Origin of the sequence: Thauera terpenica 58Eu (assembly GCF_000443165.1) — a bacterium.
In the GTDB taxonomy this organism is placed as follows: domain Bacteria; phylum Pseudomonadota; class Gammaproteobacteria; order Burkholderiales; family Rhodocyclaceae; genus Thauera; species Thauera terpenica.
On sequence record NZ_ATJV01000125.1, the window covers coordinates 1 to 55,389 of the forward strand.

Here is a 55,389-nt window from a genome sequence, read left to right on the forward strand (position 1 = left end):
ATCGCCGTCGGTCTGGACGAAGCGGGCGTGCCGCTGATCGAGGTCACCCACGGCGACGGCCTCGGTGGCAGCTCGGTGAACTACGGTTTCCCGGCCCACAGCGACGAGGAATACCTCGGCGCGGTGATCCCGCTCATGAAGCAGGCCAAGGTCTCGGCGCTGCTGCTACCGGGCATCGGCACCGTCGAGCACCTGAAGATGGCGCATGAGCTGGGGGTATCGACGATTCGCGTCGCCACCCACTGCACCGAAGCCGACGTCTCCGAGCAACACATCGGCTATGCGCGCAAGCTGGGCATGGACACCGTCGGCTTTCTGATGATGGCGCACATGAACAGCCCCGCAGGCCTGGTGCAGCAAGCCAGGCTGATGGAAAGCTATGGCGCCAACTGCATCTACGTCACCGACTCGGCCGGCCACCTGCTGCCCGACTCGGTCAAGTCGCGCCTGTCCGCCGTGCGCGACGCCCTCAAGCCCGAGACCGAGCTCGGCTTCCACGGTCACCACAACCTCGCCATGGGCGTGGCCAACAGCCTCGCCGCGCTCGAAGTGGGCGCCACCCGCATCGACGCTGCGGCCGCCGGTCTGGGCGCGGGCGCGGGCAACACGCCGCTGGAAGTGTTCATCGCGGTGTGCGACCTGATGGGCATCGACACCGGGGTGGATGTGTTCAAGATCCAGGACGTGGCCGAAGACCTGGTGGTGCCGATCATGGACTTCCCGATCCGCATCGACCGCGACGCACTGACCCTGGGCTATGCCGGCGTGTATGGCTCCTTCCTGCTGTTTGCCAAGCGCGCCGAGAAGAAGTACGGCGTGCCGGCACGCGAGATTCTGGTCGAGATGGGCCGGCGCGGCATGGTCGGCGGTCAGGAAGACATGATCGAGGATACGGCGCTCAATCTGGCCAAAGCCAAAGGGATTGCGGCATGAAACTGTCAGGTGTGTAGTGCTGTGACATCCAGCAGCGCTGAACGCGACTATTCACCCCCACACCCTTATGGGAGAAAACAATGCCGTTTGCGCAGATTCATATTCTTGAAGGTCGTACCGAAGAGCAGAAACGCGCGGTGATCGAAAAGGTCACCCAGGCGTTGATCGAGGCCCTGGATGCGCCGCAACAAGCGGTCCGCGTGCTGATCAGCGAAGTGCCGAAAACCAACTGGGGCATTGGCGGGGTGTCGGCGAAAGACCTTGGACGCTGACCGAGCGCTGAAGAAAATCAAATTCTTGCCGCGGGCCCCGCAGAGGGCGCCGGCCTTGACGCAGCAAACCTACACCACAGCAGCATCACCATTGAGGAGAGAAGGACATGAAGATCAGAAGGATTGTTGCGGCGCTGGGCCTGGGCCTGGTCATGTGTGCGGGTGCTCAGGCCAAGGACGGGGGCGATCAATACCCGAACGGCGCAGAAACCTGGCTAGGAGGGGCAGTCCCGCCCCCGGGAAACTACTTCATCAACTACTTCGGCTATTACGGTGGCGAGCTCCGCGATGGCAACGGCAACAAGGCCGCCTCGGGGGAGGTCGATGCCTGGTTCAACGCCTTCCGCTTCGTGCAGACGACCGAGCACAAGATCATGGGTGGCAACTGGGGCTGGCATGTGATCGTCCCCTTGGTGCACCAGAAGGTTGATCTGTTTGGCTCGAAGTCGGCGGATGGCCTCGGCGACATCACGATCAACCCATTCATCGTGTCCTGGCATGCCAAGAACTGGCACTGGGCAGTCGGTCTTGACGTCAACCTGCCGACCGGGCGCTACAAGGAAGGCGATGCGCGTCAGAGCATCGGCGCCAACTACTGGAGCTTCGAACCCTTGTTCGGGGTCAGCTACATGGGTGACACCGGCTGGGAGCTTTCGTCCAAGCTGATGTACAACATCAAGACCAAGAACAAGGACTACGCCGGCCCTGCTGGAGTGGGCAGCTACGCTTCGGGCGACGAGTTCCACCTGGATTACCTGGTCGGCAAGCGCATCGGTCCGTGGGGCGTGGGCCTGTCGGGCTATTACCTGAAGCAGACCACGGACGACAAGATCAACGGCCAGACTGTTGCCGCACTCGGCGGTTTCTGGTCCGAAGGGCGCCGCGGACAGGTCTTTGCCATCGGGCCGACGGTGAGCTACACCACGCCGTCAGGGGTTCATCTTACCGCCCAGTGGAATCACGAGACCCAGGTCGAGAACCGCTTTGAAGGCGACAAGTTCATTCTGAAACTGATCATGCCTCTGTAAGCCTCCAGGGCTGGAAGCTCATCAATTGACCGACAACATCCCGGCATGCCTCATACGCCGGCCGGGTTTGTCGAAATAATCTAAAAATCTCGAGTTTATTGTGCTATAAATATTGCCGAGCTTGTAGCCGCAAGCTCAGCTACAGGTGGAGCTGCCGCAAGCAGTTGAGCGGCCTGGACAGTGCGGCCTGCGTGCAGCGCCGAGCGTGCTCCCACATCGTTCCGGTGTGCGCGTTCGGTCGTAAAGGATCCAAACGGAGATGAACCGGATTCACACACGTGATTCGGATAGATGAAGGGGCACGCACATGTCATCGGGCAAGAACACGGTCAACGCATTCACACAGGAAGAGGGTGACATCCATCTGGGCGGTATCGATGCCATCGTCCGCCTCACGCTCGATCAGGTGCGTACCGATGCGCGTCGCGGGCTGACCACCGGGATGTTCGTGTCCGGCTATCGTGGCTCGCCAGTCGGCATGCTGGATGCGGCGCTCATCAAGCAGCAAAAGCTGTTGTTGCAGCATCACATCCATTTCGTCGATGGCGTGAACGAGGACCTTGCGGCCACCGCAGTGTGGGGCACACAGATGTTGCATACCGTCGGCAAGCAGAAGTTCGATGGTGTCACCGGCATGTGGTACGGCAAGGCGCCGGGTGTGGATCGCTCGGGGGACGCGCTCAAGCACGCCAACTACACTGGCATCGGCAAGAACGGTGGCGTGCTGGCGATTGCGGGTGATGACCCGAGTTGCAAGAGTTCGTCGCTGTGCTCGCAGTCCGAGCCGATGCTCTATCACGTCGGCATTCCCTCGCTGTATCCGGGCAACGTCCAGGAAATCCTCGACTTCGGCCTGCACGGCTACCAGATGTCGCGCCTTGCCGGCCTGTGGGCGGGGATGAAGATCGTCACCAATGTTGCTGATGGCAGTGGCACGGCCTGTGTCTCGCCTGAACGGCTCAATTTCATTACCCCCGACCTCAGCTTTGATGGCGAGATCTTCACGCCCACCATGAACATGGGCATGAACGTACGTGCCGAGGCGCTGCAGATGGAGCAGTCGCTCTACACCCGCCGCCTGGAAGTGGCCAAGCGCTACGCACGTGCCAATAATCTGAACAACGTCGTCTTTTCCAATCCGGACGCCTGGATCGGCATCATCACCGCGGGCAAGACCTACAACGATCTCAACCAGGCCTTCCTCGAGATGGGTCTGGACGACGCCGCCTTGCGCCACTACGGCATCCGTATCCTGAAGATGGGCATGCTGTTCCCGATGGAGCCGACCATCGTGCGCGAATTCGCACAAGGTCTGGAAGAGATCTTCGTCATCGAGGAAAAGCGTCCCTTCCTCGAGATGTTCGCCAAGCAGGTGCTGTACGGCATGAGCAATGCGCCGCGCATTGTCGGCAAGTTCGACGAAGAGGAAAGGGAACTCCTGCCGCACTACGGCGAGCTCGAGTCCGACATCATCGTGCGCGCACTGCTCAAGCGTCTGTCGCGCAAGACACGTATCGAATCGGCCGAGAACTGGCTCAAGCGCCTGGACGAGATCCATTCGCGCAACAAGCTGCCGACCGCGGTACGCACCGCCTGGTACTGCTCGGGCTGTCCGCACAATACGTCCACCACCGCGCTTGATGACAGCATCGTGTCAGCGGGTATTGGCTGCCACACGATGGCCATGTGGATGGGGCGCAATGTGGTGATGGGCACGCACATGGGTGCCGAGGGCACGCAGTGGATCGGCATGGCGCCCTTTACCGAAGCCCAGCACATCTTCCAGAACATGGGCGACGGTACCTATGCGCACTCGGGCAGCCTGGCGATCCGCTATGCTGCATCGACCGGAGTCAACATCACCTTCAAGCTGTTGCGCAACGCCCACACCTCGATGACGGGTGGTCAGGCCATCCAGGGCGAAGTGCCGGTGGTCAATATGGTCGCCGAGCTGCTCGCCAATGGCGTCAACAAGGTCATCGTCACCACCGACGACCCGTCGCGCTTCAATGCCGTGCAGCTGCCTGGTGGCACCGAAGTCTGGCACCGCGACCGTCTGGATGAGGCACAGCGTGTGCTGGCCGCGATCGCGGGTACCACCGTGTTGCTGCACGATCAGGAATGCGCCGCTGAGCTGCGCCGCGCGCGCAGCCGTGGCAAGGCCGATGAGCCGGCTGAGGTCATCGTCATCAACGAGCGTGTGTGCGAAGGCTGCGGCGATTGCGGCGAGAAGTCGAACTGCATGAGCGTCGAGCCGGTGCACACCGAGTTCGGACGCAAGACGCGCATCCATCAGTCGTCGTGCAACAAGGACTACAGCTGCGTGAAGGGCTTTTGCCCGTCTTTCCTCACCATCACACCGCACCCCGCGCCTGCCACCGATGGCGCGCCCCGGAAGAAAAAGGGCCGTATCCCGGCGCTCGAGCGCGCGCTGCCCGCGCCAGTCAAGAAGGTCGATGACAGCCTGGGCTTCGGCATTCACGTCATGGGTATTGGCGGTACCGGTTCGGTCACCGTGGTGGCAACGCTGGCCAAGGCCGCGCGTCTCGAAGGCAAGCACGTCATCGGTCTCGACCAGACCGGTCTGGCGCAAAAGGGCGGAGCGGTGATCTCCGACATCAAGATCACCCACGCGCCGTTCAAGGGCTCGAACAAGATTTCGGACGGCCGCGCCGATCTGTACCTTGGCTTCGACATCCTCAACGCGACCGATCCGAAAAACCTCGACAAGTGCAACCCGGAGCGCACCATCGCCGTGGTGTCGACCACGGAGACGCCGACCGGGCAGATGGTTGCCAACCGCAAGGTGCTGTTCCCGGCGAGCGGTGGTCTCACTGCAGGCATCGACCGCGTAACGCGCAAGTCGGACAACGTCTTTCTCGACGGCCAGGCGCTGGCCGAGGGTCTGTTCGGTGATGCGATGGCGACCAACAATTTCATGGTCGGCGTGGCATTCCAGGCCGGCACGATTCCCCTTCAAGCCGAATCGATCGAAGCCGCCATCCGCGAGTCCGGGGTAGCGGTGGACATGAGTCTGGCGGCGTTCCGCTGGGGCCGCATGGCGGTGATCGATCGTGGCTTCGTGGACGCCGAAATCGTACGGCAGCACGCGAGCGGCGCTGTGCTCACGCTGCACAGGGCGCCGCAACTGTCAGCGGTCGCACGCAACATCGTCGATTCGATCGGGGCTGATGCCGAGGTCAGGCGCCTGGTCGAAGTGCGGGTGCCCGAGCTCATCGCCTTCCAGGACGAAGCCTATGCGCGGCGCTACGCAGACGCGATCAAGCGCGTCGTCGCCACCGAGCAGCGCGTCTTCCCAGGTAGCGCGTTGTCAGAGGCGGCTGCGCGCTACCTGTACAAGCTGATGGCCTTCAAGGATGAGTACGAGGTCGCTCGCCTGCACACCGACCCGGCCTTCATCGCCGAGCTCGATGCGCAGTTCCCGCACGGCTATTCGGTCAAGTACAACCTCGCACCTCCGCTGCTGGCGAAGACCGATCCGGCCACCGGCCATCTGCAGAAGAAGCAGTACGGCGAGTGGATGTTCAAGGCGTTCAAGCGTATGGCTGGCCTCAAGCGCTTCCGTGGCTCTGCGCTCGACGTGTTTGGCAAGACCGCTGAGCGACGCATGGAGCGCCAGCTGATCGAGGACTACCTCCAGTTGCTCGAGCAGATCATCGCCCAGCTCAGTCCGGTCAATCATGGCGCTGCCGTCGCCCTGGCCAGCGTGCCTGACGAAATTCGCGGCTATGGTCACGTCAAGGAAAAGAGCCTGGCCGTCGCGCGCGAACTGCAGGCAACCCGTCTGCGGGCCTTCCTCGCGCCGCAGCAAGAGAGACAGGTGGCCTGAGATGACGATGGTTGCGACCAAGACTTTCTTTGCGGTAACGATTGCCGACACTGGCGAGGTGTTCCGTTGCCGCGCGGACGAGACGCTGCTGTCCGGCATGGAGCGCCTTGGCAAGCGCGGCATTCCGGTGGGCTGCCGGGGCGGTGGCTGCGGCGTGTGCAAGGTCCAGCTCGAGGCGGGTGAGTGCAGCAAGCGTGTGATGAGCCGCGACCACGTCAGCGCCGAGGAAGAGGCCAACGGCATCGTCCTCGCGTGTCGGGTGAAACCCTTGTCGGACATCCGCCTGCGGGTGCTGGGAAAGATGAAGATCAAGGTCTGCGCCTGAGCCCGGGTGCAGATCAGCAATCCGTTTCAGCAAGCGCGCAAGCTCAACGGGCGCCTCTTCGAGGCCGTCGTCCGAGTGCGTGCTGCGTGAACCTGCACAGCCAGTTCGTGGCCTTTTCGGTCCGCGAGCTGAGACTGCCAATCAACATTTAAGCGCTCCTCGGAGCTGGGGGAAGTAACCATGCTTGCAGACAAGATCCTCAATTTCATCGACGGCGAATTCGTTGCCACCGACAAGTGGTTCGATAACCGCACGCCGATCTCCAACGCCGTCATCGGCCAGGTCGCCGAGGCTGGCAAGGCCGAAGTGGATGCGGCTGTTGGCGCCGCCCGGGCCGCACTGAAGGGACCCTGGGGGACGATGACGCTGGCACGCCGCGTCGAGCTGCTTGAGGCCCTGGTGGCCGAGATCAACAACCGCTTCGACGAATTCCTCGAGGCCGAATGTGCCGACACCGGCAAGCCGAAGAGCCTCGCCTCGCACATCGACATTCCGCGCGGCGCAGCAAACTTCAAGATCTTTGCCGACATGGTGAAGAACGTGCCCAGCGAGTTCTTCGAGATGGCTACGCCTGACGGCAGCTCCTGCATCAATTACGGCTATCGCGGCCCGGTGGGCGTGATCGGCGTGATCTGCCCGTGGAATCTGCCGCTGCTGCTGATGACGTGGAAGGTCGGTCCGGCGCTGGCTTGTGGCAACACGGTGGTGGTCAAGCCCTCGGAAGAGACGCCGCGAACCGCTGCGCTGCTCGGTGAAGTCATGAACAAGGTCGGCATCCCTAAGGGGGTGTACAACGTGGTGCATGGCTTCGGCGCGAACTCGGCAGGTGAGTTCCTGACCTCACACCCGGGTGTTGATGCGATCACCTTCACCGGTGAAACCCGCACCGGCGAGATCATCATGAAGGCGGCGGCCAACGGCTCGCGCCCGGTCTCGCTCGAGATGGGCGGCAAGAACGCCGCGATCGTGTTCGCCGACTGCGACTTCGATGCTGCGATCGAGGGCACGCTGCGTTCGGCTTTCGCCAACTGCGGCCAGGTCTGTCTGGGTACCGAACGGGTGTATGTCGAGCGTCCGATTTTCGACAAGTTCGTGGCGGCGATGAAGGCCGGTGCCGAGGCGATGAAGGTGGGTGTGCCCGACGACCCCGCCACCAGCATGGGACCGCTGATCAGCAAGGAGCACCAGAACAAGGTGCTGTCCTACTACCGCCTCGCGGTGGAAGAGGGCGCGACGGTCGTGAGCGGCGGTGGTGTGCCTGAGATGGCGGGCGAGCTGAGCGAGGGCTGCTGGGTGCAGCCGACGATCTGGACGGGGCTGCCCGAGAGCGCACGCGTCATCAAGGAGGAGATCTTCGGCCCCTGCTGCCATATCGCCCCCTTCGACACGGTCGAGGAAGTGCTGGAGAAAGCCAACGACAACCAGTACGGCCTGGCCACCGCGATCTGGACCACCAACGTGTCGCGTGCCCACCGTGTGGCGCAAAAGATGGAAGTGGGCATTGCCTGGGTCAATAGCTGGTTCCTGCGTGACCTGCGCACGCCTTTTGGTGGCTCCAAGCAGTCGGGCATCGGCCGTGAGGGCGGTGTGCACTCGCTTGAGTTCTATACCGAACTCAAAAACATCTGCATCAAGCTGTGAGGGGCGCAAACATGGACCAGAAAATCATCGAAGCCCTGGGCGACAGGCTGTTCGACGCGCTGAGCAGCCGTACCCCGATTGCACCGCTGACGGCGACGCATCCGGAGATGACGATCGAGGACGCTTATCACGTCCAGCAGCGCATGATCGCGCGTCGCCTGGAGCAGGGCGACCGCGTCATCGGCAAGAAAATCGGTGTCACCAGCACGGCGGTGATGAACATGCTGGGTGTGCATCAGCCCGACTTCGGCTATCTGCTCGACAGCATGGTGTACAACGAAGGCGAGTCGGTCGAGATGGACGCGCTGATTCAGCCCAAGGCTGAAGGTGAGATCGCCTTCCTGCTGAAGAAGGATCTGCAGGGGCCCGGTGTCACCGCAGCCGATGTGCTCGCCGCCACCGAAGGCGTGATGGCCTGCTTCGAGATCGTCGATTCGCGCATTCAGGACTGGAAGATCCGCATCCAGGACACCGTGGCCGACAACGCCTCGTGTGGCGTATTCGTGCTCGGCGACCAACTGGTCGATATCGCCAACCTGGACCTGGCGCTGGCCGGCATGGTGCTGGAGAAGAACGGCGAGATCGTCGTCACCGGCGCCGGTGCCGCGACCATGGCCCATCCGGTCAATGCGATGGTGTGGCTCGCCAACACGCTCGGTGCGCTGGGCATCGCGCTCAAGGCGGGCGACATCGTGCTCTCGGGCGCGATGGGCGCGATGGTGCCGGTGGTCAAGGGCGACAACCTGCGCATGACCATCGGCGGCATCGGCGGCTGCTCGGTGCGCTTCATCTGATCCCCATAACCTCTGACAGGAAACACCCCCATGAAGCTCAATCAGAAGACGATCGAACAACTCGCCGAACTCCTCGAGAACGCCGAACTGCAAGCGCATGAAGTGGTGAAGATCACCGACGCCCATCCCGACATGGACTGGGATGATGCCTACGCGATCCAGGCTGAGATCCTGCGTCGCAAGCTGGCGCGTGGCAATCGTGTGGTCGGTCTGAAGGCCGGCCTGACCTCACGCGGCAAGATGAAGCAGATGGGCGTCGACACGCCGGTATTCGGCTGGCTGGTCGACTACTTCAGCGTGCCCGACGGCGGCGAAATCAAGACCAGTGAGCTGATCCACCCCAAGGTCGAGCCCGAGATCGTGTTCGTCACCAAGCGTGCGCTCAAGGGCCCGGGCTGCCACATCGCTGCCGTGCTGGCGGCGACCGACTTCGTCATGCCCGGCATTGAAATCATCGACTCGCGCTACAAGGATTTCAAGTTCGACCTCAAGAGCGTGATCGCCGACAACTGCTCGTCGACGCGCTTCGTACTCGGCGGTCAGCTGACGCCGGTGACGGGGCTGGACCTGCGCACCCTGGGCGTGGTGCTGGAGAAGAATGGTGAGGCGGTGGCCATCGGTGCCGGTGCCGCCGTGCTCGGCCACCCGGCGGCGGCGATCGCAGCGCTGGCGAACCACCTCGGCGCACGTGGCGAGGAGATTCCGGCCGGCACCATGATCCTGTCCGGCGGTGTGACCGAGGCCGTCGCGGTGAGCGCGGGCGACAACGTGACGCTGCGTATCCAGTCACTTGGCAGCGTGAGCACCCGCTTCATCTGAGTGCTGGACGCAGGCCCTCGTCAGCTCCATCTCCCGTTGCTGCCTCAGGGCCTTGGAATGCGCTCGACGCCGGCTTTGCCGGCAAGCAACAGGAGGTCCGCGCCGCGCCGGGCAAACAGACCATTGGTGACGACGCCGACGATCTGATTGATGCGCGTCTCGGTGTCGACCGGGTCGCTGATCGTCAGGCCATGCACGTCCAGGATCAGGTTGCCGTTATCGGTGACGAAGCCCGCGCGCAGGCGAGGCTCGCCACCGAGGCGGGCGAGTTCGCGGGTGACGTGGCTGCGCGCCATCGGGATGACCTCGACCGGCAGCGGAAAGTGGCCCAGGGTGGGCACGCGCTTGCTGGCGTCGCAGATGCAGATGAAGCGCTCGGACACCGCGGCCACGATCTTCTCGCGCGTGAGCGCGCCACCGCCGCCCTTGATCATCGCGAAGCTGCCATCGATCTCGTCGGCCCCGTCGACGTAGACCGGGATGCGGTCGATGTCGTTGAGATCGAACACGGGTATGCCGAGTGCCGCGAGACGCTTTGAGCTCGCCTCCGAACTGGACACCGCGCCGCGGATGCGCGCACGCACGCTGGCGAGGCCGTCGATGAAATGGTTGACCGTTGAGCCGGTACCGACGCCTACGATGCTGCCGTCTTCGATGTAGTCGAGCGCGGCGAGCGCGGCCGCTTTCTTGAGTTCGTCCTGAGTCATGGGTGCATCCTGGTCTTCAGACCAGGCCGTTGAAGGGTTGAATGAAGACCATGTCGCCCGGTTGCACCGCAGTGCAGTCTTCGGGCAGCACGACGAAACAGTCCGCGTCGGACATCGAGCGCAGCACGCCCGAGCCCTGTGCGCCGGCCATCGCCACCGTGAGCTCGGCACCATCACGCTGCAGGCGCCCGCGCAGGTATTCGACGTGGCCGGGGCGCTTGCGCAGGACGAAGTCGGCACGGACTGCGAAGTGCTCGGCCGGTGGCAGGGGGTTGACGCCCAGGAGCTTGAGCAGTGCGTCCTGCACGAACTGGTAGAAGCTCACCAGCACCGCGACCGGATTGCCGGGCAGGCCGAACAGCACGGCATCGCCGATGCGACCGAAGGCCATCGGCCGGCCGGGCTTGATGGCCAGCTTCCAGAAGGACACCTCACCCATGCGCGCCATCATCTCGCGAATGAAGTCGGCCTCGCCGACCGACACGCCGCCGCTGGTGATGATGACGTCCGCCGCCTGCGCGGCATCGCGCAACGCGGCCTCGAGCGCCGCGGCCTCATCCGGGATGACGCCCATGTCGAGCAGCTCGCAACCCAGGCGCGAGAGCGCGCCGAACAGGGTGTAGCGGTTGCTGTCGTACACCTTGCCTGGGGCGAGGGGCAGGCCGATGGAGGTGATCTCGTCGCCGGTAGAGAAGAAGGCGACGCGCAGTGGCCGGTGCACCACCACTTCGGCAATGCCGAGGGAGGCAATCAGGCCCAGCTCGGCCGGGCCGCAACGCGTCCCGGCGGCGAGCGCAATGCTGCCGGCGGCAAGGTCTTCGCCAGCACGGCGCAGATTCTGACCTTTCTTCAATCCTGCAGGAACACGCACCTGCTCGCCTTCGCGGCGGGTGAGCTCCTGCATGACGATGGTGTCAGCGCCCTCGGGGACGGGCGCGCCGGTCATGATGCGGACCGCCTCGCCAGCGCCCACGGTGTGCGCGAAGGGGTGGCCGGCGAAGGCGGTGCCGACCAGCGCCAGCGCGGTCTCAGCGTCGCTGGCCAGATCCGCTGCGCGCACGGCGTAGCCGTCCATGGCCGAGTTGTCGTAGGCCGGCACGTTGCAGGGGGCGATCACGTCGCGGGCCAGCACGCGATCGAGTGCAGCGCGCACCGCCACGCACTCCCAGCCCTCGATGGGTGACAGGGTGTCGAGGATCAGGCTGCGCGCGGCGCCAACGCTCAGCAGCGCGCGCTCCGCGTCGCCGCCTGGGGAGGACTGAGTCATCTGTGAGAGTCCAGGGAAATACGACCCGTCCGGGTCGTGACGAAGGGCATTTTCCCACATCGGGGCCGATGTTGTGGCGCTGCCGCAATGCCCTTGTTCCCTCGGCATTTGCTAGACTTCGCGCCCATGCATGCCTGTGTCCATGAGGCGGCCCTCGCCGCCCTGATGATCTGCGATCCGTCACGGAAGTGTGCGGCGACAACTGCGCTGCGCGAACACTGGTTGGCTGGAGGGCTGGATCGGGTGACGGCGGCCGATATCGATGCACCCTTGCGTGCGCCTGGCCGTCCCACGCGGCCACAGCTGGTCGCGCCGGCGCAACTCGCCGGGCGCAAGACCGCTCATCGTGAAGGTCATGCTGCGCTGCTGCATGCGATCGCGCATATCGAGTTCAACGCGATCAACCTCGCGCTCGACTGCGTGTACCGTTTCCGCTCGCAGGCGCGGGCTTTTCACGATGACTGGATCAAGGTGGCGGCGGAGGAGGCCTATCACTTCGATCTGGTGTGCGAGCGCCTCGCCGCGCTGGGATTCGCTTACGGTGATTTTCCCGCGCACGATGGGCTGTGGGACATGGCATGCCGCACTGCGCACGACTTGCTGGCGCGCATGGCGCTGGTGCCGCGCGTGCTGGAGGCGCGTGGGCTGGACGCCACGCCACCGATCATGAACAAGCTGCGCGCGGCGGGCGATCAGGCCAGCGTCGCGGTGCTGGAGATCATCCTGCGTGACGAGATCGGCCATGTGGCCATCGGTGATCGCTGGTTTCGTGCGCAGTGCGCGGTGCGCGGGCTCGAGCCGGAAGCCACCTATGTGCAGCTGATCGACGATTTTCGCGCACCGCGTCCGCAGCCGCCGCTGCATATTGAAGCGCGACTGGCGGCGGGCTTCAGCGCTGCCGAACTGGAGCACTTGTCACGTCCGCGCCAGCGCCGCGAATGAAAAAGGGGGTGGAATGCTCCACCCCCTCGGGTCTCAGCGCTCGCAGCGAAAACCGCAACGCTCAGCGCAGGCCGGCGGCGTAGTCTGAAACCGCATTCATCTCGGCGTCGGTCATCTTCAACGCGATCATGCGCATCATGCGGTTCGGGTCGTTCGCCCGTCCGCCGTCACGGAAGGCCTTGAGTTGGGCTGCGCTGTAGTCGGCAAACTGGCCGGACAGGCGCGGATATTGCGCCGGCAGGCCGGCGCCTGCCGGGCCGTGACAGGACGCACAGGCTGGCACGCCCTTGGAGGCGATGCCGCCACGCCATATCTTCTGGCCGAGTTCCATGGTCTCGAGGTTCTTCGAGGTCTCGGGCTGGAGTTCGAAGGAGGCGAAATACTTGGCCAGTCCCTTCATGTCCTCGTCTTCGAGGCCAGCAACCATGGCGCCCATGATCGCGTTCTCACGAACCGGTGCTGCGCCATTCCAGCCCTTGAATTCGCGCATCTGTTTGTAGAGGTAGTCCTCGTGCTGCCCGGCAAGCTTCGGGTTTTCCGGTAGCAGGCTATTGCCATCTGCGCTGTGACAGGCGACGCAAACCGATTCGGCAGTCTGTTTTGCCTTGGCGAGGTCCGGGGCCTGGTCCTGGGCCAACAGGCCTCCGGAGACAAGCAGCAGGGACGAGAGCAGCAGGGAACGCTTGATCATGATGTCCTCGGAAAGCCGTGAGTGATTGTTTCAAACGCGGTATTCTATAACAGGAATCCCGCGTTGCGCGATGCGGCGTGGGCTTTGTAGCGCATTCAGCCGGCCTTTTGTCCTTCTTTTCATGCCCATTTTCCGCAACGCACAATTCGAGATATCGATCGCCAAGCCGTCCGGCTTGCCGCCCCCGTCTGGCGCGGAGATCGCCTTCGCGGGTCGGTCCAACGCCGGAAAATCGAGCGCGATCAACACGCTGGCAGGTCATGTTCGCCTGGCTTATGTTTCCAAGACCCCCGGCCGCACCCAGCTGATCAATTTTTTCCGCCTCAACAGCGGCGCCTTGCTGGTTGACCTCCCCGGTTACGGCTATGCCGCAGTACCGGAAAAGGTGAGGCGTGATTGGCAGGGCCTGATCGAGCATTACCTCAAGCACAGGGAAAGCCTGGCGGGGCTGGTGCTCATCATGGATTCGCGCCACCCACTCACGCCTCTGGACCGCACGATGATCGACTGGTTCGTGCCCTCGGGGCGGCCCATGCATGTGCTGCTGACCAAGAGCGACAAGTTGTCACGCGGCGCGGCCACGGCCACCTTGCAGGATGTGCGGCGTCAGTTGGCCCCGCTTGGGCCTCAGGTGACGGTGCAGCTCTTCTCCAGCCTGAAAAAGACCGGCGTGGAAGAAGCCGAGCACGTCATCGCCGGCTGGCTCGGTCTGGGCCCGGTGGCGCAGGCGCAGGAAGTCCCGCTCCCGCCCCTTGGTCACGATACATCCGACGCAAAATAAAAGCCCCCGACCAGGGGGCGGTCGGGGGCGAAAGTCCTCACCGGCGTGAGGCGCCCGCTCAGGGAGGTGAAGCGGGAGATGAGGTAACGCAAGCGCGCGCCCTCGTCTGCACGCTGAGATGAGGTGCTGCGCCTGAAAGTTCCGCACGCGATGCGTTACCACATGTGTCCGTGAATGCCGGGCACAGGCGTTTGGAAACCTGTTTTGAAACCCCTATCCTGAAATCTGATATGAGAGATCAAGAAATGCGTCCAACCGGAGTCTTTCCATCCACCCGCCTGCGCCGCATGCGCCGTGATGAATTTTCCCGTCGCCTGATGCGCGAGAACGTACTGAGCGTGAATGATCTGATCTATCCGGTGTTCGTGCTCGATGGCGAGCAGCGCACCGAGTCGGTGGCGTCGATGCCGGGGGTCGAGCGCGTGTCGATCGACCGCTTGCTGAAGATTGCCGAAGACGCGCTGAGCCTGGGCGTGCCTGCGCTGGCCTTGTTTCCGGTGATCGATGTCGCCGGCAAGAGCGATGGCGCGGAGGAGGCCTGGAACCCGCAGGGGCTGGTGCCGCGCGCCGTGCAGGCCTTGAAGGCGCGCTTTCCCGAGTTGGGGGTGATCACCGATGTGGCGCTTGATCCTTACACCAGCCATGGTCAGGACGGTCTGATCGACCCCCGCGACCCGAGAGGCTACGTCATGAACGACGAGACGCTCGAGGCCCTGGCCAGGCAGGCGCTGTGTCATGCGCAGGCGGGTGCCGACGTGGTGGCGCCATCGGACATGATGGATGGACGTATCGGCCGCATCCGCACCCAGCTCGATCGGGCCGGCCTCATCCATACGCGCATCCTCGCCTATTCGGCCAAATATGCCTCGAGCTTTTACGGGCCCTTCCGCGACGCCGTGGGCTCGGCCGGGAATCTGGGCTCGGGCAACAAGTACACCTATCAGATGGACCCGGCCAACAGCGACGAAGCCTTGCGCGAAGTGGCGATGGACATCGCCGAAGGCGCTGACATGTTCATGGTCAAGCCCGGCATGCCTTACCTGGACATCGTGCGCCGTGTGAAGCGCGAGCTCGAGGTGCCAACCTACGTCTATCAGGTCAGTGGTGAGTACGCGATGCTCAAGGCGGCCGCGCTCAATGGCTGGCTGGACGAGAAGGCGTGCGCAATGGAGGCCTTGCTGTCCTTCAAGCGCGCCGGTGCTGACGGCATCCTGACCTATTACGCGCTTGATGCGGCGCGCTGGATGAAAACGGACGCATGAGCCTGACGCGCCTGGGCGCACCGTCCTCGGCCGTATGTTTGCGGGCGCTGCGCAGCGATGACATCGACACCGTGCTGAGCATTCAGCGTGAGGCCTATGCCGATGGCTATCAGGAGTCGGCTGAGGTGCTCGGCCGCAAGCTCAGCCTTGCGCCCGGAGCGTGCTGGCTTGCCGAGCGTGAGGGGCGTGGCCTCGCCTACATCATCGCCCACCCCTGGTCCGACAACGCCCCACCGCTGCATGCCGCGATCGAGCGCTTGCCGGCGGGTGCGGAATTCGGCTTTGTGCACGACCTCGCGGTGAGCGCGCGCGCGCGTGGCGCCGGAGTGGGGGCGGGCTTGTTCGCCAAGGTGCAGACCTGGGCGCAGCATTGCGGCTTGCGCGGCCTGCGGCTGGTAGCGCTGGCCGATGCGCGCGCCTATTGGTGTGGCCTGGGCTTCGTCGCCACGCCCACGCCGCTGCCCGCGGCGTATGGTGCGGGCGCGGTTTTCATGCGGCGCAACTGAGGATCAGCCTGTCAGGCGTCCGACCTGGCGCCTGAGGTCGAGAATCGATGCCAGCTTCACGTCCACATACGCTGGCGTGCGCAGGTTGCGGCCGACCAGCACGGTGCGCATGCCGAGGCGTTTTGCGGTGCGCAGGTTCACCGCCGAGTCTTCCAGCATGATGCAGCGCGCCGGGTTGAGACGACGTGACGAGAGCAGCTTGCGATAGCCGCGGATACCCGGCTTGGGGTGGTAATCGAGGTCTTCGATGCCGATCACGTCGTCGAACAGCGCGTGTATTCCCATGACGTCGAGCACGGCCAGGGCGTAATGGCGCGGGGCATTGGAGAACACGAAGCGGCGCCCGGGCAGCTTGCGCAGCATGCCGTGCAGGGCGCGCTCGAACACCATCATCTCGTGCAGGCGCTCGAAACGATGGGTTTCGGCGAGGAAGTGCTGGGGGTCGGTGCCGTGGTGGCGCATGAGGCCTAGCAAGGTGGCGCCGTAGCGATGCCAGTACTGCATGCGCAGCGTGTTGGCCGCTTCTGGAGAGAGCGCGAGGTGCTTTTCCAGATAGCTGCCCATGCTGCGGTGGATGTGCGGAAAGATGTGCGGGCTGGCGTTGTGCAGGGTGTTGTCCAGATCGAACAGCCAGACGGGATGAGCGTGCATCAATGAGGTCCTTGCCGGCAGCCGTGCTCAGCGCGCGGGCGGGCGGGGCTGGAAGTGGACGATGCTGCGGCCATCATCCAGGGTTTTGGGAGCGGGTTTCCAGGCGTGGCCCTGGATGATCTCGAAGGTGGCAGGAAGCCGGCCATCCCGACGCAGGCTTTCGTAGCTTGCGCGTGCCCTGGCCCACCCCTGGCGTCCGGCAAGTCCGCGCGCACGCGTGCTGGCTGCGTTGTTGGCGCCGGTGGCGCGCAGGTCAAGCAGCAGTCCGTCCAGCTCAGTGTAGGTCAGGGTCAGCATCTCCATGTCCATCACCGGGTCGGCAAAGCCGGCCTTGACCAGGGCATCGCCCACATCGTGCATGTCGATGAAGCGATGCACACGTTCGCCTGCGTCGGTGGGCAGTGCAGCGCGCAATTCGCGCAGCGAATCGGGGCCGAGGGTGGAGAACATCAGCAGCCCGCCGACTTCCAGTGTGCGGTGAATTTCCTGCAGCACCGGGAGCGGGTCGTCCACGGCGGGCAGCATCAGGTTGGACCACACCAGACCGAGGCTGCCGCGGGCAAAGGGCAGGGCGCGGGCATCGGCCACTACGTGCGGCAGCGGCGCGGGGCCACGACCCAGCATGCGCCGCAGCAGGCCTGGCGCGGACGCTGCGCCACGCTGGCGTGCGCCCGCGCGCGCCAGCATGGCAGGCGCGAAGTCGGCAGCGAGCAAGCAGGCCTGTGGAAAGCGTTGCGCGAGCCGGGGCAGATCGGCGCCGGTGCCGCAGCCAAGATCGAGCACGCGTCGCGGCTCACAGCGGATGTAGTCGAGACGCTCGTCCATGCGCTGTGCGACCTCGCGTGCCAGCACATCGGCGCCATCGCTGGTCGCAGCCGCGCGCGCGAAGCGGCGACGCAGCAAGGCGCGATCAAGGCTGAACTCTTTGTTCATGGGCGCTGCGGTCATGAGCTTGCCTCGGCAGCCAGGGCCGCCACGATGGCGCTCAGGGCACGCTGCGCAGCGCGCTGACGGGCACCCCCGATGGCGGGCGTGAGCGCCCGCGCGCGGCCGCTTGGCCGCGGCGCAGGGCTGGCGTCGATTGATGCCATTGTTATTTCCGGCGGCACGCGCTGTAATGACTGGGTGTGCATGTTCTGCCATTGCCTGAAACCTTGTCAAACCTTGCCCGAAACTCGTGCCGGCTATTTGCCCGCATGCTCGACGTCCTGATGCCGCAGGATTGTCTGGTCTGTGGTGAGCTGGCTGCCGAGCACGCACTGTGCGCGCCCTGCCTGGCCGAATTGCCGCGCCGTCCGCTGGCGGCCTGTGCTGTGTGCGCCTTGCCCAGCCTGAATGGCGGGCCTTGCGGGCAGTGTCTGCGTCAGCCACCTGCCTACGACGCCACCCGTGCCGTGTTCGACTATGCGTTTCCGGTCGATCAGCTCGTCCAGTCACTCAAGTACGGGTGTCAGCTGACGGTGGCCCGCTTCTTCGCGCGCGAAGTGTGTGCGCTTGCCGAGTCACTCCGGGTCGAGGTCGATCTGATCGTGCCGATGCCACTCCATGCGCGCCGCCTGGCAGAGCGGGGCTTCAACCAGGCAGTGGAAATCGCGCGCGTGTTGAGCCACTCAAACCGCGTGTCGATGGAGCTGGCAGGGGTGCGCAAGGTGCGTGATACGCCGGCCCAGGCCTCGCTCGGGCGCGAAGATCGCATCGTGAATCAGCACGGGGCACTTGCCTGTGATCTGGCGTTGGAGGGGCGACATGTGCTGGTGGTCGATGACGTGATGACCACCGGCGCCAGCCTGAACGAGCTGGCGCGTTGTCTGAAGCGTCAGGGGGCGAGTCGGGTCACCAATCTGGTGGTGGCGCGCACGCCCACTCCCGCCTGAGCTACAGTGCCGGCTTCGCGCCCAAGGCGCTCCTCGGTAATTCTGTTTCGATGTTCGAGATCGTTCTCTACCAGCCCGAAATTCCCCCCAACACCGGCAACATCATTCGTCTTGCGGCCAACACCGGTAGCGCCCTGCACCTGATCGAGCCGCTGGGCTTCGATCTGACGGACAAGCATCTGGCCCGCGCGGGGCTGGACTATCACGACCTGACCCGGGTCACCGTGCATCCGAGCTGGGAGCAATGTTGCGCGGCGCTGCAGGGCCGGCGCTTTTTTGCGCTCACCACGCGCGCATCGCGCCGCCACGATGATGTCGAATACCGCAGCGGCGACGTATTCGTGTTCGGACCCGAGAGTCGCGGTCTGCCCGCGCAGGTGCTGGAGTGCTTCGCGCCCGATGCCCGCATCCGTATCCCGATGCAGCCGACCAACCGCAGCCTGAATCTGTCCAACGCGGTGGCGGTCGTGGTGTACGAAGCCTGGCGGCAGCAGGGCTTTGCCGGTGCGTTGTGATGCAGCGCTGAAGCGGCGGGCCTGGAGTGGCGGCGGGGGCGTGGCGCTTATTCGTGGCGGGGGTCGCGCGCCAGGAGTCTTTCTACCGCGGCGCGTGCGTCCAGACCCTGATGCAATAGCGCGTCCACTGCTTCGCAGATGGGCATCTCGGCTGCGCTGCGCTGGGCAAGCCTGACCACTTCGCGTGCGGTCGATACGCCTTCGGCGACATGACCGAGCGTGCGCAAGATGTCGTCCAGCGTGCTGCCCCTGGCCAGTTCCAGGCCTACGCGACGATTGCGTGAGAGGTCGCCGGTGCAGGTCAGGATCAGGTCACCCATGCCGGCCAGGCCCATCAGGGTCTCGCCGCGCCCGCCGAGAGCGACGGCAAGACGGGCGATTTCCGCCAGTCCACGGGTGATCAGCGCGGCGCGGGCGTTGAGGCCAAAGCCCATGCCGTCGGATACGCCGGCGGCGATGGCGATGACGTTCTTGATTGCGCCGCCGATTTCACAGCCGATCAGGTCGGTGTTGGCGTAGATGCGTAGGTGCGGCTGATGCAGGGTGGCCACCCAGTGGCGGGCGAAGCCTTCATCCTCCGCAGCGAGCGTGATCGCCGTGGGCTGGCCGCGTGCGACCTCGACGGCGAAGCTGGGGCCGGTGAGCACGCCGCTGGCCGAGCTCGGGCCCAGCTCTTCGGCGATGATCTCATGCGGCAGGCGGCCGCTGCCCGCCTCCAGTCCCTTGCACGCCCACAGCAAGGGGGTGGCGGGCTGCACACGGTGCAGTTGGCGTACGGTGTCGCGCAGGCCGCCGAGCGGGGTGACGACCAGGTGCAGGTCGGCGGTTTGCGCTGCGCGCGTGAAGTCGCTCTCCACGCGCAGGCTTTCGCGCAGACGGACGCCGGGCAGGTAGCGCTGGTTTTCGCGCGTGTGTGCGATCGTGTCCAGATGCGCGCGGTCGCGACCCCACAGGCAGACCTCGTGGGTGGCGCTGAAGGCTTGTGCCAGCGCCGTTCCCCACGCGCCCGCGCCGAACACCGCGATACGTCGCGGCCTGGGGGTGTGCATCACAGGCCCCAGACGTCGCTGGCGCGGATGTAGCCCTCGAGTCCGTCCGCGTGGCGCACCCTGGCCCAGCCGAGCGTGGGCGCCTCGATCAGTTCGACGACGACGTTACGCGCGGCTTCGAAGCTCAGTGGGGCATCGTCACGCGCTTCACGCCTGATTGCCGCGCGCTCGGCGGTGACCAGCAGGGTGCGGCGTTTGGCCAGCACGCGGCGTTCGATCCAGCTCAGTGAGCCGCTCGGTTCGCGCACCTTGATCCACTGATCCAGCGTCACCACGATCTCGACCGGTGTGCCCGGGCGCAGGATGAAAAGACGTCTGCCTTCTGTCGACGGCGCGTCATAGACGATGGCCGCTTCGGTCAGCGAGCGAAATTCGATCGCCTGTGCCGCACCTGCCGTCAGGCCGCTGAATGCGAGCAATGTCGTGGCGAGACTGGGCAGGAGCTTGCGGCGCAGGAGGGGCATGACAGCAGGCCTTGTCACTGGATAGGAACGTCGCCCGCTTCTTGTTGCACCGCCTGCTGGCGCTGCGACTGATACAGGGTTTCGAAGTTGACCGGCGACAGCAGCACGGGCTGGAAGCCGGCGCGGGTCACTGCGTCGGACACCGCTTCGCGCGCATAGGGGAAGAGGATGTTCGGGCAGCCGATCATCATCACCGGCTCGAGGTCGGCCTCGGGCACGTTACGGATCTGGAAAATGCCGCCTTGTGCGACCTCGACCAGGAACAGCGTGCGGTCTTCACCGATCGAGGCGGATACGGTGACGGTCAGGACGACCTCATACACACCTTCATCGATGTTCTGTGCTTCGGTGCGCAGTTGCACGTTGACTTGCGGGGCTTCGCGTTCGAGGAAGATCTGCGGGGCGCCGGGGACTTCGAGCGACAGATCCTTGACGTACAGCTTTTCGATCGAGAAGACGGGTTGCGCGTTTTCAGACATGGGGTGTGATCCGGTAGAAATGGAAGGGGGGTGAGGCTTCAGGAAGCAGTGCCGCACAGCAAGGGTTCGAGCTTGCCGGCACGGTCGAGGGCGAAAAGCTCGTCGCAACCGCCGACATGGTAGTCGCCAATGAAGATCTGCGGAACCGTACGCCGCCCCGAAACCTTGATCATGAGCGCGCGCTGCTCGGGGGCGAGATCGGTGCGGATCTTTTCAAGGTCGACGACACCGCGTTCGCGCAGCAGTTGCTCGGCACGGATGCAGTAGGGGCAGGACGCGGTGGCGTACATGCGGACAGGAGGTTTGCTGCTCATTTTTTCTTGCGGCTGATCGGTTGACCGGCCTTTTCCCACTCCATCATGCCGCCGCGCAGGTTGTAGACCTTGTCAAAGCCCGCCTTGCGCAGCTGCGCGCCTGCTGATTCCGAGCGCCCGCCGCTGGCGCAGCAAAGAATCAGCGGCTGCCCCTTCCATTTTTCCATTTCGGCGCTGCGGCGCGCGAATTCGCTGAGCGGGATGTGGCGGGCATTGGGAATGTGGCCCTTGGCGTAATCGCCCTGTTCGCGTACGTCGAGGATGATGGCGTCCTCGCGATTGATCAGCAGGGTGGCCTGGACCGGCGACAGTTGGCTGGTGTCGCCACGGCTGCGGATCAGCTCGACGCTGAGCCAGCCGCCGCTTGCCACGGCCAGTGCGGCCCAATACCAGTTATGTTGCAGAAATTCCACGGAAAGGGGTGCTCCGGTTGGGGGTGGGGATTGAATCAGTCTTCTTCGCGGTCGATGCCACAGAACAGCTCGCGCATCAACACGATGAGCTGCAGGGTGCGACGGTCACCGACGCGGTAGTAGACGCGGTTTGCATCCTTGCGTGTTTGCAGGACCTCCTTGTCACGCAGGATCGCGAGATGCTGGGAGATGTTGCTCTGCGAGGTGCCGACGGCTTCGACGATGTCCTGCACGCACAGCTCGCTCTCGCCCAGCACGCACAGGATCTTGAGGCGCAGCGGATGGGCGATCGCCTTGAGGGCGCGCGCGGCCGTCTCGATATGCTCATTCTTGTCGATCAGGGAGAAGTTGTCGTCTTGGTTCACGGCCGGGCCGATGGAGATAAAGCAGTAGTATAAAATAAGGTGTTGTAGTCTTGTTTGATCGATGCCGGATTGATCGCCCGCTGCGGCGTATTGACGGCTCTCTGCCCTTGCGCCGGGCGCTTGCTGATCGCAGCGGGCGCCGTGGCCTTCATCATTCCTCGCAATCTCACTCGGAATCATCGCTTCATGAGCTTCGCTGGTCGTCGCTACCTGGCAGCCCTCGTCCTTGGCTGTGTGCTGGCGTCGGGCGCAGTCACTGATCCGGCTCACGCGCAGGCGGGTGACGACATTGTCGACAAGCGCTCCGACCTCGATGAGCTGAAGCAGCGTATTCGTGAGTTGCAAAAGGAGATGTCACGGACAGAGGCTGATCGCTCCGATGCGGAGAAGGTACTTGCCGCGTCCGAGCGCGAAGTGTCGCGGGTGCGGCGGCGCGTGATGCAGTTGCAGCGCGAGCGCGCCGAGGCCGAGGCGCAACTGGCCGGGCTGGAGCGCGAGCAGCGTGAGGCGCAGGCGGGGATTGCATCGCGCCGCGATGAGCTGGCGCAGTGGCTGCGTCGGCACTACGTCCATGGCGCCTCCGATGGCGTCGCGCCGCTGCTGTCGGCACGCGACCCGAACCAGATCGCACGCGATGTCTACTACCTTGAGCAGCTCGGTCGTGCGCGCCTGAGCCTGATCGAGGGCATGCGCGCCGCGCTGCGTGAAACCGAACAACGTACGCAGGAAATTGCGCGCCGGCGTGATCGCGTGGCTGCGCTGGAGGCCGATCAGAGCGCTCAGCGTGCGCAACTCGAGCTGAGCCTGGTGCAGCGCAAGGACGCGGTGGCTGCGCTGTCGCAGCGCCTGAAAACGCAGAAGCGCGAGGTGACGACGCTGCGTGACGATGAGCAGCGTCTGGCGCGCGTGATCGAGACGCTGGTGCAGCGGGCGCGGGCGGCGGCAGCGCGCGAGGCTGCGCGTCTGCTGGCGGCGCAGCGTGCGGCAGAGCTGCGCGCAGCCGAAGAGCGGGCCGCGGCTGCGCAGGCACAGGCCCGGATCCAGGCGCAGGAAAGCGGTGTTGCGGTCGCGCCTGAACGCAGTCCCGAGCGTACCCCCGCGCGTCGTGCCGAGCCGGTGGTGGGTGAGGCGCGCAGCAGTGCGGGCGCGACGCCGACCGGCGTGCGCTTTGCCCAGTTGCGGGGGCAGCTGCGTTTTCCGGTGCGTGGCGAACTCGTGGGGCGTTTTGGTGCTCCAAGGGCGGAAGGTGGCACGACCTGGAAAGGTGTCTTCATCCGCGCAGGGGGGGGAGCAGATGTGAAAGCGGTCGCAAGCGGCGAAATCGTCTATTCGGACTGGTTGCGCGGCTATGGCAACCTGATCATCGTCGACCATGGTGGCGACTATCTTTCGGTGTATGGCAACAACGACGCATTGCTCAAGGAAGTAGGCGATTCGGTCTCCGGTGGCGATGCAATTGCCAGTGTGGGCAGTAGCGGAGGGGGCGGGGAATCAGGTTTATACTTCGAGCTCCGTCATCAGGGTCGCCCTCTCGACCCGATGCAATGGGTGCGACTCAACTAGACAATCCGGCGTGAAGGGCAAGAGCCGCTTCCCCGATGGAGTTTTCATGCGTAGCAAGCTGAAGCAGCTCGGCCTCGTCATGACCGGTGTGTTCGCCGGCGTGATGCTAAGTCTCAATTTTTCCGCGAACGCCGATCGTACGACCCAGGTTCCCCTGCCGGTCGAGGAACTGCGTGCGTATGCCGACGTTTTCAATGCGATAAAACAGGGTTATGTCGAACCGGTCGAAGACAAGAAGCTGATCGTTGATTCGATCAGCGGCATGCTGTCCGGCTTGGATCCGCATTCGGCCTACCTCGACACCGAAGCTTTCAAGGATCTTCAGGTTGGCACTCAGGGCGAGTTTGGCGGCCTCGGTATCGAGGTCGGCATGGAGGACGGCTTCGTCAAGGTGATCTCGCCGATCGAGGACACCCCAGCCTTTCGTGCCGGGGTTAAGGCCGGCGATCTGATCGTCAAGCTCGATGAAACGCCGGTCAAGGGCATGAGCCTGAACGACGCGGTCAAGCGTATGCGTGGCAAACCTGACACCGACATCGTGTTGACGATAATGCGCAAGGGCGAGGCGCGACCCGTCGTGCTGACGCTGAAGCGCGAAATCATCAAGGTGCAGAGTGTGAAGTCCAAGCTGCTCGAGCCCGGCTATGCTTACCTGCGCGTCGCCCAGTTCCAGGAGAACACGGCGGCAGCGGTGGTGCAGCATCTGACCAAGCTGACGGCCGAGGCCCCGCTGATGGGCCTGGTGCTTGACCTGCGTAACGACCCCGGTGGCCTGCTCCATGGTGCGGTGGGCGTGTCTGCGGCCTTCCTCCCTGCGGGCGAACTGGTCGTATCCACCGACGGGCGCACTGAAGATGCCAAGCGCGAGTACCGTGCGACGCCCGAGGATTACCTGCGTGGCACGCGTGAGGATTTCCTGCGCAAGCTTCCGGAGGGTGCGAAGGACATGCCCATGGTCGTGCTGGTCAACGCGGGCTCGGCCTCGGCTTCCGAGATCGTCGCTGGCGCGCTGCAGGATCACAAGCGTGCGGTGGTGATGGGTACTCAGACCTTTGGCAAGGGTTCGGTGCAGACCATCCTGCCGCTCAACAACAATACTGCGATCAAGCTCACCACCGCGCGCTACTACACGCCGAGTGGGCGTTCGATCCAGGCCAAGGGGATCGAGCCGGACATCGTCGTCGAAGAGAGCGCCAACGGTTCCAGCCGTCGGGTTCGCGAGGCCGACTTGCAGGGGCACCTTGGAAATGACAAGGACCCGGAGGCTGAACGCGCGGCCAAACAGGCTGGCGGAGATAATATTCCGGCCGACGAAGAGGCGGAGCCGGTGCGTTTTGAATTGGCAGGCAAGGACGATCATCAGCTGACGCAGGCGATCAACCTTCTCAAGGGCCTGCAGATCGTCCAGAATAAAAAACCATAACAGCGTCGGGGGTAGGTCATGCGCCGGGAGACTGCCTACAAACTGGCTGGCAGACGCCACGACCATCCAGCGCCCGGAACAGGAATTGCCAAGGAGCGGGAGATCCGCTTCAAGGCCTTGCCGCCCGGGCAGCTGGAGCGTGCGTGGGAAGTCCTGCATGTGCTGAAAGGGCTGCAGATCGAGCGCACGGGCGACCCACTCTGTCTGCGCGTGCGCTATTCGGTGCTGGACTATTCGCTCGAGGCGCTGGAAGACGCCTTGCGTGATGCGGGCTGTGCACTGGACAACGCGCTCTATACCAAGCTTGTGCGTGCCTTGATCTATTTTTGTGAAGAGACCCAGCGCCACAATCTCGACTCGCCGGAGCGCCTGATCAAGCAGTCCCAGGAGGTCTATATCCAGGCCTGGGATCAGCATCCGCATGGCGATCGTGACGACACCCCGGTCGAACTGCGCGAGTACAAGTAAAGCAGACCTCATGAACGACGACCAGCTGCTGCGCTACAGCCGCCACATCCTGTTGCCCGAGATCGGCGTGGAGGGGCAGGAGGCCATTCTTGGCGCCAGGGTGCTCATCATCGGTGCCGGCGGGCTGGGCTCTCCGGTGGCCATGTATCTGAGCTCGGCGGGCGTCGGCACGATCGTGATTGCCGATGACGACACCGTGGACCTGACCAATCTCCAGCGTCAGATCCTGCACTCGGCGGATACGGTCGGCCTGCCCAAGGTCGAGTCGGCGCGCATCAGCCTGCACCGCATCAACCCGCTCGCCAATATCATTCCTCTGCAGATGCGTCTCGAGGGCGCTGCGATGGATCAGCACGTGGCAGCGGCAGACCTCGTGCTCGATTGTTGCGACAATTTTGCCACCCGCCACGCGATCAACCGTGCCTGCGTGAAGCATCGCAAGCCGCTGGTGTCGGGGGCGGCCATCCGTTTCGATGGCCAGGTGTCGGTGTTCGATCTGCGTGCGCCTGACGCGGCCTGCTATCACTGCCTGTTTCCGGAAGGCGAGGACATCGAAGAAGTGCGCTGCGCAGTGATGGGCGTGTTTGCGCCGATCGTGGGCATGGTCGGCACTACCCAGGCGGCAGAAGCGCTCAAGCTCATCCTCAATTGCGGTACGCCGCTGGCTGGGCGGCTGTTGCTGCTGGACGGCCTGGCGATGGAGTGGCGCAGCGTCGCCTTTGGCCGTGACTCGGGCTGTGCAGTGTGCGGCGGCCGGGGTGAGGGAAGTGGCGTGGCGCTCTAGGCGCTGATGCAGCGTGCAAGGATGCGGATGTCGCGTCCCACCTGGCGCAGGTCGTGTATGTCCAGCCGGGTCGCGTCTTCCAGTCGGGCCAGTGGTGCGAGATTGAACAGGCCGTTCGCTGCGTCGCCGACCAGCATCGGCGCCAGATAGAGCAGCAGCTCGTCCACGCAGCCTGCGCGCAGCAGCGAGCCGTTCAGTTTGAAGCCGGCCTCGGCATGCACCTCATTGAGCCCAAGGCTGCCGAGCGTGCTCATCAGGCCTTGAAGGTCAACCTTGCCGGCGGCATTGGGCAACACGAGCACGCGGTGCCCTGCAGCCGACAGGCGGGCAATGCGCTCCGTGTCGGTACTCGCGGTGGCGATCAGGATTGGATCACCCTGCATGATGCGAGCGCTGTCCGACACCTCGAGTCTTGCGTCCAGCAGGATGCGCAGGGGCTGTCGCTCGCAAGGGAGCTCGCGCACATTGAGCTGGGGGTCATCGGCTTTCACCGTGCCGATGCCGGTCAGGATCGCGCACGCGCGCGCGCGCCAGACGTGGCCGTCGCGGCGCGCCTCCGGCCCCGTGATCCACTGGCTGACACCATTTTCCAGTGCAGTCTTGCCGTCGAGGGTGGCGGCGAGCTTGAGTCGTAACCAGGGGCGGCCTCGGGTCATGCGTGAGGCGAAGCCGATGTTCAGTTCGCGCGCCTCGCTTTCCAGCAGACCATGTTCGGTGATGATGCCGGCCGCGCGCAGCCGCGCCATGCCACGTCCGGCGACGAGCGGGTTGGGGTCTTCCATCGCGGCGACGACACGCGCCACGCCAGCTGCGATCAGCGCATCCGCGCAGGGCGGGGTAAGGCCAAAATGCGAGCACGGTTCCAGCGTCACATAGGCGGTGGCGCCGCGTGCGCCCGCTCCCGCCTGGCGCAGGGCGTGGATTTCGGCGTGGGGCTCGCCTGCACGGTGATGCCAGCCTTCGCTGGCGACCGCTCCGTCACGCACGAGCACACAGCCCACGCGCGGATTGGGCGAGGTCGTGTTCAGCCCTTGCGCGGCAAGCTGCAGTGCGCGCGCCATGGCAGCATGATCAGCTGCCGAAAAGGTCATGTTCGGGGTCCTGGCCGGGCTTTTCGGCCTTGTTGCGGCGGGGGCGGGTCTGTACCTCGCGGATGACTTCGGAAAACTCGTCCACGTCGGTGAAGTTGCGGTACACCGAGGCGAAGCGGATGTAGGCGACCTTGTCGAGCTTCTTGAGCTCCTTCATCACCATTTCACCGATCTGCGCGCTGGGAATCTCGGGTTCGCCCAGGGACAGCAGGCGCGCCTCGATGCGGTCGACGGCGGCGTCTATGGCCTCGATCGTCACCGGACGCTTGCGCAGCGCGAGCTTCAAGCTGCCCGCGAGCTTGTTGTGGTCGAATTCGGTACGATTACCGTTGCGCTTGACGATGTGAGGCATCTTGAGATCGATGCGCTCATAGGTGGTGAAGCGCTTGTCGCATTTCACGCAGCGCCGCCGCCGCCTGACGACGTCGCCATCTTCATTTTCGCGCGTGTCGGTGACCTGCGTGTTCGGGTCAGCGCAGAAAGGGCATTTCATGGCGGGAGGACGGAAGCGGTCCGGAGGTGTCGGTCACGTGGAAGCGGACTGACACCCCCGGCGCGTCGCCTTACTTGCCGTACACCGGGAAGCGAGCACACAACTCGGACACTTCGCCGCGTACGCGCTCGATCACCGCTTGATCTTCAGGGGCGTCGAGCACGTCGGCGATGAGGTGAGCAACCTTCTCGGCTTCGATCTCGGTGAAGCCGCGGGTGGTCATCGCCGGCGAGCCGATACGAATGCCTGAAGTGAGGAAGGGCTTTTCCGGATCGTTCGGGATCGAGTTCTTGTTTGCGGTGATGTGGGCGTTGCCCAGCGCCACCTCGGCCGCCTTGCCGGTGATGTTCTTGGGGCGCAGATCGACGAGGAAGAGGTGGCTCTCGGTGCGCCCGGAAATGATGCGCAGGCCGCGCTCGGCGGACAGCACACGCGCCATCACCCGGGCGTTGGCGATCACCTGCTCCTGATAGTTGCGGAATTCAGGGCTGGCCGCTTCCTTGAAGGCGACTGCCTTGGCGGCGATGACGTGCATCAGCGGGCCGCCCTGCAGGCCAGGGAAGATGGCTGAATTCAGCGCCTTCTCGTGTTCGGCCTTCATCAGGATAATGCCGCCGCGTGGGCCGCGCAGGGTCTTGTGGGTGGTGGAGGTGACAACGTCGGCGTGCGGCACCGGGTTGGGATAGAAGCCCGCAGCGATGAGGCCGGCATAATGCGCCATATCCACCCAGAAGATGGCGCCGATTTCCTTCGCGACCTTGGCGAAGCGCTCGAAGTCGATGCGCAGCGAGTAAGCAGAGGCGCCGGCGATGAGGATCTTCGGCTTGTGCTCGCGCGCCAGCGCTTCCATCTGGTCGTAGTCGATCTCTTCCTTGTCGTTCAAGCCGTAGGCGACGACGTTGAACCACTTGCCCGACATGTTCAGCGGCATGCCATGGGTGAGGTGGCCGCCTTCGGCCAGGCTCATGCCCATGATGGTGTCGCCCGGCTTGGCGAAAGCCATCAGCACCGCCTGATTGGCCTGCGATCCGGAGTTCGGCTGCACGTTGGCCGCTTCAGCGCCAAACAGTGTCTTCAGGCGTTCGATGGCCAGTTGTTCGGCAATATCGACATGCTCGCAACCGCCGTAATAGCGTTTTCCCGGGTAGCCCTCAGCGTACTTGTTGGTGAGCTGGGTGCCCTGGGCTTCCATTACCGCGTGGGAGACGTAGTTTTCGGAGGCGATCAGTTCGATGTGGTCTTCCTGGCGCTTGTTTTCGGCCTGGATGGCGGACCACAGTTCGGGATCAACTTTGGCGAGAGAGTCTTGGGAAGAGAACATTGCGAGCGTACCTGAAAGGGAGATGAGGCTACGGCGATGGATTCTAGCATGCAGGCGCGCCTGAATAGGCGGCGCGCCAGGAGCGGCGCTGCTGCGCTCGGTCCTACCATCCACGCTGCGTGTTGCCGAAGCCAGTGCTGCCTCCGTCTCCACTGTCGGGCGGAGTTTCGCCATCTTGCGGGCGCTTGCTGTCGAGCGCTGGGTCACCCTCCGGCCGAGGGCTGCCACCGCCCCAGGCGTCCTCTTGCTGCCCCCAGCCACCGTCGTCGCCGCTCTGGACATTGATCTCGATGGTGTCCAGATCGACCTTGACCGCCTTGTCGAGACCGGATGTCACCAGTCCGGGGAAGGCGATGAGCGCTGCGACCATCGCGATCTGGATGATCACGAAGGGGATGGAGCCGCGATAGATGTCCATGGTCTTCACGCTCGCGACATTCTTCCCCGTGATGCGATCGAGATAGTCCTTCGCGGGCGCGACGCTGCGCAGATAGAACAGCGCGAAGCCGAAAGGCGGCGTGAGGAAGGAGGTCTGCAGGTTCATTGCCAGCAGCACGCCGAACCACACCAGGTCGATGCCCAGCTTGTCGGCCACCGGCGCCAGCAGCGGCACGAGGATGAAGGCGATCTCGAAGAAGTCGATGAAGAAGCCCAGGAAGAAGATCACCACGTTCACGAACACCAGAAAGCCGATCTGGCCGCCCGGGAGTTTGTCGAACAGGTGTTCGACCCAGATCTGGCCATCGACCGCGGTGAAGGTGAAGCTGAAGATGGTCGAGCCGATGAGGATGAAGAGCACGAAGCAGGACAGGCGTGCGGTGGATTCAAGTGCATTGCGGAGCAGGGGCAGGTCGAGTTTGCCGCGTGCAAAAGCCATGGCCATGCCGCCGATCGCGCCCATTGCGCCGCCTTCGGTCGGCGTGGCGATGCCGAGGAAAATCGTGCCGAGCACAAGAAAGATCAGCGCCAGTGGCGGGATGAGCACGAAGGTGACGCGTTCGGTGATGCGCGACAGCAGGCCAAACCCCAGGGCCTTGTTGATGAGGGCGCCGAAGAAGGCGAGCAGGGTGCCGCAGGTGAGCGCAAGGACGATGGTTTCATCCAGCGGTGCCGAGATCTCCTCGCCCTTGAATGCGCTCAGGATCTCGCTGTAGTTCAGACCGAAGACCACCGACACGGTCGTGACCAGGGCGCCGAACACGAGCAGCGAGCGCATCCCGGAGTGGCCGTTCGGTTCGCGGTAGTGACGGGCTTCGGGTGGCAGGGCCGGGACCAGCTTTGGCTTGAAGATCGCCAGCCCGATGATGAACAGGGCATAGAGTGCAACGAGCGCGAACGCCGGGATGAAGGCGCCCTTGTAGAGGTCGCCCACGCTGCGGCCGAGTTGGTCCGCCATCACGATCAGCACCAATGAGGGCGGGAGGATCTGTGCCAGCGTGCCCGAGGCAGTGATGGCGCCGGATGCCACCGCCGGGCTATAGCCGAAGCGCAGCATGATGGGCAGCGAAATGAGCCCCATCGAGATCACCGAGGCGGCGACGACGCCGGTGGTGGCAGCCAGCAGCGCACCGACGAAGAGCACGGCAAGGGCCAGACCGCCGCGAATGGGTCCGAACACCTGGCCCACCGTGTCGAGCAGGTCTTCGGCCATGCCGCTGCGCTCGAGGATCAGCCCCATCAGGGTGAAGAAGGGAATGGCGAGCAGGGTCTCGTTCTGGATGATGCCGAATACGCGCAAGGGCAGGGCCTGGAACAGGCTGGCCGGCAAAAGACCGAACTCCATGCCCAGGAAACCGAACAGCAGGCCGCAGGAGGCGAGCGAGAACGCCACCGGGAAGCCGGTGAGCAGGAACAGGATCAGCGACCCGAACATGAGTTCGGGGACATGGGCGGCAAAGAGCTCTGTCATTTCGGCTCCTCCACCGTGCTGTCCGTGTGCGCAGCCACTGCTGCGGCCTGGTCGTCATGTCCGCCCAGCAGCAACGGGTTCGGTCCCTTGCCGTGCAGGAAGGCGATGCGCTTGATCAGTTCGGAAACGGCCTGCAGTCCAAGCAGCGCGAAGCCTGCGGGCACCAGGGCATAGACTGGCCAACGGATCAGTCCGCCGGAGTTGGAAGACATCTCGCCCGAAATGTAGGCGCCTTTGACGATGGGCCAGGCAAAGTCGATCATGAACCAGCACAAGGGCAGCAGGAAGACGAGGATGCCGACGATGTCGATGAACATGCGCGTGCGCATCGACAGCCTGGAGGCGACGACGTCGATGCGCACATGGGCGTTCTGCAGGAAGGTGAAGCCCGCGCCGAGCAGGAATACAGCGCCAAACAGGTACCACTGGATCTCGAGGAAGGCGTTGGAGCCGAGGTTGAATGCCTTGCGCGCAATGGCGTTTCCAGCGCTGATCACGGTGGCGGCGAGCACCAGCCAGATGATGAATTTGCCAAAGAGTCGGCTCACGGCATCGATGACGCCTGAGAGGCGGAGGAGGGTGTCCATAGGAATGACCTGGAACCTTTCGAGCACAAAAATGCCGAGCTGGGCGTGTGGCGCGCTCGGCTGCGAGAATTTTTGCGCTGCGGAAACGGGAAGACCATCGAGAGCCGGCGCGTGGCTCTCGATGGTCAGGGTGTTACAGCTTCTGTGAGGCCAGATACTGCGAGTAGTTGCTCTCTGCGACCGACTCCCACTGGACCTGCTCGGCCAGGAAGCGACTGAAATCGGGGTAGATCTTCTTCCAGTTCGGGTTCTTGTCGTTGAGCTCGGCATAGACCTCGCGCGAAGCCTTGAAGGCGGCGTCCATGAAGTCCTTCGGGAAGCGCGAGAGCTTGGCCCCTTCGGCGATCAACTGCTTGAGTGCGCTCGGGTTGCGGGCATCGTAGCGCGCCTGGCAACCCACGTGAGCCGCGGCCGCCGCCTGCGAAACGATGGCCTGATACTCGGGTGACAGGCTGCTCCACTGTTTGTCGTTGATGTAGAGCGAGAACTGCGTGCTGCCTTCCCACCACGCCGGGTAGTAATAGTTCTTGGCGACCTTGTGCAGACCCAGTTTCAGGTCATCGTAGGGGCCGATCCATTCCGCGGCATCGATCGTGCCTTTTTCCAGTGCCTGGTAGATGTCACCGGCCGGGATGTTCTGCGGTACGGCGCCGAGCTTGGCCAGCACGCGCCCACCAAAGCCCCCGACGCGGAACTTGAGGCCGTCGATGTCCTTCACCGAATTGATTTCCTTGCGGTACCAGCCGCCCATCTGGGCGCCGGTGTTGCCGCAGGGGAAGTTCACGATGTTGTACTGGGCGTAGAACTCACGCAGCAGCTTCAGGCCGTTGCCTTCGTACATCCACGCGGTCATTGCGCGCGAGGTCATGCCGAAGGGAATGGTGCAGTCGAAGGCGAAGGTTTCGTCCTTGCCGAAGAAATAGTAGGGCGCAGTGTGTGCGCATTCGACGGTGCCTTGCTGGACGGCGTCGACCACGCCAAAAGCGGGAACGAGCTCGCCGCCGGGGTGAACCGAGATGACGAACTTGCCGCCGGTGGCGTCCGCTACATGTTTGGCAAAGGCCTCGCTCGCGCCAAATACGGTATCGAGCGACTTCGGGAAGCTCGAGGCCAGGCGCCAGCGAATCTGCTGCTGGGCGTGGACGATGGCTGGGGCGGTGCCTGCAGCCAGAATGCCGGCGATGCCGGCGCCGTGCAGAAATTTGCGACGTTCCATGGTGTCTCCTCGTTGCGTGCGGGTGGAATCGAATCGTTGAATTGAATTATAGGAAGCATTGATCCGTGCTCGTAATCCACGGATAACCCTAATGCTCGCCGTATTTGTCATATTCGCGCCCGGATTCAGGCCTACGGGAGTTCGTCAAGTGCGTCGCGCAGATGGGTTTCATCGGCCCAGGCGAGCAACTGCCATTGCCCGGCAGTGTGCTCGATCCAGTTCAGTGCAGCGTTCGGGATCGCCACTCTGCGCGCGGCGGCCATTGATCCGCCCGTGACCAGGCGATGCACGATGTCGAGCACGCCGCCATGGGTGACCACCAGAACCCGCTCGCCCGCATGCCGGCGTGCGATTTCGTGCATTGCCTCATGCACCCGCCGGGAGAATGCGGCCAGGCTTTCCCCCTGTTCTGGAAAGGCGAGCTCGAACTCGCGCTGCCTGAAGCGGTGATAGAGCTCGGGGTGCAGGCGCTCGGCTTCGGCGTGGGTCAGGCCCTGAAAGAGACCATAGTGACGCTCACGCAGGCGTAGGTCGTGGGTCGCGACCAGTCCTTGCCTGCGCATGAGCGCGGTGGCGGTCTGGCGCGCGCGCTGCAGATCGCTGCAGTACAGGGCGTCAAAGCGTTGCCCCTGGAGCTCAAGGTGGCGCGCAGTGTTTTCGGCCTGGGCAAGCCCCCTGTCATTGAGCGGGATGTCGATATGGCCCTGGAGTCGGCGCTCTGCGTTCCAGGCGGTCTCGCCGTGGCGTACGAGGCAGATCGTGCAGCGCGCGGCGTGGACTGTTGGCTGTGTCGTTTTCATCGATTCTGGCAGAGCCACTGCACGCGGCAGTGGCATGCTGTGGAATAATCCGGATTTGCTGAGGTACCGTCGCGCCTTTTCATGCGTCTTCGGCCGTTAAGGTCACGGTACGGTTTCTGGAGTTCTCCGTGCCCTTTTTGCTGCGTATTTCCCGCTTGATTGACTGGATCAACGAGCGGGTCGGCCGTAGTGTCATGTGGCTGGTGCTGATTGCGGTCCTGATCAGTGCCGGCAATGCGCTCGTCCGCAAGCTGTTTAACACAAGCTCCAACGCCCTGCTCGAAATCCAGTGGTACCTGTTTGCCGCGATCTTCATGCTCGCCGCAGGCTACACCTTTCTGCGCAACGAACATGTGCGCATCGACGTTCTGACCAGCCGCCTGTCGCCGCGCATGCAGAACATCGTCGACATCGTCGGCATCATCCTCTTTCTGATGCCGATGGCGGCGCTGATCCTGTGGCTGTCATGGCCGATCGTGATGAATTCGCTGCAATCGGGTGAAATGTCGCAGAACTCGGGCGGCCTCATCCGTTGGCCGGTGAAGATGATGCTGCCGCTCGGTCTGGGGCTGTTGCTGCTCCAGGCCCTGTCGGAGCTCATCAAGCGCATCGCCTTCCTCTCCGGCCATGGGCCCAATCCCTTGCTCAAACGCGGTGCGGCAGTCGCTGCAGCCGAGGAGCTGATGGCCGCGATCAAGGCTCAGGACAAGCTTGGAGGCAAGGAAGGGGGCGGGAGCGGGGGCGTCGTGAAATGACGGAGTTCCTGATCGCCAACATGGCGCCGCTGATGTTCGCGTCGCTGGTCGTGTTCCTGCTGTGCGGCTTTCCGGTTGCTTTTTCCCTGGCCGCCAACGGCATCCTGTTCGGACTCATCGGTATCGAACTCGGTCTGCTGCACGGCGCCCTGTTCCAGGCCCTGCCCGAGCGCATCTTCGGCATCATGGCCAATGACACACTGCTTGCCGTGCCCTTCTTCACCTTCATGGGCCTGATACTCGAGCGCAGCGGCATGGCCGAAGACCTGCTCGATACCATCGGGCAGTTGTTCGGTCCGGTTCGTGGCGGTCTGGCTTTCGCGGTGGTTTTTGTCGGCGCGCTGCTGGCGGCCACCACCGGCGTGGTGGCGGCGTCGGTGATCTCGATGGGGCTGATCTCCTTGCCCATCATGTTGCGTTACGGTTACGACCATCGCCTGGCAACCGGCGTCATCGCGGCCTCCGGTACGCTGGCGCAGATCGTTCCGCCCTCGCTGGTGCTGATCGTGATGGCCGATCAGCTCGGGCGTTCGGTGGGCGACATGTACCAGGGTGCGCTGCTGCCCGGCCTGATCCTGACCGGCATGTACCTGGGCTATGTCGGGCTGGTGGCGATTTTCCGCCCCGCGTTGGCGCCAGCGATGCCGCTCGAGGCGCGCACGCTGAGGGAGGACAGCGGCGCGAGCGGGCTGCGTTCGCTGGCCTGGTTGTTCGCCATCGCGGTCGCCGGCGCGTGGCTGTTTGCCAACCGGGTCTACAGTGCGGACGCGCCGCGCGATAAGCTGGTGGTGGTGTCGTCAATGGTCGGCATCGGCATCGCCTTCGTCATCGCGATTCTCAATCGCATCCTTGGCCTCGGGCTGCTGTCGCGCATGGCAGAGCGCATCACCTTCGTGCTGATCCCACCGCTGGGGTTGATCTTCCTTGTGCTTGGCACCATCTTCATCGGTGTCGCCACGCCGACCGAAGGCGGGGCCATGGGCGCGAGCGGTGCGCTGTTGATGGCCTTGTTGCGTGCGCGCCTGTCGCTCCCGCTGCTCAAGCAGGCGATGGACTCGACCACCAAGCTGTCCTGCTTCGTGATCTTCATCCTGATCGGCTCGAGCGTGTTCAGTCTGACCTTTCGCGGGGTGGACGGAGATCTCTGGGTCGAGCATCTGATGACCTCCTTGCCGGGGGGGCAGACGGGCTTCCTGATCGCGGTGAACATCCTTGTGTTCATCCTTGCCTTCTTCCTCGATTACTTCGAGCTTGCCTTCATCATCGTCCCCTTGCTGGCGCCGGTTGCGGACAAGCTCGGCATCGATCTGATCTGGTTCGGTGTGCTGCTGGCGGTCAACATGCAGACCTCCTTCCTGCATCCGCCGTTCGGGTTCGCCTTGTTCTTCCTGCGCTCGGTCGCGTCGGAGAAGGTGAAGACTGCCTCGATCTATTGGGGGGCCGTGCCTTTCGTCATCATCCAGCTGCTTGCGGTGGGGCTGATCATCATGTTTCCGGGCTTGGTCTCGCATGATGGGGGGCATGTGAAGCCCGGCGTGCAGCAGGAGCTCAATCTCGACCAGTTGCTGCACGGTGGCGGTGGCGCGGCCGCGCCGGAAGACCATGGTGCCAGCGATCTGATGCGCCAGTTGCAGGGCAATTAGCGACAGGGTCGTTGCTGGCATCGCCGAGCGCTCGTTTCGGTCGCGCTCGTCACGATGCTGGCACCCTGGCGATTTATCCGCTAAAGTCGTGGACCATACGCAGCGGTATGGGCTTCGATGCCTGACAATCGCTGTGTCGACCAAATTCCATGCGGAGAACGAGCGCGATGACTATTGGCAAGATCGGTGTAGTGGGTGCTGGAACGATGGGCAACGGCATCGCCCAGGCGTTTGCCGTCGCAGGCCAGGACGTGGTGATGATGGACGTCAGCGAAGCGCAGGTGCAGCGCGGGCTGGCGACGATCGGTGCAAGCCTGGACCGACTGATCAAGAGAGACAGGATGACGGCCGCGCAGAAAGATGCCGCCATGGCCCGCATCTCGACCGCTACCGACACGTCAGCGCTGAGCGACAGCGATCTGGTGATCGAGGCGGCGACCGAGGACCTCGCGCTCAAGCTCAAGATCTTTGCTGATCTCGATGCGGCGATGAAGCCCGATGCAATCCTCGCCAGCAACACTTCCTCGATCTCGATCACCAAGCTCGCTGCGGCCACGAAGCGACCGAGCCAGGTCATCGGCATGCACTTCTTCAATCCGGTGCCGATCATGGCCCTGGTGGAATTGATCAGCGGTCTGCAGACCAGCGCAGCCACCTACGCCAGGGCGGAAGAGATTGCGAAGGCAGTGGGCAAGACGGCGGTGAAGGTTCGCAACCATCCGGGCTTTGTGGTCAATCGCATGCTCTGCCCGATGATCAACGAGGCAATCTTTGCCCTCGGCGAGGGCTTGGCGACAGCGGCAGAAATCGATGAGGCCATGAAGCTGGGCTGCAATCATCCGATCGGTCCGCTCGCGCTGTGCGATCTGATCGGGCTCGATGTGGAACTGGCCGTGATGCAGGTGCTGTTCGACGGCTTCAAGGACCCGAAATACCGCCCAGCACCGCTGTTGGTGGAGATGGTTGAGGCAGGCTACCTGGGTCGCAAGTCGGGCAAGGGCTTCTTCGACTATAGCTGAGGTCAACTCAGTCGTACCTGCGCCGCTACCGGGCGCAGAAAAAAACGCCACCTGCGAGGGTGGCGTTTGTGTTTCAGATATCCCGATCTTCTGCTCAGCCGCGACCGGTACGCATGGCGTCGAAGAATTCGGCGTTGCTCTTGGTGGCCTTGACCTTGTCGAGCAGGAATTCCATCGCATCGATGTCATCCATGCCGTAAAGCAGCTTGCGCAGGATCCACACCTTCTGCAATACGTCGGACTTGAGCAGCAGTTCCTCGCGCCGGGTGCCGGAGCGATTGACGTTGATCGCCGGATAGACGCGCTTTTCTGCCATGCGTCGGTCGAGGTGGAGCTCCATGTTGCCGGTGCCCTTGAATTCCTCGTAGATCACATCGTCCATGCGGCTGCCGGTGTCGATCAGCGCGGTGGCGATGATGGTCAGCGAGCCGCCTTCCTCGATGTTGCGCGCTGCGCCGAAGAAGCGTTTGGGCTTTTGCAGGGCGTTGGCATCCACGCCCCCGGTCAGCACCTTGCCCGACGCCGGCACCACGGTGTTGTAGGCGCGCGCGAGACGGGTCAGGGAGTCGAGCAGGATGACCACGTCACGTTTGTGCTCGGTCAGGCGCTTGGCCTTTTCGATCACCATCTCGGCGACCTGGACGTGGCGGGTGGCGGGTTCATCGAAGGTGGAGGCGACGACCTCGCCCTTCACCGAGCGTTGCATTTCCGTCACTTCTTCCGGGCGCTCATCGATCAGCAGCACGATCAGGGCAGCATCGGGGTGATTGGTCGCGATCGCATGCGCGATGTGCTGCAGCATCACCGTCTTGCCGCTCTTGGGCGGTGCGACGAGCAGGCCACGCTGACCTTTGCCGATCGGCGCAATCATGTCGATGATGCGACTGGTGATGTTCTCTTCACCGCGGATCTCGCGTTCGAGCTTGAAGACTTCCTGCGGATGCAGAGGCGTCAGGTTCTCGAACAGGATCTTGGTCTTGCATTCGTCCGGCGGCCGACCGTTGATCTTGTCGAGCTTGGTCAGGGCGAAGTAGCGCTCGCCATCCTTGGGCGTGCGGATCTCGCCCTCGATGGTGTCGCCCGTGCGCAGGTTGTAGCGTCGGATCTGCGACGGCGACACGTAAATGTCGTCGGTGCCCGCGAGATACGAGGTGTCTGGGGAACGCAGGAAACCGAAGCCGTCAGGCAGCACTTCAAGTGCGCCATCGCCACAAATAGGTTCGCCCTTGCGCGCGCGATTCTTCAGCAGTGCGAAAACGAGTTCCTGCTTGCGCAGCCTGTTTGCGCCTTCAACGCCGGTCTCGAGCGCCATCTGCAGCAGTTCGCTGACGTGCAGGGCCTTGAGTTCGGAAAGGTGAAGGGCTGGAACGTTGGCATCACGGGGAGCGGAAGAGACTTCCTCGCCGGAGTTTTCAACGTCGAACAGATCGTCTTCGGTCTGCGGATTCTGGGGGGAATTACCGTCGCGGTTGCGCGCGCCGCGGCGACGAGCGCGCGAAGCACCGCGAGAACGGGCCGGAGCTTGGTCCGGCTTAGATGTTGCTGTCAATGAAAGCCGTCAGTTGAGATTTTGAAAGGGCGCCCACCTTGGTCGCTTCTACGTTACCACCCTTGAACAGCATCAGCGTCGGAATGCCGCGGATGCCGAACTTGGCGGGAGTGTCCTGATTTTCGTCGATATTGAGCTTGGCGACCTTGAGTTTGCCGGCATAGTCCTTGGCGACATCGTCCAGGATGGGCGCGATCATCTTGCACGGCCCGCACCATTCAGCCCAGTAGTCGACCAGCACAGGAGTCTGGCACTGCAGTACTTCGACGTCGAAGTTGCCGTCGGTCACATAGTGAATATGCTCGCTCATGATTCCTCACATCAGGGGTGGCGGAGATTGGCGAGGCAAAGCTGCCTCGTTGGGTGCTACGGGTAGGGAGGGACAAGGCGGACGGGGCCGTGCGCCTTGAAGAGAGGCAGATGACCTTCTCTGAAGAATTCCATGGAAACTTATGCCATGACGCAGCGCACGTCAAGAGAATCAGTGCGGCGAAAACGCTGTCCGCGTGCACATCGTGGCAAAAACGCAAACGTCTGCACTATATTGCTGTCCACATGCACTCGCCCATCGGCGAGGATGAACCCGGCTGGAGAGAAAACAATGGCCTATGTGGTAACTGAATCCTGTATCCGCTGCAAGTACACCGACTGTGTTGACGTGTGTCCGGTGGACTGCTTTCGCGAGGGACCGAACTTCCTCGTCATCGATCCGGAAGAGTGTATCGACTGCACCTTGTGCGTGGCCGAGTGTCCGGTGGAGGCGATTTACGCCGAAGATGATGTGCCAACCGACCAGCAGCACTTCATCGCTCTGAACGCCGAGCTATCCATGCAATGGAAGCCGATCGTCGAGCGCAAGGAGGCCTTGGCCGATGCCGAGGAGTGGGCAAAGGTGAAGAGCAAGCTGGGCGAATTGTTGCGCTGAGCATTCAGGGCTTGAACGGCGCACCTTCCCGGTCCTTGCCCTATCCACTAAGATGGGGTGGCGCGGGTACGGCAGCGTCGGCGCGATGGGCGACAACGCAAGTGAAAAACACGATCAAGGCAGGAGAGCAACATGCTGGTCAGCGAAATTCTCGCAATCAAGGGTAAGGTGCTGTTCACCATTTCGCCCAACAAGCATGTCGCCGAAGCGGTTGAAATCATGAACGAGCAGGATGTGGGCTCGCTTGTCGTGTTTTCCCGTGGCGAGATGGTCGGCATGCTCACCTTTCGTGAGGTGCTGCAAGGGGTTCAGCGCACGGGCTCGGACTGGCAGACGCTGGCCATCGACGATGTGATGATCCGTAACCCGCAGGTGGCGTCGCCCAACATGGAAATGGACGAGTTGCGACGCATGATGGTCGAACATCACCAGCGTTACTTGCCGGTCATGGATGGGCGCACCTTGCTCGGTGTGGTCAGTTTTCACGACGTGGCCAAGGCGGTGCTAGAGGAGCAGAGCTTCGAGAACCGGATGTTGAAGAACTACATCCGCAACTGGCCGGCGCAGGAAGAGGAAGGGCGCTGAAGCGGGGCGCTGCATGAGACGGCAAGAAGTCTTGTGATGAGGGCGCTGGTCAAGTGAGAGTCGGTAGACGTTTTTCCAACCCAGGGAGGAAATGACGTGGACAAGATCTGGCTGCAGAGCTATCCCGCTGGCGTGCCTGCCGAAATCGACGTGGATGAATTCCGCTCGATCGGTGATCTGTTCGAGCGCGGGGTGCGCCGATTTGCCTCGCGCACCGCTTATGTCTGCATGGGCAAGAGCATGACCTATGCTGAACTCGACCGTCTGTCGGCGCAGTTCGCGAGCTATCTGCAGGGCGAGTTGAAGCTGCCCGTGGGTACGCGGGTTGCGCTCATGATGCCGAACCTGCTCCAGTATCCCGTGGCCTTGTTCGGCGCGCTGCGTGCCGGCTACACGGTGGTCAACGTCAATCCGCTCTACACCGCGCGTGAGCTCGAGCACCAGTTGAGTGATGCCGGTGCCGAGGTGGTGGTCATTGTCGAGAACTTCGCCCATACCCTCGATCAGGTGCGTGCTCGCGTCGCGGTCAAGCACATCGTGGTGACCAGCCTTGGCGAGATGCTGGGGTTTCCAAAGTCCTTGCTGGTCAATTTCGTTGTGCGCCGGATCAAGAAAATGGTGCCTGACTGGCAGCTCGACGGTGCAGTGAGCTTTTCTGATGCCTTGTCGCGCGGTGCGGCCCATCGCCTGCAGGCGGTTGAGGTCGGGCATGAGGACATCGCCTTCATACAGTACACCGGCGGTACCACCGGGGTGGCGAAGGGGGCGATCCTGACCCATCGCAACATCATTGCGAATCTGCAGCAGGCCCACGCCTGGATTCGCCCCTTCCTGCAAGAGGGCGAGGAGGTCGTGATCACCGCGCTCCCGCTTTATCACATCTTTTCGCTGACGGCGAACTGCCTCACCTTTTTCAAGATCGGGGCCGCCAACGTCCTCATCACCAACCCGCGTGATATCCCGGGTTTCGTGAAGGAGCTGGGCAAGCACAAGTTCACCGCGATCACCGGCGTGAACACCTTGTTCAATGCGCTGCTGAACAATCCTGATTTTCACAAGCTCGATTTCTCCCATCTGCATGTCGCGCTGGGTGGTGGCATGGCAGTGCAGAAGGCAGTGGCGGAAAAATGGCGCAAGGTCACCGGGGTTGCGCTGGTCGAGGCCTATGGTCTGACCGAAACCTCGCCTGCGGTCACGATCAACCCGCTCGATCTGCCCGAATTCAATCATTCCATCGGCTTGCCCGTGCCTTCGACCGAGGTCAGCATCCGTGACGATGCCGACGTCGAACAGGAAATCGGCCAGCGCGGCGAGCTTTGCGTGCGTGGACCGCAGGTCATGCGCGCTTACTGGCAGCGCCCGGATGACACCGCGCGCGCCTTCACGCCCGATGGTTTCCTGCGCACCGGCGATATCGCCGTGATTGACGACAAGGGCTTCGTCTCGATTGTCGATCGCAAGAAGGACATGATTCTGGTGTCGGGTTTCAACGTCTATCCGAACGAGGTCGAGGACGTCGTCGCCAGCCATCCCGGGGTGATCGAAGTGGCGGCGATCGGCGTGCCGGATGAGCGCAGTGGCGAGGCGGTCAAGGTGTTCGTGGTGCGCAAGGATCCGCAGCTGACCGAGGCGGCGCTGCTCGCCTATTGTCACGAGAACCTGACCGCTTACAAGGTGCCGCGTCGCATCGAGTTCCGCGATGAGTTGCCAAAGAGCAACGTGGGCAAGATCTTGCGCCGTCAGCTGCGTGACGAGGCGACAGCGCAGGAGGCGTAGCGGTCCGGGTGCAAAAAAGCTGCACGCGCGCTTGCGTCGATCGAGTTTTTATTGTCAAATCCAATTCGTAATTCATTTCGAGCAATCATGAACTCTGTCGCCCGTTTCCTTCTTGCTGTAATCGTACGCGTAGTAGGCGTAGGCATGCGCGCGTCGTAACGGGACAGAACACTCGAACTGCAGGATTCCAAACCCCCGTCGGCGCGCAAGCCCGGCGGGGGTTTTGCATTCTGGAACCGCGCCGGTGATGCCGCTGAAGTCAAAACCAAGGAGAGCATCATGACTCAACTCACCGGCGCACAATTGCTTGTGCGTCTCCTCGAACGCCAGGGTGTGCGTACCATTGCCGGTATTCCCGGTGGCGCCATCCTGCCTTTTTACGACGCCCTCTCGGGCAGCGAGCTGATTCGCCACGTGCTGGCGCGCCACGAGCAGGGCGCGGGCTTCATGGCCCAGGGCATGGCGCGCGTGTCCGGCGTGCCGCAGGTGTGCATCGCATCCAGCGGCCCGGGCGCGACCAACCTCGTCACCGCGATCGCCGACGCCTCACTGGACTCGATTCCGATGGTCATCATCACTGGCCAGGTGCCGCTGTCGATGATCGGCACCGATGCCTTCCAGGAGGTGGACATCTACGGCATCACGGTGCCGATCACCAAGCACAACTTCCTTGTGCGCTCCGCGCAGGAGCTGCTCACCGTGGTGCCCGAGGCCTTCCGCATCGCCATGTCGGGTCGCCCCGGTCCGGTGCTGATCGATGTGCCCAAGGATGTTCAGAACCAGCTTGTCGACTTCGACGAGCTGCCGTCGCCAGCCGTGCCCGATGCCGGGCCGAAGCTGGACATGGATGCCATCGAGGCTGCGGCACAGATGATCAACGCTGCCCAGCGCCCGGTGCTCTACCTTGGCGGTGGTGTGGTGCATTCCGGCGCCGCTGCATTGGCCGTGCATCTGGCCGAGCAGAGCAGCTTGCCGACCACAATGACGCTGATGGCGCTGGGCACGATGCCGATGGACCACCCCCTGTCGGTCGGCATGCTCGGCATGCACGGTGCGCGCTACACCAATCTCGTGCTCGAAGAGGCCGACCTCCTGATCTGCGTGGGCGCACGCTTCGATGACCGTGCGATCGGGCGTACTGCGCAGTTCTGCCCCAATGCAAAAATCATCCACATCGACATCGACCGCTCCGAGCTGCACAAGATCAAGAACGCTCACGTCGCCGTCAATGCCGATGTGTCCACCGCGCTCGAGGCCTTGTTGCCGCGCGTCAAGGTGACCCTGCGCACTGACTGGCTGGCGCAGGTCGCCGAGCTCAAGCAGCGTTGTCCGATGCTGTTTCCCGATGTGGACAATCCGCGCAGCCACTACGGTCTGATCAAGGCAGTGGCCGATGCGCTTGACGATGAGGCGGTGATCGCCACCGACGTCGGCCAGCATCAGATGTGGGTTGCGCAGGCCTACCCCTTCCGTCGTTCGCGCCAGTGGCTGACCTCGGGTGGTCTGGGGACGATGGGTTTCGGCTTTCCGACCGCCATCGGTGCCGCGCTCGCCGAACCGGAGCGCACGGTGGTGTGTTTCACCGGCGACGGTAGCTTCAAGATGAACATCCAGGAGCTCGCCACGCTGGCCGAAGAAGGCCTCAACGTGAAGATCGTGTTGATGAACAACAACGCGCTCGGACTGGTGTACCAGCAGCAGAGTCTGTTCTATGGCAAGCGGCGGTTTGCCTCGAAGTACCGTACCGAACCTGATTTCGTCAAGATCGCCGAGGGCTTCGGTGTGCCGGCACTTGACCTCGACAAGGCCGAGGATCTGTGTGCAGCCCTGACTGAGGCGCTCAATACGCCTGGACCCTGCCTGATCCACGCGACCATCGATCGCGAACAATTCGTCTATCCCATGGTGCCGCCGGGCGGCGCCAACACTGAAATGATCGGAGGCTGATGATGATGGAACAAGTTGCCGACCCCTTGCCGCAAATCGCTTGCACCAAGGTCATTCTCGAGCTGAGTGTGAATAACCACCCCGGCGTGATGAGTCACATCTGCAACCTCTTTGCGCGTCGCGCCTTCAACGTCGAAGGCATTCTGTGCATGCCGGTAGCTGACGGCACGCGCTCGCGCATCTGGCTGCTGGTGTGCGAGGATTCCCGCCTGGAGCAGATGATTCGCCAGCTCGAGAAGCTCGAGGATGTGCTCGGCGTGCGCCGACATGGCGCCGAGCACGAGGTGTTTGAGCGCCTGGAGGACTTCTTCCGCTGAGCGCCGTGGCGCCCGCTGCGCTGCGGTCGAAGGGGATGGGGCGTGCATGCTAGACTCGCGCCCCATCCCTTTTTCGTTCACGCGCGGCCGCTGAGTTCGCACGTTCATCATTGATCAGGCAGGCAAGCCATGTCCGGTAACACTCTCGGCACCCTCTTCACCGTCACGTCCTTCGGCGAGTCGCATGGTCCTGCCATCGGCTGCGTGGTCGATGGTTGTCCGCCGGGGCTGGCGCTGACGGCAGCCGACATCCAGATCGAGCTCGACCGTCGCAAGCCCGGAACCTCGCGCCATGTGACGCAGCGGCGCGAACCGGACGAGGTCGAGATCCTCTCCGGCGTGTTCGAGGGTTTCACCACCGGTACGCCGATCGGTCTGCTGATCCGCAATCAGGATCAGCGCAGCAAGGACTACGGCAACATCGCCGAGACCTTCCGTCCGGGGCATGCCGACTATTCCTACTGGCAGAAGTACGGCATCCGCGACCCGCGCGGCGGCGGGCGCTCGTCGGCGCGCGAAACGGCGGTGCGGGTTGCGGCGGGCGCGATTGCAAAAAAATGGCTGCGGGAGCGCTACGGTGTGCTGATCCGCGCCTGCATGAGCGCGCTGGGGCCGATCGACATTCCCTTCGTGTGCTGGGACGAGGTCGATCGCAATCCCTTTTTTGCCCCCAACGCCGACATCGTGCCGCAACTCGAGACCTACATGGACGAACTGCGCAAGTCGGGTGACTCCATCGGTGCGCGCATCGACGTGGTCGCAAGCGGCGTGCCGGTCGGCTGGGGTGAGCCGGTGTACGGCCGCATCGACGCAGATATCGCCTACGCGATGATGGGTATCAACGCCGTGAAGGGGGTCGAGATCGGCGCGGGCTTTGCCTCGGTCGCGCAGCGCGGCACCGAGCATGGCGACGAGATCACGCCCCAGGGCTTCTTGTCCAACAACGCCGGTGGCGTGCTGGGCGGCATCTCCACCGGGCAGGACATCATCGCCAGCATCGCCATCAAGCCCACCTCCAGTCTGCGTCTGGACCGGCGCTCGATCGATCGCCAGGGCGCGCCAGTGATCGTCAATACCCATGGTCGCCATGATCCCTGCGTCGGCATCCGCGCGGCGCCGATTGCCGAGTCCATGCTGGCGCTGGTGCTCATCGATCATGCTCTGCGCCATCGCGCGCAGTGCGCCGACGTCCTCACCACAACGCCGCGCATTGCAGCGCTGGCGCCGGACGGGCAGCAGCGCTTGCCCTCGCCGCGCTGAGCGCGGCACGCCGCTTGGTGGGCAGGGCTGCGCGCGCCTGGTGCGTGAGGGCGTGGCGCTCGGCAGGCGCTGGCATCGTGCCCACGCCGGGCAAGGATTGAGCGTCCGCGATGCTCCCCTATTGGCGCCTGTCGACCTATTACTTCTTCTATTTCGCCTTCGTCGGGGCGTTTTCACCCTATTTCACGCTCTATCTGCAGGCCATGTCGCTGACCGCGACCGAGATCGCACTGCTCATGTCGCTGATGCAGTTGATGCGCATCCTGGCACCCAACCTATGGGGTTGGCTGGTGGAGCGCTTTGGCGGGCGGGTGACGATCCTGCGTCTGTCGGCGCTGATGAGTCTGGTCGGATTTGCTGGCTTCTTTCTCAGCACGCAGTTCGGCGGCCTGTTGGCGGCGATGGCCGTGATGGCTTTTTTCTGGAGTGCGGCGCTGCCCTTGATCGAAGGTCTGACCTTCTCGCATCTGGGCGCGGACACGCATCGCTATGGCAGCATCCGGGTGTGGGGCTCCTGCGGTTTCATCGTGGCTGTGCTCGGACTCGGTCAGGCGCTGGACAGCGTCCCGATCGAGGCAGTGTTGTGGGTCACCGCGAGCATCCTGGCCGGCATCCTCGCCTGTTCCTTCACCCTTCCCGAATCGGCTCCACCCGCGCTTGAGCGCAAGCCGTCAAGCATGCTCGAGACCTTGCGCCGGCGCGAGGTGAGAGCCTTGCTTGCAGCCTGTTTCCTGATGTCGGCGGCACATGGTGCGCTGTATGTCTTCTATTCCATCTATCTGGTCGACAAGGCCTACGACAAGGCGCTGGTGGGCTGGATGTGGACGCTGGGCGTCGCCGCGGAGATCCTGGTCTTCATGCTGATGCCGCGCCTCACGCGACGCTTCAGCCTGCGCGCGATCCTTGTCTTCTCCTTTGCCTGCGCGGTGCTGCGTTTCGTGTTGATCGGCTGGGGCGCCGACAGTCTGGCGGTATTGTTGTTTGCCCAGTTGCTGCATGGGGCGACCTTTGGTGCCTATCATGCGGCCGCGATCGCGGTCGTGAACCTTTGGTTTCCCGGGCGACTCCAATCGAAAGGGCAGGCGCTGTATGGCAGCTTGTCCTTCGGCGCGGGAGGCATGCTGGGCGGTCTGCTGAGTGGCTACACCTGGGACAGCCTGGGCCCGGAATGGACTTTCACCCTGGGCTCGGGTTTTGCGCTGGCGGGACTGGTCTGCCTGGTGCGCGGCTGGCCGGCGTCTGCGCCCGCCGAAACGGTGAATTCTTGAGGAGCAAGCAATGAGTTTGATGTTCAGGCGCGTGTTGCCCGTGCTGCTGGTCGCGCTCACCAGCGTTGCCTGTCAGACCGTGCAGACAACCCACGGGGGGGCGGTTGGCGTTCAGCGCTCGCAACTCATGATGGTGTCGGCGCAAGAGGTGGAGCAGGCATCGCGCCAGCAGTACGACGAGATGATGGCCGAGGCGCGCAAGAACAAGATCCTCAATCGCGATGCCGCCAGCGTGCAGCGTGTGCGTCGCATTGTGGCGCGGCTCGCGCAGCAATCCGGGGTGTTCCGTGCCGATGCGCCCGCCTGGCAGTGGGAGGTCAATGTTCTGAGCTCGAAGGAGCTCAACGCCTGGTGCATGGCGGGTGGGAAGATGGCGATCTATACCGGGCTGCTGGACGGGCTCAAGCTCAGCGACGACGAAATCGCCGCGGTGATGGGGCACGAGATTGCGCACGCCCTGCGTGAACATGCGCGCGAACGGGTGTCCAAATCGATGGCAACCGGGCTGGGCATTTCGGTCGCGGGAGCCTTGCTGGGCGTCGGCCAGGCCGGACAGGACTTGATGGGTACGGTGGCAAAGGTGAGCTTCGAGTTGCCGAACTCGCGCGAGCACGAGACCGAAGCCGATCGCATCGGGGTGGAGCTGGCCGCGCGCGCAGGCTACGACCCGCGTGCTGCGCTGAGCCTGTGGACGAAGATGGCTTCGCAGTCGGCAGGTGCGCCGCCGCAGTGGCTGTCCACCCACCCCTCGCACACCAGCCGTCAGCGCGACCTCGCCGCCTACGCGGAGCGTGTGATGCCCTTGTACCAGGCCGCACGACGCTGAGCGTGCGCTGCGGCAACTGGCCAGTTTTCACGGCTTTGTGAAATAATCGATTTCTTTTTTTGCGCGGAATACACGGGATGGCAGCTCGAACCCTGTACGAAAAGCTTTGGTCCAGTCACGTCGTCCATGAAGAGGCCGACGGTACGGCACTGATCTACATCGATCGTCACCTTGTGCACGAGGTCACCAGCCCGCAGGCCTTTGAGGGCCTGAAGCTCGCTGGGCGCAAGCCGTGGCGAGTCAGCTCCATCGTCGCCACCGCCGATCACAACACCCCGACCGATCACTGGGAGCGCGGCATCGAGGATCCGGTCTCGCGCCAGCAGGTCGAGACCCTGGATGCCAACATGCGTGAGATCGGCTCGCTCGCTTACTTCCCGTTCCGGGACGCGCGCCAGGGCATCGTCCATGTCATCGGCCCGGAGAACGGCGCCACGCTACCCGGCATGACCGTCGTCTGCGGCGACTCCCACACCTCGACGCATGGCGCCTTTGCCTGTCTTGCGCACGGCATCGGCACGTCCGAGGTCGAGCACGTGATGGCGACCCAGTGTCTGTTGCAGAAGAAGTCGAAGACCTTGCTGGTCAGGGTCGATGGTCAGCCGGGCAGGGGCGTGAGCGCGAAGGACATTGTGCTGGCCATCATCGGCAAGATCGGCACGGCCGGCGGTACCGGTTATGCGATCGAGTTCGGCGGCAGCGCCATCCGCTCGCTGTCGATGGAAGGCCGCATGACGGTATGCAACATGGCGATCGAGGCCGGCGCACGTGCGGGCATGATCGGTGTGGATCAGACGACGATCGATTATCTGAAGGGGCGGGCATTTTCACCCAAGGGCGAGCTCTGGGAGCAGGCGGTGGCCTACTGGCGCACGCTCAAGAGCGACGATGACGCGCAGTTCGACAAGGTTGTCGAGCTCGACGCGGCCGACATCCAGCCCCAGGTCACCTGGGGGACCTCGCCGGAGATGGTCACCACCGTCGATGGACGGGTGCCCGATCCGGCCACGGTTGCCGATCCGGTGCGTCGTGAAGGCATGGAGCGCGCGCTGAAGTACATGGGCCTGGCGCCCAACACGCTGATCACCGAGATTGCAGTCGATCAGGTCTTCATCGGTTCGTGCACCAACTCGCGCATCGAGGATCTGCGCGAGGCGGCGGCGGTGGCCAAGGGGCGCAAGAAGGCGGCCAACGTGAAGCGTGTGCTGGTGGTGCCGGGCTCGGGTCTGGTCAAGCGCCAGGCTGAGGAAGAGGGCCTGCACGAGATCTTCATGGCGGCCGACTTCGAGTGGCGTGAGCCGGGCTGTTCGATGTGTCTGGCGATGAATGCCGACCGTCTGGAGCCGGGCGAGCGCTGCGCCTCGACCTCGAACCGCAACTTCGAAGGCCGTCAGGGCGCGGGTGGTCGCACCCATCTTGTCAGCCCCGCGATGGCCGCGGCTGCCGCCGTGATGGGTCACTTCACCGACGTGCGCCAGCTCAGCTGAGCGCCGGCGGCAGATTCCGGAGCACGCAATGAAAAAACTTGCACTGATTGCCGCCGCGCTGATCGCAGGCTTCGTCTCCATTGCCTGCAACACCGTGCACGGTGTGGGGCGCGACATTGAAGCGGGTGGCGAGGCCATCCAGAGGGCAGTGAAATGATGAATCCGTTTACCCAGCTCGATGGTCTGGTGGCGCCGCTTGATCGCGCCAATGTCGACACCGACGCCATCATCCCCAAGCAGTTCCTGAAGTCGATCAAGCGCAGCGGCTTCGGCCCGAACGCGTTCGATGAATGGCGTTACCTCGATGTCGGCCAGCCCGGCCAGGACAACAGCCAACGTCCGCTCAACCCTGATTTCGTGCTCAATCAGCCGCGCTATCAGGGTGCGCAGATCCTGCTGACGCGCGATAACTTCGGGTGTGGCAGCTCGCGCGAGCATGCGCCGTGGGCGCTTGAAGACTTCGGTCTGCGCGTGCTGATCGGCCCCAGCTTCGCCGACATCTTCTTCAACAACAGCTTCAAGAACGGGCTGTTGCCGATCAGGCTGGATGCGGCCGAAGTCGACGAGCTGTTTCTCCAGTGTGAAGCCAATGAAGGCTACCGGCTGGCCGTTGACCTCGCGGCGCAGACCGTCACCCGCCCCGATGGCAAGGTGATCCACTTCGAAGTCGACGCCTTCCGCAAGGAATGCCTGCTCAATGGCTGGGACGATATCGGCCTGACCCTGCGCCACGAGGACAAGATCCGCGCCTTCGAAGCCCAGCGTCGCGCCCAGCATCCCTACTACTTCGCCTGAGTCCCACGGATTCGGTCAAACAAGGAAAACGATTCAATGAAGATTTGCGTGTTGCCGGGTGACGGCATCGGTCCTGAGATCATGGCGCAGGCGATACGTGTGCTCAATGCGCTCGGCCTGAAACTGGAGATGGAAGAGGCGCTGCTCGGTGGCTGTGCGGTCGATGCGACCGGCACGCCTTACCCGGAAGCGACGCAGAAGCTCGCGCGCGAAGCGGATGCATTGTTGTTGGGTGCGGTTGGCGGGCCGCAGTGGGATTCGCTGCCGCGCGAACAGCGGCCAGAGCGCGGTTTGCTCGGCATCCGCAAGGACCTCGGCCTGTTCGCCAACCTGCGCCCGGCCATCCTCTATCCGGAGCTGGCCAACGCCTCTTCACTGAAGCCGGAAATCGTCTCCGGCCTCGATATCCTGATCGTGCGTGAGCTCACCGGCGACATCTACTTCGGCCAGCCGCGCGGGATCGAAGTGCGTGAAGTCGAGGGCACGCAGCAGCGTGTGGGCTGGAACACGATGATCTACGCCGAATACGAGATCCGCCGCATCCTCAAGGTGGCGTTCGAGGCGGCACAAAAGCGCGGCAAGAAGCTGTGCTCGGTCGACAAGATGAACGTGCTCGAGTGCACCCAGCTGTGGCGCGACATCGCGATTGAGGTCTCCAGGGACTACCCGGACGTCGAACTCAGTCACATGCTTGTCGATAACGCCGCGATGCAGCTTGTGCGCGCGCCCAAGCAGTTCGACGTGATGGTCACCGGGAACATGTTCGGTGACATCTTGTCGGATGAGGCGTCGATGCTCACTGGCTCGATCGGCATGCTGCCCTCGGCCTCGCTGGATGCGAACAACAAGGGCATGTACGAGCCCTCACACGGTTCGGCGCCCGACATCGCCGGCAAGGACCTGGCCAACCCCCTGGCGACCATCCTGTCTGCAGCCATGATGTTGCGCTATACCTTCAATCATGAAGAGGCCGCACAGCGCGTCGAAGCTGCGGTCAGAAAGGTGCTGGCGCAAGGTTTCCGCACCGGCGATATCTACGAGCCCGGTACCCAAAAGGTCGGCACGCGGGCGATGGGTGATGCGGTGCTTGCCGCGCTCTAAGCGCGCGACGCATCCGCCGGGTTTCAGGACAATCCTTATTTTTTGAGAGTGATCAAGATGAATCGAGTGGGTCTGGTTGGCTGGCGTGGCATGGTCGGTTCCGTGCTCATGCAGCGCATGGTGGAAGAGGGCGATTTCGCCTTCATCGAGCCGGTGTATTTCTCCACCTCGAATGCCGGTGGCAGGGCCCCGGCGTTCGGAGGCAAGGACGCGGCCACGTCGCTGCAGGATGCGATGGACATTGACGCGCTCAAGTCCTGCGACATCGTGATCACCTGCCAGGGCGGTGATTACACCAAGGAAGTCTTTCCCAAGTTGCGCGCCACCGGCTGGAATGGTCACTGGATCGACGCCGCCTCGGCGTTGCGCATGAACGACGACGCGGTGGTCATCCTCGACCCGGTCAACCGCGACGTCATCGATGCGGCGCTGGCCAAGGGTGGGCGTGACTGGATTGGCGGTAACTGCACGGTTTCGTTGATGCTGATGGGCCTGGGTGGGTTGTTCAAGCACGATCTGGTCGAGTGGATCTCGGCGATGACCTATCAGGCGGCTTCGGGCGCCGGTGCGCAGAACATGCGCGAGTTGATCAGTCAGATGGGCGTCATTCACGATTCGGTCAAGGATCTCCTTGCCGATCCGGCCTCGGCCATCCTCGACATTGATCGCAAGGTTGCCGAGACCATCCGTTCGGACGCGTTCCCGAAAAAGAATTTCCGTGACACCCCGCTCGCGGGCAGTTTGATTCCGTGGATCGATGTGCCGGTCGAGCATGGGCAGAGCAAGGAAGAATGGAAGGGCGGCGCGGAGTGCAACAAGATCCTCGGTAATGCGCCCTTCCGCGCGGCGGGCTCGATTCCGATCGATGGCCTGTGCGTGCGCATCGGGGCCATGCGCTGCCACTCGCAGGCGCTCACCATCAAACTCAGGAAGGATGTGCCCCTCGACGAGATCAGCGCGATCATCGCAGCCGCCAACCCATGGGTGAAGGTGGTGCCGAACGATAGGGAGATCAGCGAGCGCGAACTGACACCGACTGCAGTCACGGGCACACTGTCGGTCCCGGTCGGGCGTCTGCACAAGATGGCGATGGGGCCGGAGTACCTCGCCGCTTTTACGGTGGGCGATCAGTTGCTGTGGGGTGCGGCCGAGCCCTTGCGCCGCATGTTGCGCATCCTGCTCGAGCGTTAAGAAGCGGCTTGGTCTGCCGTTACCAAGGGGGCCTGAGGCCCCCTTGGCGTTTTGCGGCCAAGGCGTTTTGCGGAACAAATTCACGACGATACGTGGCGAATCCCGGTGGATTGCTGCGGCTAGTCCCGGAAAATGCTAGATTCCTAACCCAAACGACGACGCTGTTCGATATGAGCGCTCGGCACCTGGGGAGAACAGCAGCTTGAAGACCATGATGAAGACTTCGCTCAAGGCATCGCTGATCGCGCTTGCGCTTGCTTCGATACCGCTGGGCTCGCAGGCCGCAGGCCTCGGACAGATCAATGTCTTCAGCGGGCTGGGACAGCCGCTGCGTGCAGAAATACAGGTCACGGCAACGCCACAGGAATTGCAATCAATGCTGGCACGCATCGGGTCGCCCGATGCGTTTCGACAGGCCAACATCACTTATTCCGCTGCGGTGGCGGCGATCAGGGTCAGCGTCGATACGCGCGCCGCGCGTCCGGTCATCCGACTGTCCAGCGATCGTCCCATCAATGATCCGTTTGTGGATCTGCTGGTCGAGCTCAACTGGGCCAATGGACGCATTGCGCGTGAATATACCTTTCTGCTCGACCCGGTCGATCTCGTCGCGCAACGCCCCCTCGCCGCACCCGTGAATGTGCCGGCGCTGGCGCCAGCAACCCGCCAGGCGCCAGCACCCAGGCGCTCGGCGGCGGCGGCGCGCTCTGCGCCCGATACCTACGCTGTGGGTCGCGGCGACACCCTGAATCGGATTGCGGCTGCGCATGCACTGCCGGGGGTGACGCTCGACCAGATGCTGGTGGCTTTGTATCGTGCCAACCGCAATGCCTTTGACGGCGCAAACATCAATCGACTTCGCGCCGGTGAAGTGCTGACCATTCCTGACGCCGATGCAGCACGCAGCATTGATACGGCACAAGCCAGGCGCGAAATTCGCGCGCAGTCGCTTGACTTCGACGCCTACCGGCGTGGCCTGGCGGCGGCAAGCACACGCCGCGCCGCCGCGCCAGAGGTCGCGGGCGAGCAGCAGAGCGCAGGGCGCATCGTGCCGCGGGTAGAAGAGCCGCGGCCGTCCGTGGATGCGGGTGATCAGCTCAAGGTCTCACGTAGCCAGCCCGAGGGGGGGGCGGGCGATGCAGATGCCGGCGCTCGCTTGCAGGCGCTCGAAGAAGAGCTCGCGGTGCGGGAAAAGGCACTTGAAGAAGCCTCTGCCAGGCTGGCCCAGCTGGAGGCGAGCATGCGTGACATGCAGAAACTGCTGGAGTTGCGCAGCGATACCCTGGCGCAGCTGCAGCAGGGCGCAACCGCCGCACTGACACCCGCTCCTGCCCCCGATCCACAGACCTCGGAGGCTGCGACGCCGCAGAAGCCCGTATCGGAAGCGCCTGCAGCGCAGACGCCTCCCGCAGAAAAGCCGGCACCTGCTCCCCAGGCTGCCGATGTCACCGCGCCCGTCCCTGCATCTCCTGGTCCTGGCACGACGCCGGCCACGGAAGCTGCCGCGGCGCCCGAGGCTGCGAAAGTGGCCGAGCCGACTGCGGCGAAGCGCCCGCGTCGTCCGCCGCCGCCGCCCGCACCAGAGCCGGAACCGAGCATGATGGAGTCGCTCGCGGGTGACCCGACCGTGATCGCAGGGGGCGCCGGCATCCTCGCGCTGCTGCTTGCTTATCTGGGCATCAAGGCCGCCCAGCGCCGCAAGCAGTCCTTGGCCACCAGCGCGGGCGCGCTGGGTGAGCCGGCGCCGGGCGGGCAGGGGGTGTTCATTGCGACCGGCGGGCAGAGCGTCGATACCGGCGCCAGCAGCATCATGCAAACCGATTTCAGCCAGTCCGGCTTTGCTCCGATCGACAGTGACGAAGGTGTCGATCCGGTTGCAGAGGCAGACGTCTATATGGCCTATGGACGCGATATCCAGGCCGAAGAGATCCTGCAGGATGCGCTCAAGGCTGATCCTGAGCGTGCCGCGATTTATCTCAAGTTGCTCGAGATCTATGCGCAGCGCCAGGACATACGCCAGTTCGAAACCATCGCCAGTGAGCTGTTTGGCCGTACCAACGGGCAGGGGAGTGAATGGCACAAGGCCGCTGCGCTGGGACGTACGCTTGATGCGGATAATCTGCTGTACGCAGAGTCGGGTGGCGGGGACGATGTCGGCGCTCCGCGCACCGAGCTGCCTGCGGGTGCGATATTTGCAGCCGGTGCCGCGGTGGCGGCGGCGAGCGCGCAGACGCGTCGCGGTGATGGGCGGGCGCAGCAACCCAGCACCGAGCACGAACCCGACCTTGATCTTGAGCTCGGCGCCGACCACGAGCAGCAGGCAGAGGAGCCGGCAGAGCAGCCGGCTTCACTGGCCAGCCTGGACTTCACGAGCTCCGCACCGATGGGGCCGAGCCAGTCACAGATGCGCGACACCTGGACCGTGCCGGGCGATCTGCGCCAATTTTCCAGCGACAAGGAGGGCGATGAGGACACTGGCCTGCCGGACCTGGACATGGCGCTTGCCGCGCTGGAAGCTGAGCCAGTGGCCGACTTTGAAACCGGCACCTCATTCGATGTCGGCGCGCTCGACTTCGATCTCGACCTGGGAGATGAGGAGCCGGTAGATGAGGAGCCGGTGCCGGAGTCCTCGACTGAGCCGCCATCTTCGCCCGTCGCGCAGGCGCCTGCGGCACAGCCCACCGAAGATGCCGACCTCAGTTTCGATCTCGAAATCGACGAGCCCGAGGCGGCTGCCAGCGCAGATGAGCTTGCCTTCACAGCAGAGGCGGATCCGCGCCCGGACGTGAACACCGATCCAGCTGCCACGGCGGCGTTCGACAGCGCTGCGGTGACGATGGTCGGTGCCGACGGCAACCTGGCCGCCAGTCTGGAGTTCGAATTGCCCGATCTGGACCTGCAGGCATCTCCCACCAAAGGCATGGACCTCAATCAGACGCTCGTGCAGGCTGATGCACTGATGAGCGAGAATGAGTCTGATGGCGCGCAAGGAGAGGGTGTGGCGGAGGCGGCTGCGGTTGTGGATCTCGAGAATACGAGCTTCGACAGTAGTCTTCTGGATTTTGATTTCGATATCGACATGCCGATGGAGTCTTCGCCTGCCAGTGCTGCAGGGCTGGATCTGACCTCCATAGATCTCGATCTGGATGGCTTTGGTGAGCCCGCAGAAGAGGCGAGTGAAACCAGGCCGGAAGCGGTCAAGACAACTCAAGGTGAGCAGTTCGGGACCGGTCTGAAACCGGCTGAATCGAGCTTCGAGGCGTCCTCTGACGAGGTCGACACCAAGCTCGAGCTGGCCTGTGCCTACGATGACATGGGTGACAAGGAAGGCGCGCTGGAACTTCTCGA

At 63.6% G+C, this 55,389-nt stretch carries 57 protein-coding genes (1 of these 57 only partly in view); 35 read left to right on the forward strand and 22 right to left on the reverse strand.

Annotation, left to right across the window (positions count from 1 at the left end):
• The 8 genes from dmpG to dmpH all read left to right on the forward strand — a co-directional run.
• On the forward strand, positions 1-933 hold a 933-nt coding region (gene dmpG, locus M622_RS38540; RefSeq protein ID WP_021251082.1), incomplete at its 5' end, for a 4-hydroxy-2-oxovalerate aldolase.
• 80 nt (positions 934-1,013) lie between these two features.
• Positions 1,014-1,205, forward strand: coding sequence for a 4-oxalocrotonate tautomerase (locus M622_RS38545; RefSeq protein WP_021251083.1), 192 nt, complete (start codon positions 1,014-1,016; stop codon positions 1,203-1,205).
• Positions 1,206-1,312: 107 nt separating this feature from the next.
• The gene (locus tag M622_RS38550; RefSeq protein WP_021251084.1) at positions 1,313-2,233 is read left to right on the forward strand and encodes a SphA family protein; all 921 of its coding nucleotides are present in this window, start codon (positions 1,313-1,315) and stop codon (positions 2,231-2,233) included.
• Between the two features lie 307 nt (positions 2,234-2,540).
• Positions 2,541-6,083 carry an indolepyruvate ferredoxin oxidoreductase family protein gene (locus tag M622_RS38555; protein ID WP_021251085.1) on the forward strand — a complete coding sequence of 1,181 codons (3,543 nt, stop codon included), beginning with the start codon at positions 2,541-2,543 and terminating at the stop codon, positions 6,081-6,083.
• 1 nt (position 6,084) lies between these two features.
• Positions 6,085-6,408 (forward strand): 2Fe-2S iron-sulfur cluster-binding protein, encoded by a 324-nt coding sequence (locus M622_RS38560; protein ID WP_031347620.1) that lies wholly within the window; start codon positions 6,085-6,087, stop codon positions 6,406-6,408.
• 180 nt (positions 6,409-6,588) lie between these two features.
• Positions 6,589-8,049, forward strand: a complete 1,461-nt coding sequence (locus M622_RS38565; protein WP_021251087.1) for a 2-hydroxymuconic semialdehyde dehydrogenase — start codon at positions 6,589-6,591, stop codon at positions 8,047-8,049.
• An 11-nt stretch (positions 8,050-8,060) separates the two neighbouring features.
• A complete protein-coding gene (dmpE, locus tag M622_RS38570; protein ID WP_021251088.1) occupies positions 8,061-8,843 on the forward strand; it encodes a 2-oxopent-4-enoate hydratase in 783 nt (260 codons plus the stop codon).
• Positions 8,844-8,873: 30 nt separating this feature from the next.
• Positions 8,874-9,662, forward strand: a complete 789-nt coding sequence (gene dmpH, locus M622_RS38575; protein ID WP_021251089.1) for a 2-oxo-3-hexenedioate decarboxylase — start codon at positions 8,874-8,876, stop codon at positions 9,660-9,662.
• Between the two features lie 44 nt (positions 9,663-9,706).
• Here the strand turns inward: dmpH and rpiA are convergent, their stop codons facing one another.
• Together rpiA and moeA are read right to left on the reverse strand one after the other, a co-directional pair.
• The gene (gene rpiA, locus M622_RS38580) at positions 9,707-10,369 is read right to left on the reverse strand and encodes a ribose-5-phosphate isomerase RpiA (RefSeq protein ID WP_021251090.1); all 663 of its coding nucleotides are present in this window, start codon (positions 10,367-10,369) and stop codon (positions 9,707-9,709) included.
• A 16-nt stretch (positions 10,370-10,385) separates the two neighbouring features.
• Complete coding sequence (gene moeA / locus M622_RS38585) at positions 10,386-11,636, reverse strand: molybdopterin molybdotransferase MoeA (RefSeq protein ID WP_021251091.1); 1,251 nt, start codon at positions 11,634-11,636, stop codon at positions 10,386-10,388.
• Positions 11,637-11,762: 126 nt separating this feature from the next.
• On the opposite strand from moeA, the gene M622_RS38590 reads away from it, so the two are divergent.
• Positions 11,763-12,578, forward strand: a complete 816-nt coding sequence (locus M622_RS38590) for a ferritin-like domain-containing protein (RefSeq protein WP_031347621.1) — start codon at positions 11,763-11,765, stop codon at positions 12,576-12,578.
• Positions 12,579-12,639: 61 nt separating this feature from the next.
• Here the strand turns inward: M622_RS38590 and M622_RS38595 are convergent, their stop codons facing one another.
• Positions 12,640-13,269 (reverse strand): c-type cytochrome, encoded by a 630-nt coding sequence (locus tag M622_RS38595; RefSeq protein WP_021251093.1) that lies wholly within the window; start codon positions 13,267-13,269, stop codon positions 12,640-12,642.
• Positions 13,270-13,390: 121 nt separating this feature from the next.
• Between M622_RS38595 and yihA the strand changes: the two genes are divergently transcribed.
• From yihA to M622_RS38610, 3 genes are all read left to right on the forward strand, one after another.
• Complete coding sequence (yihA, locus tag M622_RS38600; protein ID WP_021251094.1) at positions 13,391-14,050, forward strand: ribosome biogenesis GTP-binding protein YihA/YsxC; 660 nt, start codon at positions 13,391-13,393, stop codon at positions 14,048-14,050.
• A 245-nt stretch (positions 14,051-14,295) separates the two neighbouring features.
• On the forward strand, positions 14,296-15,312 hold the full coding sequence (gene hemB / locus M622_RS38605; protein ID WP_031347624.1) for a porphobilinogen synthase: 1,017 nt from the start codon (positions 14,296-14,298) through the stop codon (positions 15,310-15,312).
• On the forward strand, positions 15,309-15,818 hold the full coding sequence (locus M622_RS38610) for a GNAT family N-acetyltransferase (protein WP_021251096.1): 510 nt from the start codon (positions 15,309-15,311) through the stop codon (positions 15,816-15,818). The genes hemB and M622_RS38610 overlap by 4 nt, the downstream gene beginning before the upstream one ends.
• A gap of 3 nt (positions 15,819-15,821) precedes the next feature.
• Here the strand turns inward: M622_RS38610 and M622_RS38615 are convergent, their stop codons facing one another.
• Genes M622_RS38615 through M622_RS40255 form a run of 3 tightly spaced genes read right to left on the reverse strand, consistent with a single transcriptional unit; the run spans position 15,822 to position 17,560 of the window.
• Complete coding sequence (locus M622_RS38615; protein WP_021251097.1) at positions 15,822-16,469, reverse strand: pyrimidine 5'-nucleotidase; 648 nt, start codon at positions 16,467-16,469, stop codon at positions 15,822-15,824.
• 27 nt (positions 16,470-16,496) lie between these two features.
• Positions 16,497-17,402 carry a methyltransferase domain-containing protein gene (locus tag M622_RS38620; RefSeq protein WP_021251098.1) on the reverse strand — a complete coding sequence of 302 codons (906 nt, stop codon included), beginning with the start codon at positions 17,400-17,402 and terminating at the stop codon, positions 16,497-16,499.
• Positions 17,403-17,413: 11 nt separating this feature from the next.
• The gene (locus M622_RS40255; RefSeq protein ID WP_021251099.1) at positions 17,414-17,560 is read right to left on the reverse strand and encodes a hypothetical protein; all 147 of its coding nucleotides are present in this window, start codon (positions 17,558-17,560) and stop codon (positions 17,414-17,416) included.
• A gap of 105 nt (positions 17,561-17,665) precedes the next feature.
• Here M622_RS40255 and M622_RS38625 point away from each other — a divergent pair, with 105 nt between their 5' ends.
• The gene (locus tag M622_RS38625) at positions 17,666-18,343 is read left to right on the forward strand and encodes a ComF family protein (RefSeq protein WP_021251100.1); all 678 of its coding nucleotides are present in this window, start codon (positions 17,666-17,668) and stop codon (positions 18,341-18,343) included.
• A 50-nt stretch (positions 18,344-18,393) separates the two neighbouring features.
• The gene (locus M622_RS38630; protein ID WP_021251101.1) at positions 18,394-18,858 is read left to right on the forward strand and encodes a tRNA (cytidine(34)-2'-O)-methyltransferase; all 465 of its coding nucleotides are present in this window, start codon (positions 18,394-18,396) and stop codon (positions 18,856-18,858) included.
• A gap of 47 nt (positions 18,859-18,905) precedes the next feature.
• On the opposite strand, the gene M622_RS38635 is transcribed toward M622_RS38630, so the two are convergent.
• Genes M622_RS38635 through M622_RS40260 form a run of 7 tightly spaced genes read right to left on the reverse strand, consistent with a single transcriptional unit; the run spans position 18,906 to position 22,097 of the window.
• Complete coding sequence (locus M622_RS38635; RefSeq protein WP_021251102.1) at positions 18,906-19,907, reverse strand: NAD(P)H-dependent glycerol-3-phosphate dehydrogenase; 1,002 nt, start codon at positions 19,905-19,907, stop codon at positions 18,906-18,908.
• Positions 19,907-20,371 (reverse strand): SH3 domain-containing protein, encoded by a 465-nt coding sequence (locus tag M622_RS38640; RefSeq protein ID WP_021251103.1) that lies wholly within the window; start codon positions 20,369-20,371, stop codon positions 19,907-19,909. The genes M622_RS38635 and M622_RS38640 overlap by 1 nt, the downstream gene beginning before the upstream one ends.
• Positions 20,372-20,385: 14 nt before the next feature.
• On the reverse strand, positions 20,386-20,850 hold the full coding sequence (gene secB / locus M622_RS38645) for a protein-export chaperone SecB (RefSeq protein WP_021251104.1): 465 nt from the start codon (positions 20,848-20,850) through the stop codon (positions 20,386-20,388).
• A gap of 38 nt (positions 20,851-20,888) precedes the next feature.
• Positions 20,889-21,164 (reverse strand): glutaredoxin 3, encoded by a 276-nt coding sequence (grxC, locus tag M622_RS38650; protein WP_031347628.1) that lies wholly within the window; start codon positions 21,162-21,164, stop codon positions 20,889-20,891.
• Positions 21,161-21,577 (reverse strand): rhodanese-like domain-containing protein, encoded by a 417-nt coding sequence (locus M622_RS38655; RefSeq protein WP_021251106.1) that lies wholly within the window; start codon positions 21,575-21,577, stop codon positions 21,161-21,163. The genes grxC and M622_RS38655 overlap by 4 nt, the downstream gene beginning before the upstream one ends.
• Positions 21,578-21,612: 35 nt before the next feature.
• Positions 21,613-21,942, reverse strand: coding sequence for an ArsR/SmtB family transcription factor (locus M622_RS38660; protein ID WP_021251107.1), 330 nt, complete (start codon positions 21,940-21,942; stop codon positions 21,613-21,615).
• Entirely contained in the window at positions 21,939-22,097 is a 159-nt protein-coding gene (locus M622_RS40260) for a hypothetical protein (protein ID WP_157282160.1), read from the reverse strand. The genes M622_RS38660 and M622_RS40260 overlap by 4 nt, the downstream gene beginning before the upstream one ends.
• Before the next feature lie 31 nt (positions 22,098-22,128).
• Here M622_RS40260 and M622_RS38665 point away from each other — a divergent pair, with 31 nt between their 5' ends.
• From M622_RS38665 to M622_RS38675, 4 genes are read left to right on the forward strand one after another with little or no spacing between them, the layout of a single operon-like run.
• Positions 22,129-23,505, forward strand: coding sequence for a murein hydrolase activator EnvC family protein (locus M622_RS38665; RefSeq protein ID WP_031347629.1), 1,377 nt, complete (start codon positions 22,129-22,131; stop codon positions 23,503-23,505).
• A 46-nt stretch (positions 23,506-23,551) separates the two neighbouring features.
• Complete coding sequence (locus M622_RS38670) at positions 23,552-24,928, forward strand: S41 family peptidase (protein ID WP_021251109.1); 1,377 nt, start codon at positions 23,552-23,554, stop codon at positions 24,926-24,928.
• 18 nt (positions 24,929-24,946) lie between these two features.
• Positions 24,947-25,396, forward strand: coding sequence for a hypothetical protein (locus tag M622_RS0120805; protein ID WP_031347630.1), 450 nt, complete (start codon positions 24,947-24,949; stop codon positions 25,394-25,396).
• Between the two features lie 10 nt (positions 25,397-25,406).
• Entirely contained in the window at positions 25,407-26,180 is a 774-nt protein-coding gene (locus tag M622_RS38675; protein WP_021251111.1) for a HesA/MoeB/ThiF family protein, read from the forward strand.
• On the opposite strand, the gene ribD is transcribed toward M622_RS38675, so the two are convergent.
• The 7 genes from ribD to M622_RS38710 form a co-directional block, all read right to left on the reverse strand.
• Positions 26,177-27,271 (reverse strand): bifunctional diaminohydroxyphosphoribosylaminopyrimidine deaminase/5-amino-6-(5-phosphoribosylamino)uracil reductase RibD, encoded by a 1,095-nt coding sequence (ribD, locus tag M622_RS38680; protein WP_021251112.1) that lies wholly within the window; start codon positions 27,269-27,271, stop codon positions 26,177-26,179. The genes M622_RS38675 and ribD overlap by 4 nt on opposite strands.
• Positions 27,252-27,764, reverse strand: coding sequence for a transcriptional regulator NrdR (gene nrdR, locus M622_RS38685; RefSeq protein ID WP_021251113.1), 513 nt, complete (start codon positions 27,762-27,764; stop codon positions 27,252-27,254). The genes ribD and nrdR overlap by 20 nt, the downstream gene beginning before the upstream one ends.
• Before the next feature lie 70 nt (positions 27,765-27,834).
• Positions 27,835-29,085 (reverse strand): serine hydroxymethyltransferase, encoded by a 1,251-nt coding sequence (glyA, locus tag M622_RS38690; protein WP_021251114.1) that lies wholly within the window; start codon positions 29,083-29,085, stop codon positions 27,835-27,837.
• A gap of 103 nt (positions 29,086-29,188) precedes the next feature.
• Complete coding sequence (locus tag M622_RS38695) at positions 29,189-30,994, reverse strand: TRAP transporter large permease (protein ID WP_021251115.1); 1,806 nt, start codon at positions 30,992-30,994, stop codon at positions 29,189-29,191.
• The gene (locus M622_RS38700) at positions 30,991-31,581 is read right to left on the reverse strand and encodes a TRAP transporter small permease subunit (protein ID WP_021251116.1); all 591 of its coding nucleotides are present in this window, start codon (positions 31,579-31,581) and stop codon (positions 30,991-30,993) included. Before M622_RS38700 ends, M622_RS38695 begins: the two co-directional genes overlap by 4 nt.
• Before the next feature lie 133 nt (positions 31,582-31,714).
• Positions 31,715-32,797: a TRAP transporter substrate-binding protein gene (locus M622_RS38705; RefSeq protein ID WP_021251117.1), complete on the reverse strand. Its 1,083-nt coding sequence runs from the start codon at positions 32,795-32,797 to the stop codon at positions 31,715-31,717.
• 131 nt (positions 32,798-32,928) lie between these two features.
• Complete coding sequence (locus M622_RS38710) at positions 32,929-33,597, reverse strand: histidine phosphatase family protein (RefSeq protein ID WP_031347631.1); 669 nt, start codon at positions 33,595-33,597, stop codon at positions 32,929-32,931.
• Between the two features lie 128 nt (positions 33,598-33,725).
• Between M622_RS38710 and M622_RS38715 the strand changes: the two genes are divergently transcribed.
• The 3 genes from M622_RS38715 (at position 33,726) to M622_RS38725 (ending at position 37,014) form a co-directional block, all read left to right on the forward strand.
• A complete protein-coding gene (locus M622_RS38715; protein WP_021251119.1) occupies positions 33,726-34,352 on the forward strand; it encodes a TRAP transporter small permease subunit in 627 nt (208 codons plus the stop codon).
• Entirely contained in the window at positions 34,349-35,995 is a 1,647-nt protein-coding gene (locus tag M622_RS38720) for a TRAP transporter large permease (protein ID WP_021251120.1), read from the forward strand. Before M622_RS38715 ends, M622_RS38720 begins: the two co-directional genes overlap by 4 nt.
• A gap of 167 nt (positions 35,996-36,162) precedes the next feature.
• Complete coding sequence (locus tag M622_RS38725; RefSeq protein WP_031347633.1) at positions 36,163-37,014, forward strand: 3-hydroxybutyryl-CoA dehydrogenase; 852 nt, start codon at positions 36,163-36,165, stop codon at positions 37,012-37,014.
• 94 nt (positions 37,015-37,108) lie between these two features.
• On the opposite strand, the gene rho is transcribed toward M622_RS38725, so the two are convergent.
• Both rho and trxA read right to left on the reverse strand, forming a co-directional pair.
• Positions 37,109-38,563 carry a transcription termination factor Rho gene (gene rho, locus M622_RS38730; RefSeq protein ID WP_031347635.1) on the reverse strand — a complete coding sequence of 485 codons (1,455 nt, stop codon included), beginning with the start codon at positions 38,561-38,563 and terminating at the stop codon, positions 37,109-37,111.
• Positions 38,547-38,873, reverse strand: coding sequence for a thioredoxin TrxA (gene trxA / locus M622_RS38735; RefSeq protein WP_021251123.1), 327 nt, complete (start codon positions 38,871-38,873; stop codon positions 38,547-38,549). The genes rho and trxA overlap by 17 nt, the downstream gene beginning before the upstream one ends.
• Positions 38,874-39,164: 291 nt before the next feature.
• On the opposite strand from trxA, the gene fdxA reads away from it, so the two are divergent.
• The 14 genes from fdxA to M622_RS38805 all read left to right on the forward strand — a co-directional run.
• Complete coding sequence (gene fdxA, locus M622_RS38740) at positions 39,165-39,488, forward strand: ferredoxin FdxA (protein ID WP_021251124.1); 324 nt, start codon at positions 39,165-39,167, stop codon at positions 39,486-39,488.
• 132 nt (positions 39,489-39,620) lie between these two features.
• A complete protein-coding gene (locus M622_RS38745; RefSeq protein WP_021251125.1) occupies positions 39,621-40,073 on the forward strand; it encodes a CBS domain-containing protein in 453 nt (150 codons plus the stop codon).
• Between the two features lie 96 nt (positions 40,074-40,169).
• The gene (locus tag M622_RS38750) at positions 40,170-41,849 is read left to right on the forward strand and encodes a long-chain-fatty-acid--CoA ligase (protein ID WP_021251126.1); all 1,680 of its coding nucleotides are present in this window, start codon (positions 40,170-40,172) and stop codon (positions 41,847-41,849) included.
• 279 nt (positions 41,850-42,128) lie between these two features.
• Complete coding sequence (ilvB, locus tag M622_RS38755; RefSeq protein ID WP_021251127.1) at positions 42,129-43,796, forward strand: acetolactate synthase large subunit; 1,668 nt, start codon at positions 42,129-42,131, stop codon at positions 43,794-43,796.
• Entirely contained in the window at positions 43,796-44,113 is a 318-nt protein-coding gene (gene ilvN, locus M622_RS38760) for an acetolactate synthase small subunit (RefSeq protein WP_021251128.1), read from the forward strand. Before ilvB ends, ilvN begins: the two co-directional genes overlap by 1 nt.
• Before the next feature lie 129 nt (positions 44,114-44,242).
• Positions 44,243-45,373 (forward strand): chorismate synthase, encoded by a 1,131-nt coding sequence (aroC, locus tag M622_RS38765; protein WP_021251129.1) that lies wholly within the window; start codon positions 44,243-44,245, stop codon positions 45,371-45,373.
• A 110-nt stretch (positions 45,374-45,483) separates the two neighbouring features.
• The gene (locus M622_RS38770; protein WP_021251130.1) at positions 45,484-46,641 is read left to right on the forward strand and encodes an MFS transporter; all 1,158 of its coding nucleotides are present in this window, start codon (positions 45,484-45,486) and stop codon (positions 46,639-46,641) included.
• Between the two features lie 10 nt (positions 46,642-46,651).
• Positions 46,652-47,467 carry a M48 family metallopeptidase gene (locus tag M622_RS38775; RefSeq protein ID WP_021251131.1) on the forward strand — a complete coding sequence of 272 codons (816 nt, stop codon included), beginning with the start codon at positions 46,652-46,654 and terminating at the stop codon, positions 47,465-47,467.
• 77 nt (positions 47,468-47,544) lie between these two features.
• The gene (leuC, locus tag M622_RS38780) at positions 47,545-48,954 is read left to right on the forward strand and encodes a 3-isopropylmalate dehydratase large subunit (protein WP_021251132.1); all 1,410 of its coding nucleotides are present in this window, start codon (positions 47,545-47,547) and stop codon (positions 48,952-48,954) included.
• Positions 48,955-48,982: 28 nt separating this feature from the next.
• Positions 48,983-49,111 (forward strand): entericidin A/B family lipoprotein, encoded by a 129-nt coding sequence (locus tag M622_RS38785; RefSeq protein ID WP_021251133.1) that lies wholly within the window; start codon positions 48,983-48,985, stop codon positions 49,109-49,111.
• Entirely contained in the window at positions 49,111-49,749 is a 639-nt protein-coding gene (leuD, locus tag M622_RS38790) for a 3-isopropylmalate dehydratase small subunit (protein ID WP_031347638.1), read from the forward strand. The genes M622_RS38785 and leuD overlap by 1 nt, the downstream gene beginning before the upstream one ends.
• Before the next feature lie 36 nt (positions 49,750-49,785).
• Positions 49,786-50,850 carry a 3-isopropylmalate dehydrogenase gene (gene leuB / locus M622_RS38795; protein WP_021251135.1) on the forward strand — a complete coding sequence of 355 codons (1,065 nt, stop codon included), beginning with the start codon at positions 49,786-49,788 and terminating at the stop codon, positions 50,848-50,850.
• A 57-nt stretch (positions 50,851-50,907) separates the two neighbouring features.
• A complete protein-coding gene (asd, locus tag M622_RS38800) occupies positions 50,908-52,041 on the forward strand; it encodes an aspartate-semialdehyde dehydrogenase (RefSeq protein WP_031347639.1) in 1,134 nt (377 codons plus the stop codon).
• 211 nt (positions 52,042-52,252) lie between these two features.
• A protein-coding gene (locus M622_RS38805; RefSeq protein ID WP_245543117.1) for a type IV pilus assembly protein FimV crosses the window boundary here: on the forward strand, positions 52,253-55,389 show its 5' portion. Its footprint extends 70 nt past the window's final position; 3,137 of the gene's 3,207 nt are visible here — the first part of the coding sequence; its start codon is at positions 52,253-52,255; its stop codon lies beyond the right edge, outside the window.

What these genes read in the sequence shown, in the direction of transcription:
- M622_RS38695 (WP_021251115.1), bottom strand. Translation starts at nt 30,994, where the DNA reads ATGACAGAGCTCTTTGCCGCCCATGTCCCCGAACTCATGTTCGGGTCG.
- M622_RS40260 (WP_157282160.1), bottom strand. Translation starts at nt 22,097, where the DNA reads ATGATGAAGGCCACGGCGCCCGCTGCGATCAGCAAGCGCCCGGCGCAA.
- M622_RS38770 (WP_021251130.1), top strand. Translation starts at nt 45,484, where the DNA reads ATGCTCCCCTATTGGCGCCTGTCGACCTATTACTTCTTCTATTTCGCC.
- M622_RS38545 (WP_021251083.1), top strand. Translation starts at nt 1,014, where the DNA reads ATGCCGTTTGCGCAGATTCATATTCTTGAAGGTCGTACCGAAGAGCAG.
- ilvB (WP_021251127.1), top strand. Translation starts at nt 42,129, where the DNA reads ATGACTCAACTCACCGGCGCACAATTGCTTGTGCGTCTCCTCGAACGC.
- hemB (WP_031347624.1), top strand. Translation starts at nt 14,296, where the DNA reads ATGCGTCCAACCGGAGTCTTTCCATCCACCCGCCTGCGCCGCATGCGC.
- M622_RS38665 (WP_031347629.1), top strand. Translation starts at nt 22,129, where the DNA reads ATGAGCTTCGCTGGTCGTCGCTACCTGGCAGCCCTCGTCCTTGGCTGT.
- M622_RS0120805 (WP_031347630.1), top strand. Translation starts at nt 24,947, where the DNA reads ATGCGCCGGGAGACTGCCTACAAACTGGCTGGCAGACGCCACGACCAT.
- M622_RS38595 (WP_021251093.1), bottom strand. Translation starts at nt 13,269, where the DNA reads ATGATCAAGCGTTCCCTGCTGCTCTCGTCCCTGCTGCTTGTCTCCGGA.
- M622_RS38565 (WP_021251087.1), top strand. Translation starts at nt 6,589, where the DNA reads ATGCTTGCAGACAAGATCCTCAATTTCATCGACGGCGAATTCGTTGCC.
- yihA (WP_021251094.1), top strand. Translation starts at nt 13,391, where the DNA reads ATGCCCATTTTCCGCAACGCACAATTCGAGATATCGATCGCCAAGCCG.
- rpiA (WP_021251090.1), bottom strand. Translation starts at nt 10,369, where the DNA reads ATGACTCAGGACGAACTCAAGAAAGCGGCCGCGCTCGCCGCGCTCGAC.
- asd (WP_031347639.1), top strand. Translation starts at nt 50,908, where the DNA reads ATGAATCGAGTGGGTCTGGTTGGCTGGCGTGGCATGGTCGGTTCCGTG.
- M622_RS38745 (WP_021251125.1), top strand. Translation starts at nt 39,621, where the DNA reads ATGCTGGTCAGCGAAATTCTCGCAATCAAGGGTAAGGTGCTGTTCACC.
- leuC (WP_021251132.1), top strand. Translation starts at nt 47,545, where the DNA reads ATGGCAGCTCGAACCCTGTACGAAAAGCTTTGGTCCAGTCACGTCGTC.
- dmpH (WP_021251089.1), top strand. Translation starts at nt 8,874, where the DNA reads ATGAAGCTCAATCAGAAGACGATCGAACAACTCGCCGAACTCCTCGAG.
- M622_RS38560 (WP_031347620.1), top strand. Translation starts at nt 6,085, where the DNA reads ATGACGATGGTTGCGACCAAGACTTTCTTTGCGGTAACGATTGCCGAC.
- M622_RS38620 (WP_021251098.1), bottom strand. Translation starts at nt 17,402, where the DNA reads ATGAACAAAGAGTTCAGCCTTGATCGCGCCTTGCTGCGTCGCCGCTTC.
- trxA (WP_021251123.1), bottom strand. Translation starts at nt 38,873, where the DNA reads ATGAGCGAGCATATTCACTATGTGACCGACGGCAACTTCGACGTCGAA.
- M622_RS38590 (WP_031347621.1), top strand. Translation starts at nt 11,763, where the DNA reads ATGCATGCCTGTGTCCATGAGGCGGCCCTCGCCGCCCTGATGATCTGC.
- M622_RS38555 (WP_021251085.1), top strand. Translation starts at nt 2,541, where the DNA reads ATGTCATCGGGCAAGAACACGGTCAACGCATTCACACAGGAAGAGGGT.
- M622_RS38615 (WP_021251097.1), bottom strand. Translation starts at nt 16,469, where the DNA reads ATGCACGCTCATCCCGTCTGGCTGTTCGATCTGGACAACACCCTGCAC.
- leuD (WP_031347638.1), top strand. Translation starts at nt 49,111, where the DNA reads ATGAATCCGTTTACCCAGCTCGATGGTCTGGTGGCGCCGCTTGATCGC.
- M622_RS38720 (WP_021251120.1), top strand. Translation starts at nt 34,349, where the DNA reads ATGACGGAGTTCCTGATCGCCAACATGGCGCCGCTGATGTTCGCGTCG.
- M622_RS38640 (WP_021251103.1), bottom strand. Translation starts at nt 20,371, where the DNA reads ATGCCCCTCCTGCGCCGCAAGCTCCTGCCCAGTCTCGCCACGACATTG.
- fdxA (WP_021251124.1), top strand. Translation starts at nt 39,165, where the DNA reads ATGGCCTATGTGGTAACTGAATCCTGTATCCGCTGCAAGTACACCGAC.
- ribD (WP_021251112.1), bottom strand. Translation starts at nt 27,271, where the DNA reads ATGACCTTTTCGGCAGCTGATCATGCTGCCATGGCGCGCGCACTGCAG.
- M622_RS38610 (WP_021251096.1), top strand. Translation starts at nt 15,309, where the DNA reads ATGAGCCTGACGCGCCTGGGCGCACCGTCCTCGGCCGTATGTTTGCGG.
- secB (WP_021251104.1), bottom strand. Translation starts at nt 20,850, where the DNA reads ATGTCTGAAAACGCGCAACCCGTCTTCTCGATCGAAAAGCTGTACGTC.
- M622_RS38705 (WP_021251117.1), bottom strand. Translation starts at nt 32,797, where the DNA reads ATGGAACGTCGCAAATTTCTGCACGGCGCCGGCATCGCCGGCATTCTG.
- M622_RS38630 (WP_021251101.1), top strand. Translation starts at nt 18,394, where the DNA reads ATGTTCGAGATCGTTCTCTACCAGCCCGAAATTCCCCCCAACACCGGC.
- M622_RS40255 (WP_021251099.1), bottom strand. Translation starts at nt 17,560, where the DNA reads ATGGCATCAATCGACGCCAGCCCTGCGCCGCGGCCAAGCGGCCGCGCG.
- M622_RS38675 (WP_021251111.1), top strand. Translation starts at nt 25,407, where the DNA reads ATGAACGACGACCAGCTGCTGCGCTACAGCCGCCACATCCTGTTGCCC.
- dmpE (WP_021251088.1), top strand. Translation starts at nt 8,061, where the DNA reads ATGGACCAGAAAATCATCGAAGCCCTGGGCGACAGGCTGTTCGACGCG.
- M622_RS38670 (WP_021251109.1), top strand. Translation starts at nt 23,552, where the DNA reads ATGCGTAGCAAGCTGAAGCAGCTCGGCCTCGTCATGACCGGTGTGTTC.
- M622_RS38710 (WP_031347631.1), bottom strand. Translation starts at nt 33,597, where the DNA reads ATGAAAACGACACAGCCAACAGTCCACGCCGCGCGCTGCACGATCTGC.
- aroC (WP_021251129.1), top strand. Translation starts at nt 44,243, where the DNA reads ATGTCCGGTAACACTCTCGGCACCCTCTTCACCGTCACGTCCTTCGGC.
- M622_RS38625 (WP_021251100.1), top strand. Translation starts at nt 17,666, where the DNA reads ATGCTCGACGTCCTGATGCCGCAGGATTGTCTGGTCTGTGGTGAGCTG.
- nrdR (WP_021251113.1), bottom strand. Translation starts at nt 27,764, where the DNA reads ATGAAATGCCCTTTCTGCGCTGACCCGAACACGCAGGTCACCGACACG.
- moeA (WP_021251091.1), bottom strand. Translation starts at nt 11,636, where the DNA reads ATGACTCAGTCCTCCCCAGGCGGCGACGCGGAGCGCGCGCTGCTGAGC.
- M622_RS38725 (WP_031347633.1), top strand. Translation starts at nt 36,163, where the DNA reads ATGACTATTGGCAAGATCGGTGTAGTGGGTGCTGGAACGATGGGCAAC.
- leuB (WP_021251135.1), top strand. Translation starts at nt 49,786, where the DNA reads ATGAAGATTTGCGTGTTGCCGGGTGACGGCATCGGTCCTGAGATCATG.
- M622_RS38635 (WP_021251102.1), bottom strand. Translation starts at nt 19,907, where the DNA reads ATGCACACCCCCAGGCCGCGACGTATCGCGGTGTTCGGCGCGGGCGCG.
- glyA (WP_021251114.1), bottom strand. Translation starts at nt 29,085, where the DNA reads ATGTTCTCTTCCCAAGACTCTCTCGCCAAAGTTGATCCCGAACTGTGG.
- ilvN (WP_021251128.1), top strand. Translation starts at nt 43,796, where the DNA reads ATGATGATGGAACAAGTTGCCGACCCCTTGCCGCAAATCGCTTGCACC.
- M622_RS38775 (WP_021251131.1), top strand. Translation starts at nt 46,652, where the DNA reads ATGAGTTTGATGTTCAGGCGCGTGTTGCCCGTGCTGCTGGTCGCGCTC.
- grxC (WP_031347628.1), bottom strand. Translation starts at nt 21,164, where the DNA reads ATGAGCAGCAAACCTCCTGTCCGCATGTACGCCACCGCGTCCTGCCCC.
- M622_RS38785 (WP_021251133.1), top strand. Translation starts at nt 48,983, where the DNA reads ATGAAAAAACTTGCACTGATTGCCGCCGCGCTGATCGCAGGCTTCGTC.
- M622_RS38700 (WP_021251116.1), bottom strand. Translation starts at nt 31,581, where the DNA reads ATGGACACCCTCCTCCGCCTCTCAGGCGTCATCGATGCCGTGAGCCGA.
- M622_RS38550 (WP_021251084.1), top strand. Translation starts at nt 1,313, where the DNA reads ATGAAGATCAGAAGGATTGTTGCGGCGCTGGGCCTGGGCCTGGTCATG.